At 68.5% G+C, this 56432-nt stretch carries 49 protein-coding genes, 1 tRNA gene and 1 other RNA gene (1 of these 51 running past the window's edge); 10 read left to right on the forward strand and 41 right to left on the reverse strand.

The window, feature by feature from the left end; all coding sequences use genetic code 11:
* A protein-coding gene (locus DFR41_RS08485) for a symmetrical bis(5'-nucleosyl)-tetraphosphatase (RefSeq protein WP_114802412.1) crosses the window boundary here: on the reverse strand, positions 1 to 358 show its beginning. 485 nt of this gene lie to the left of the window's left edge; 358 of the gene's 843 nt are visible here — the first part of the coding sequence; the start codon lies at positions 356 to 358; its stop codon lies off the left edge, out of view.
* Between the two features lie 26 nt (positions 359 to 384).
* Between DFR41_RS08485 and DFR41_RS08490 the strand changes: the two genes are divergently transcribed.
* The gene (locus DFR41_RS08490; protein ID WP_017760736.1) at positions 385 to 1683 is read left to right on the forward strand and encodes a hemolysin family protein; all 1299 of its coding nucleotides are present in this window, start codon (positions 385 to 387) and stop codon (positions 1681 to 1683) included.
* Between the two features lie 102 nt (positions 1684 to 1785).
* Here the strand turns inward: DFR41_RS08490 and DFR41_RS08495 are convergent, their stop codons facing one another.
* The 24 genes from DFR41_RS08495 to DFR41_RS08610 all read right to left on the reverse strand — a co-directional run bounded on the left by DFR41_RS08495 (position 1786) and on the right by DFR41_RS08610 (position 32011).
* Complete coding sequence (locus tag DFR41_RS08495) at positions 1786 to 2289, reverse strand: thermonuclease family protein (protein WP_017760737.1); 504 nt, start codon at positions 2287 to 2289, stop codon at positions 1786 to 1788.
* 2 nt (positions 2290 to 2291) lie between these two features.
* Positions 2292 to 3323, reverse strand: coding sequence for an HD domain-containing phosphohydrolase (locus tag DFR41_RS08500; protein ID WP_114802413.1), 1032 nt, complete (start codon positions 3321 to 3323; stop codon positions 2292 to 2294).
* Positions 3320 to 6967, reverse strand: coding sequence for a hybrid sensor histidine kinase/response regulator (locus tag DFR41_RS08505; RefSeq protein WP_114802414.1), 3648 nt, complete (start codon positions 6965 to 6967; stop codon positions 3320 to 3322). Before DFR41_RS08505 ends, DFR41_RS08500 begins: the two co-directional genes overlap by 4 nt.
* A 139-nt stretch (positions 6968 to 7106) precedes the next feature.
* A tRNA-Thr gene (locus tag DFR41_RS08510) sits at positions 7107 to 7182 on the reverse strand.
* Positions 7183 to 7259: 77 nt separating this feature from the next.
* The gene (locus tag DFR41_RS08515; protein ID WP_017759443.1) at positions 7260 to 8270 is read right to left on the reverse strand and encodes a class 1 fructose-bisphosphatase; all 1011 of its coding nucleotides are present in this window, start codon (positions 8268 to 8270) and stop codon (positions 7260 to 7262) included.
* Positions 8271 to 8296: 26 nt separating this feature from the next.
* On the reverse strand, positions 8297 to 10996 hold the full coding sequence (gene pepN / locus DFR41_RS08520) for an aminopeptidase N (RefSeq protein WP_114802415.1): 2700 nt from the start codon (positions 10994 to 10996) through the stop codon (positions 8297 to 8299).
* Complete coding sequence (locus DFR41_RS08525; protein WP_017759441.1) at positions 10980 to 11690, reverse strand: HAD family hydrolase; 711 nt, start codon at positions 11688 to 11690, stop codon at positions 10980 to 10982. The genes pepN and DFR41_RS08525 overlap by 17 nt, the downstream gene beginning before the upstream one ends.
* Positions 11690 to 12794 (reverse strand): peptide chain release factor 2 gene (gene prfB, locus DFR41_RS08530; RefSeq protein WP_114802416.1). Its coding sequence is split into 2 segments (ribosomal slippage): positions 11690 to 12712 and positions 12714 to 12794, totalling 1104 coding nucleotides; the frame shifts between segments, so codons are not numbered across the junction. The genes DFR41_RS08525 and prfB overlap by 1 nt, the downstream gene beginning before the upstream one ends.
* A 46-nt stretch (positions 12795 to 12840) precedes the next feature.
* On the reverse strand, positions 12841 to 14064 hold the full coding sequence (locus DFR41_RS08535; RefSeq protein WP_017759439.1) for a hybrid sensor histidine kinase/response regulator: 1224 nt from the start codon (positions 14062 to 14064) through the stop codon (positions 12841 to 12843).
* The gene (locus tag DFR41_RS08540) at positions 14054 to 14719 is read right to left on the reverse strand and encodes a chemotaxis protein CheB (protein ID WP_114802417.1); all 666 of its coding nucleotides are present in this window, start codon (positions 14717 to 14719) and stop codon (positions 14054 to 14056) included. The genes DFR41_RS08535 and DFR41_RS08540 overlap by 11 nt, the downstream gene beginning before the upstream one ends.
* A complete protein-coding gene (locus DFR41_RS08545) occupies positions 14719 to 15501 on the reverse strand; it encodes a CheR family methyltransferase (protein WP_052383760.1) in 783 nt (260 codons plus the stop codon). The genes DFR41_RS08540 and DFR41_RS08545 overlap by 1 nt, the downstream gene beginning before the upstream one ends.
* Positions 15502 to 15647: 146 nt before the next feature.
* Entirely contained in the window at positions 15648 to 19139 is a 3492-nt protein-coding gene (locus tag DFR41_RS08550; RefSeq protein WP_114802418.1) for a response regulator, read from the reverse strand.
* A 124-nt stretch (positions 19140 to 19263) separates the two neighbouring features.
* Positions 19264 to 20184 carry an alpha/beta fold hydrolase gene (locus DFR41_RS08555; protein WP_114802419.1) on the reverse strand — a complete coding sequence of 307 codons (921 nt, stop codon included), beginning with the start codon at positions 20182 to 20184 and terminating at the stop codon, positions 19264 to 19266.
* A 63-nt stretch (positions 20185 to 20247) separates the two neighbouring features.
* A complete protein-coding gene (locus DFR41_RS08560; RefSeq protein ID WP_114802420.1) occupies positions 20248 to 21267 on the reverse strand; it encodes a Bug family tripartite tricarboxylate transporter substrate binding protein in 1020 nt (339 codons plus the stop codon).
* 148 nt (positions 21268 to 21415) lie between these two features.
* The gene (gene mnhG, locus DFR41_RS08565; RefSeq protein WP_114802421.1) at positions 21416 to 21808 is read right to left on the reverse strand and encodes a monovalent cation/H(+) antiporter subunit G; all 393 of its coding nucleotides are present in this window, start codon (positions 21806 to 21808) and stop codon (positions 21416 to 21418) included.
* Positions 21805 to 22083, reverse strand: coding sequence for a K+/H+ antiporter subunit F (locus DFR41_RS08570; protein ID WP_017761074.1), 279 nt, complete (start codon positions 22081 to 22083; stop codon positions 21805 to 21807). Before DFR41_RS08570 ends, mnhG begins: the two co-directional genes overlap by 4 nt.
* Positions 22080 to 22571 carry a Na+/H+ antiporter subunit E gene (locus DFR41_RS08575; protein WP_043113624.1) on the reverse strand — a complete coding sequence of 164 codons (492 nt, stop codon included), beginning with the start codon at positions 22569 to 22571 and terminating at the stop codon, positions 22080 to 22082. The genes DFR41_RS08570 and DFR41_RS08575 overlap by 4 nt, the downstream gene beginning before the upstream one ends.
* Entirely contained in the window at positions 22571 to 24280 is a 1710-nt protein-coding gene (locus DFR41_RS08580; RefSeq protein WP_114802422.1) for a monovalent cation/H+ antiporter subunit D, read from the reverse strand. The genes DFR41_RS08575 and DFR41_RS08580 overlap by 1 nt, the downstream gene beginning before the upstream one ends.
* A complete protein-coding gene (locus DFR41_RS08585; RefSeq protein ID WP_017761071.1) occupies positions 24277 to 24624 on the reverse strand; it encodes a Na+/H+ antiporter subunit C in 348 nt (115 codons plus the stop codon). Before DFR41_RS08585 ends, DFR41_RS08580 begins: the two co-directional genes overlap by 4 nt.
* Position 24625: 1 nt before the next feature.
* Positions 24626 to 27592: a monovalent cation/H+ antiporter subunit A gene (locus DFR41_RS08590; RefSeq protein WP_114802423.1), complete on the reverse strand. Its 2967-nt coding sequence runs from the start codon at positions 27590 to 27592 to the stop codon at positions 24626 to 24628.
* A gap of 166 nt (positions 27593 to 27758) precedes the next feature.
* The gene (locus tag DFR41_RS08595) at positions 27759 to 28985 is read right to left on the reverse strand and encodes an alpha/beta hydrolase family protein (protein ID WP_114802424.1); all 1227 of its coding nucleotides are present in this window, start codon (positions 28983 to 28985) and stop codon (positions 27759 to 27761) included.
* A 247-nt stretch (positions 28986 to 29232) separates the two neighbouring features.
* Entirely contained in the window at positions 29233 to 30528 is a 1296-nt protein-coding gene (locus tag DFR41_RS08600) for a TRAP transporter large permease (protein ID WP_017761068.1), read from the reverse strand.
* Complete coding sequence (locus tag DFR41_RS08605) at positions 30521 to 31027, reverse strand: TRAP transporter small permease (RefSeq protein ID WP_017761067.1); 507 nt, start codon at positions 31025 to 31027, stop codon at positions 30521 to 30523. The genes DFR41_RS08600 and DFR41_RS08605 overlap by 8 nt, the downstream gene beginning before the upstream one ends.
* 15 nt (positions 31028 to 31042) lie before the next feature.
* Positions 31043 to 32011: a TRAP transporter substrate-binding protein gene (locus DFR41_RS08610; protein WP_114802425.1), complete on the reverse strand. Its 969-nt coding sequence runs from the start codon at positions 32009 to 32011 to the stop codon at positions 31043 to 31045.
* 2 nt (positions 32012 to 32013) lie between these two features.
* On the opposite strand from DFR41_RS08610, the gene DFR41_RS28160 reads away from it, so the two are divergent.
* On the forward strand, positions 32014 to 32145 hold the full coding sequence (locus DFR41_RS28160) for a hypothetical protein (protein WP_280525154.1): 132 nt from the start codon (positions 32014 to 32016) through the stop codon (positions 32143 to 32145).
* Between the two features lie 17 nt (positions 32146 to 32162).
* Here DFR41_RS28160 and DFR41_RS08615 read toward each other — a convergent pair whose 3' ends face one another.
* From DFR41_RS08615 to gyrA, 11 genes are all read right to left on the reverse strand, one after another.
* Positions 32163 to 32477 carry a ComEA family DNA-binding protein gene (locus tag DFR41_RS08615; RefSeq protein WP_017761065.1) on the reverse strand — a complete coding sequence of 105 codons (315 nt, stop codon included), beginning with the start codon at positions 32475 to 32477 and terminating at the stop codon, positions 32163 to 32165.
* A 114-nt stretch (positions 32478 to 32591) separates the two neighbouring features.
* A complete protein-coding gene (gene lapB / locus DFR41_RS08620) occupies positions 32592 to 33746 on the reverse strand; it encodes a lipopolysaccharide assembly protein LapB (protein ID WP_017761064.1) in 1155 nt (384 codons plus the stop codon).
* Entirely contained in the window at positions 33736 to 34053 is a 318-nt protein-coding gene (locus DFR41_RS08625; protein ID WP_114802426.1) for a LapA family protein, read from the reverse strand. The genes lapB and DFR41_RS08625 overlap by 11 nt, the downstream gene beginning before the upstream one ends.
* A gap of 167 nt (positions 34054 to 34220) precedes the next feature.
* The gene (locus tag DFR41_RS08630; protein WP_017761062.1) at positions 34221 to 34511 is read right to left on the reverse strand and encodes an integration host factor subunit beta; all 291 of its coding nucleotides are present in this window, start codon (positions 34509 to 34511) and stop codon (positions 34221 to 34223) included.
* Positions 34512 to 34571: 60 nt separating this feature from the next.
* On the reverse strand, positions 34572 to 36257 hold the full coding sequence (rpsA, locus tag DFR41_RS08635) for a 30S ribosomal protein S1 (protein WP_017761061.1): 1686 nt from the start codon (positions 36255 to 36257) through the stop codon (positions 34572 to 34574).
* A 211-nt stretch (positions 36258 to 36468) separates the two neighbouring features.
* Positions 36469 to 38478, reverse strand: a complete 2010-nt coding sequence (locus DFR41_RS08640; protein ID WP_114802427.1) for a bifunctional 3-phosphoshikimate 1-carboxyvinyltransferase/cytidylate kinase — start codon at positions 38476 to 38478, stop codon at positions 36469 to 36471.
* A gap of 95 nt (positions 38479 to 38573) precedes the next feature.
* The gene (locus DFR41_RS08645; protein WP_114802428.1) at positions 38574 to 39443 is read right to left on the reverse strand and encodes a prephenate dehydrogenase; all 870 of its coding nucleotides are present in this window, start codon (positions 39441 to 39443) and stop codon (positions 38574 to 38576) included.
* 10 nt (positions 39444 to 39453) lie between these two features.
* Complete coding sequence (gene pheA, locus DFR41_RS08650; protein ID WP_114802429.1) at positions 39454 to 40575, reverse strand: prephenate dehydratase; 1122 nt, start codon at positions 40573 to 40575, stop codon at positions 39454 to 39456.
* A gap of 21 nt (positions 40576 to 40596) precedes the next feature.
* The gene (gene serC, locus DFR41_RS08655; protein WP_114802430.1) at positions 40597 to 41718 is read right to left on the reverse strand and encodes a 3-phosphoserine/phosphohydroxythreonine transaminase; all 1122 of its coding nucleotides are present in this window, start codon (positions 41716 to 41718) and stop codon (positions 40597 to 40599) included.
* 31 nt (positions 41719 to 41749) lie between these two features.
* Complete coding sequence (locus tag DFR41_RS08660) at positions 41750 to 42364, reverse strand: DUF2059 domain-containing protein (protein ID WP_017761056.1); 615 nt, start codon at positions 42362 to 42364, stop codon at positions 41750 to 41752.
* Positions 42361 to 45009 (reverse strand): DNA gyrase subunit A, encoded by a 2649-nt coding sequence (gyrA, locus tag DFR41_RS08665; protein ID WP_017761055.1) that lies wholly within the window; start codon positions 45007 to 45009, stop codon positions 42361 to 42363. Before gyrA ends, DFR41_RS08660 begins: the two co-directional genes overlap by 4 nt.
* 231 nt (positions 45010 to 45240) lie before the next feature.
* Here gyrA and ompA point away from each other — a divergent pair, with 231 nt between their 5' ends.
* From ompA to ssrA, 4 genes are all read left to right on the forward strand, one after another.
* Positions 45241 to 45900: an outer membrane protein OmpA gene (gene ompA, locus DFR41_RS08670; RefSeq protein ID WP_043113615.1), complete on the forward strand. Its 660-nt coding sequence runs from the start codon at positions 45241 to 45243 to the stop codon at positions 45898 to 45900.
* A gap of 99 nt (positions 45901 to 45999) precedes the next feature.
* Positions 46000 to 46728 (forward strand): bifunctional 2-polyprenyl-6-hydroxyphenol methylase/3-demethylubiquinol 3-O-methyltransferase UbiG, encoded by a 729-nt coding sequence (gene ubiG, locus DFR41_RS08675; RefSeq protein ID WP_114802431.1) that lies wholly within the window; start codon positions 46000 to 46002, stop codon positions 46726 to 46728.
* On the forward strand, positions 46725 to 47402 hold the full coding sequence (locus DFR41_RS08680) for an HAD-IA family hydrolase (RefSeq protein WP_114802432.1): 678 nt from the start codon (positions 46725 to 46727) through the stop codon (positions 47400 to 47402). Before ubiG ends, DFR41_RS08680 begins: the two co-directional genes overlap by 4 nt.
* A gap of 13 nt (positions 47403 to 47415) precedes the next feature.
* Positions 47416 to 47801, forward strand: a transfer-messenger RNA (tmRNA) gene (gene ssrA / locus DFR41_RS08685).
* Positions 47802 to 47967: 166 nt separating this feature from the next.
* On the opposite strand, the gene DFR41_RS08690 is transcribed toward ssrA, so the two are convergent.
* Positions 47968 to 48153, reverse strand: coding sequence for a hypothetical protein (locus DFR41_RS08690; protein ID WP_017757035.1), 186 nt, complete (start codon positions 48151 to 48153; stop codon positions 47968 to 47970).
* A gap of 255 nt (positions 48154 to 48408) precedes the next feature.
* Here DFR41_RS08690 and icd point away from each other — a divergent pair, with 255 nt between their 5' ends.
* Together icd and DFR41_RS08700 are read left to right on the forward strand one after the other, a co-directional pair.
* Positions 48409 to 49674 carry an NADP-dependent isocitrate dehydrogenase gene (icd, locus tag DFR41_RS08695; RefSeq protein WP_114802433.1) on the forward strand — a complete coding sequence of 422 codons (1266 nt, stop codon included), beginning with the start codon at positions 48409 to 48411 and terminating at the stop codon, positions 49672 to 49674.
* Between the two features lie 147 nt (positions 49675 to 49821).
* Positions 49822 to 50319, forward strand: coding sequence for a YciE/YciF ferroxidase family protein (locus DFR41_RS08700; RefSeq protein WP_017757033.1), 498 nt, complete (start codon positions 49822 to 49824; stop codon positions 50317 to 50319).
* Positions 50320 to 50499: 180 nt separating this feature from the next.
* Here DFR41_RS08700 and DFR41_RS08705 read toward each other — a convergent pair whose 3' ends face one another.
* The 4 genes from DFR41_RS08705 to DFR41_RS08720 all read right to left on the reverse strand — a co-directional run bounded on the left by DFR41_RS08705 (position 50500) and on the right by DFR41_RS08720 (position 54653).
* The gene (locus tag DFR41_RS08705) at positions 50500 to 51540 is read right to left on the reverse strand and encodes a VWA domain-containing protein (protein WP_043113651.1); all 1041 of its coding nucleotides are present in this window, start codon (positions 51538 to 51540) and stop codon (positions 50500 to 50502) included.
* A gap of 14 nt (positions 51541 to 51554) precedes the next feature.
* Complete coding sequence (locus tag DFR41_RS08710) at positions 51555 to 52553, reverse strand: DUF58 domain-containing protein (RefSeq protein WP_114802434.1); 999 nt, start codon at positions 52551 to 52553, stop codon at positions 51555 to 51557.
* Positions 52554 to 53570: an AAA family ATPase gene (locus DFR41_RS08715; RefSeq protein WP_017757030.1), complete on the reverse strand. Its 1017-nt coding sequence runs from the start codon at positions 53568 to 53570 to the stop codon at positions 52554 to 52556.
* Positions 53571 to 53660: 90 nt separating this feature from the next.
* Complete coding sequence (locus DFR41_RS08720) at positions 53661 to 54653, reverse strand: S1C family serine protease (RefSeq protein ID WP_043113647.1); 993 nt, start codon at positions 54651 to 54653, stop codon at positions 53661 to 53663.
* An 89-nt stretch (positions 54654 to 54742) separates the two neighbouring features.
* Here DFR41_RS08720 and DFR41_RS08725 point away from each other — a divergent pair, with 89 nt between their 5' ends.
* Positions 54743 to 55585, forward strand: coding sequence for a TatD family hydrolase (locus DFR41_RS08725; protein ID WP_114802435.1), 843 nt, complete (start codon positions 54743 to 54745; stop codon positions 55583 to 55585).
* A 198-nt stretch (positions 55586 to 55783) separates the two neighbouring features.
* Positions 55784 to 56359, forward strand: coding sequence for a hypothetical protein (locus DFR41_RS08730; RefSeq protein WP_114802436.1), 576 nt, complete (start codon positions 55784 to 55786; stop codon positions 56357 to 56359).
* The last annotated feature ends 73 nt before the right edge of the window (positions 56360 to 56432 follow it).

The following is a 56432-nucleotide window of genomic DNA, read 5'->3' on the forward strand; positions in this document are numbered from 1 at the left end:
TGAGCAGGTCGCGCCCGCCGATGCGCTCGTGCAGCGCCATCGCGCGGTGGCGCAGCCAGTCCAGCAGGGCCGCGCGGTCGGGTGCGTCCAGGATGGGCGCGAGCGTGTCGCGCCGTCCGGGCTTGCGCACGCCATGGGCCACGCCGAGCAGGTGAAGGTCGTGGTTGCCCAGCAGGCTGCGGGCCGCGTCGCCCAGTGCCTGCATCCGGCGCAGCACGCCCAGGGAGTCGGGGCCGCGGTTGATCAGGTCGCCGAGCAGCACCAGCCGGTCGCGGCTGGGCGAGAAGTCCAGGGTGTCGAGCAGGCGGCCCAGCGCCTCGTCGCAGCCCTGCACATCACCGATGAGATAGAGTGCCATGCCCTCATTCTCCCCTTGACCCCTCGATGGATATCCTTCTGCTGGCCTTGCTGACGACGTGCAATGCGTTGTTCGCGATGTCCGAAATGGCCCTGGCCACCTCGCGCCGAGCCCGCCTGGCGGCACTGGCGGAGACGGGCGATCCGGGGGCGGCCGCGGCGCTCAAGCTGATGGACATGCCGACGCAGTTCCTGTCGACGGTGCAGATCGGCATCACTTCCATCGGCATGCTCAGCGGCATCGTGGGCGAATCGGCCTTTGCCGGTCCGCTGGCCATCCGCATGCAGGAATGGGGGATGGGCGAAGGCCCGGCCAGCATCCTGTCCACCGCGCTGGTGGTGACCGCCATCACCTTCTTCACGATCATCTTCGGCGAGCTGGTGCCCAAGCGCATCGGTCAGCTCTATCCCGAGCCGGTGGCGCGCTGGGTGTCGCGCCCGATGCGTGCGCTGGCCAAGGGCACCAAGCCCTTCGTCTACCTGCTCTCCGGCACCACGGCGGCCACGCTGCGGCTGCTGCGCATCGACGCCACGGCGGCGCGCGCGGTGACCGAGGAGGAGATCTCCGCCAGCCTGGAGGAGGGCGTGGACGCCGGCGTCATCGAGCGCCACGAGCACCAGATGGTGCGCAACGTCTTCCACCTGGACGACCGCCGCCTGTCCTCGCTCATGGTCCCGCGCAGCGACATCGAGTGGATGCCCGCCAACCTCACGGTGGCCGAGGCCTTGCAGAAGGTGGCCGCAGCCGGCGCCATCAACCTGATGCATTCCTGGTATCCCGTCTGCCGCAATTCGCTGGACGACGTGGTGGGCGTCGTGAGCGTGGCGCAGCTGCTCAAGCTGGGGCCGTCGCACGAGGGGGCGCTGGGCACGCTGGCGCAGCCGGCGTCCTTCGTGCCCGAGACGCTGACCGGCCTGGAGCTGCTGGAACAGTTCCGCGCGCAGGCAGGGCGGATGGTGCTGGTGGTGGACGAATACGGCGTGGTGCAGGGCCTGCTGACGCCGCGCGATCTGCTGGAGGCCATCACCGGCGAGCTGCATCCCCATGTGCCGGCGGATGCCTGGGCGATGCCGCAGGCCGACGGCAGCTGGACGCTCGATGGGCTGATGCCGGTCTCGGAGCTGCGGGCGCGGCTGGCCATCCGCGAACTGCCGGATGAGGAGCGCGGCCGCTACAACACCGTGGCCGGGCTGCTGATGTCCGTCTCGGGCCACCTGCCCGCCGTGGGCGAGCAGATCGAATGCGCGGGCTGGGGCTTCGAGGTGCTCGCGCTGGAAGGCCGTCGCATCGACCGTGTGCAGGCGCGTCCGCTGCCGGCCGCATAGGCCCACCGGGTCCGGCGCCCTGCTTCATTCGGACGATGAGGCCGTGGGCTGCTTCGGAGGACCAATGCCAGTTCGTGCAGGCTTCCCGCGGCGCCTTTGCGTTCAATGCACCCGTTCTGGGTCGTCGGTGTCGAGCGCTCGTTGCTCTCGGCGCCATTGCCAGGGCGGGGTCGGGTTCGCTGCCTTCCACAGTCCGACACGGGCCCGCCGCGCCCGCGCTTCGGCGGCGGCATAGCGGCGCCGGGCGGGGGGCGTCTGCGCATCGGCGTACTGCTGATACCACCACGCCATGCCCGCCTCCAGCATCGCCTCTCCGGCATCCACACTGGGCGGCGCGTCCGGATCTTCCGTGGGCGGTACCTGCACGGCGCAGACTGCACGGCCATAGCGGTCGCGGTCCACGCAGCGCAGCTCGACCTCGCGGTGCAGCGCCAGCCGCGCCAGCAGGCGCCGCGCGTTGCGGCCATGGGGTTGACCGGATTCGGGGGCATCGATGGCGTGCACGCGCACCGTCAGCGCCTCGCCACCATCGCAGTCGGCATGCAGGGTGTCGCCGTCGCTCACGGCCGTGACGAGGCACAGCAGCAGGGCTGCAGCTAGGGCCACCGTCAGTCGTCCGCGTCGAGCACCACGATGTCGGCGGCGTCGTCGCCGAATTGCGCCTTGATCTCCAGCACCCGCGGCAGGTTCTGCTGCAGCAGTTCCACCAGGGTGGGATCGAAATGGCTCCCACTCTGGCTCTGGATCCAGGCCATGGCTTCTTCCACGGGCCAGGCCGGCTTGTACGGACGCACGCTGGTCAGGGCGTCGAAGACGTCGGCAAGCGCCACGATGCGCCCCACGAGCGGAATGTCCGCCCCCGCCAGCCCATGGGGGTAGCCGCTGCCGTCCCACTTCTCATGGTGGGTCAGGGCGATGGTGCGGGCCAGCTGGAAGAGCCGCGAGGGATGGTTGCCGAGGATGTCGGCACCGATGACGGGGTGGGCCATCATCACGGTCCGCTCTTCGGGGGTCAGGCTTCCGGCCTTCTGCAGGATGGCATCCGGGATGCCGATCTTGCCGATGTCGTGCATGGGCGCGGCATGCAGCAGGTCGTCGGCTTCGGCGGGTCCGTAGCCCGAGGCCAGCGCCAGCAGGTGCGCGTAGTGGCTCATGCGCACCACGTGCATCCCCGTCTCGTTGTCCTTGTACTCCGCGGCGGCGCCCAGGCAGCGGATGGCCTGCAACCGCGTGGCCTGCAGTTCTTCCATGCGCACCAGCGACAGGTGGGTGCGGATGCGTGCGCGAAGGATGCCGGCGTTGAGCGGCTTGACGACGTAGTCGACGGCGCCGCAGGCGAGGCCCAGTTCCTCGTTGGCCTCGTCGGCCAGCGCAGTGGCGAAGATCACCGGCACGTAGCGGGTGAGTTCATGGCTCTTGAGCTCGCGGCAGACCTCGTAGCCTGTCATGCCCGGCATCATCACATCCAGCAGCACCAGGTCGGGCGCTGCGGCCGAGGCCAGGGCAATCGCACTTCGCCCGTCCTTGGCGAAGACCAGGCGGTAGTCCGTGTGCAGCATGCTGCGCACCACCTGGAGGTTCAGGGGTTCGTCGTCGACGACGAGGACGGTGGGCCGCTGGATTGCGGAGAGGTCGGTCATGGATGGGAAGCCTTCTCACCTGCCAGGGCCGCGTCGGGGGGCAGCCGGTCGATCAGCGATTCTAGGAGTCGGGCCGCGACACCGAACTCGAAGCCGTCCAACGCCTGCCGCAGCGCATCGGCGGCCGCGCCCTCGCCCATGAACGCCAGCGTCGCGGCGACGTCGGGCCAGTCCTCGTCGCCGGTCATCTCGTTGCGATGGATCGCGCGCAAGAGTTCAGCCAGCGCCGTGCGCAGCCGTGCGCCGTCCAGCATCACGCGTTCGCCGTCCGGCGTGGAGGGCGGCAAGGGCCGGCTGTCGAGCGCTGCCTGCACGGCATCGAACGCGGCACTGAGCGCCGGGATGCCCTGCCGTGCGGCGTCCGGCTCGCCTTGCGCCAGGGCCAGCTCCACGTTCGTGGCGGCTGCGAAGAGGTCGTCGCAGGCCAGGTTGCCGGCCAGGCCGCGCAGGCGGTGGGCGATCTGGCGGGCTTCGTCCAGTTGTCCACGCTCGACCTGCTCGGCGATGGTGGCCGCGGCCCCGCCATGCTGTGCCAGCATCTTGTCCAGGGCGCGGCGCAGTGCGGCCTCGTGGGTCCAGTTGCGGATGCCGCGCGCCCAGTCGACGCCAGCGGGCAGCATCGTGCCAGCGGGCGCCGCCGCCGCCGGCATCGGCAGGGCCAGGTCGCCGCCACGCTGCAGGCCGGTCACCCGTGCCATCTCCGCCAGCAGCTGGGCGGCCTCGAAGGGCTTGGGCACGAAGCCTTCCATGCCGGCCGTGCGCGCGGCCTGCCGGTCGGCGGGCAGCACGCTCGCACTCAGCGCGATCAGCGGGGTGGGTGGCAGGCTGCGCGAGGCCTCATAGGCGCGAATGCGGCGGGCGGCCTCAAGACCGTCGATGCCAGGCATGTGGACATCCAGCAGCACGACATGGAAGCGGTGCTTCATGAGCAGGTCCAGCGCTTTCGGCGCGTCGGCGGCGGTGCTCACCTGGTGGCCGCGCTGCCCCAGCGCCAGACGCACCAGGTCGCGGTTCTCAGGCACGTCGTCCACGGCCAGCACCGACAGGGGGGGTGGCTCGACGGGCGGCTCCGGCACGCGCGCGACGGGGTGCGGGGCCAGCGCGGTCTTCAGCGGCAGCAGCACCCGGAAGACGCTGCCCTGGCCCGGCGTGCTCTGGACTTCGATGCGCCCGCCCATCAATTCGGTAAGTTGCCGCGCGATGGTGGTGCCCAGGCCGGTTCCACCGAAGCGCCGGCTGGTGGAGGCATCGGCCTGCGCAAAGGGGTCGAAGATGGCGGCCAGCCTGTCTGCGGGGATGCCGATGCCCGTGTCCTGCACCGACAGCTCGACCAGATCGCCCGCGCGGCGCGCCGCAAGCTGCACCTCGCCGCATTCGGTGAATTTGATGGCATTGCCCAGCAGGTTCGTCAGTACCTGGCGGATACGCACCGCGTCTGCGCGGAAATGCACGTCCAGTGCATCGTCCCACAGCACCTTCAGCGCCAGGCCCTTGCGCTCGGCTTCCAGTCGCAGGGAAGTAGCGGTCTGTTCCAGCAATTCCCTCAGGGAGAAGTCGGCGAGTTCCAGTTCCAGCGCGCCGCGGTCGAGCTTGGCGGTGTCCAGGATGCCGTTGAGCAGGCTGAGCAGGCTCTGGGCCGACTGGCGCACGGTCTGCAGGTGCCGGCGTTGCTCGACCGCCAGGGGTCCTTCGAGGAGCAGTTCGGTGAAGCCGAGGATGGCGTTCATCGGCGTGCGGATCTCGTGGCTCATGTTCGCCAGGAACATGGTGCGTGCCGCGGCGGCCTGCTCGGCGCGGGCCTTGGCCTCGCGAAGTGCACCTTCCATCTGGCGGCGGGGATTGATGTCCTGCGCCAGGAGCACCACGCGCACCACGATGCCGTCGGCGTCGAAGATGGGGTTGTACGAGCCCTGGAGCCAGAACTCCTGGCCCTGCCGGGTCATGCGGCGGTATTCGCCGACCTCGAATTCACCGCGGCGCAGGCGCTGCCAGAGCGCGTCGAAGGCGGTCTGGCGGCCCGCGGCGGCATCCACGAGGTCGTGGTGGTGGCGGGTGGTGAACTCGTCGAGCGTGTAGCCCATCCAGCCGAGCATGCGGTCGTTGGCCCATTCGATGCGGCCGTCCATGGCGAACACCGCAACGCCCATCACCCTCTGCACGGCCTCGGCCGTGCCGCCCTGCATCCAGTGGTGGCGGCGGGTCTCGGTGATGTCCAGCAGCACGCCGTCCAGGCGTGGCGGGCCGCCCTCGCGCGGATGGGTCACCTGGCCGGTGAACCAGACCCAGCGTTCGGACTCGCTGCGATGCAGCAGCCGGAACTCCGCCGTCACCGGGCCGCCCTCGGGCAGGCCGACCGCCAGGATCAGGGCCTGCTGAATGCGGTGCCGGTCGGAGGGATGGATGAGGTGGGCGAGGGTGCGCCGCCCCGAGGTGAAGTCGGAGGCGGGCCAGCCCGTCAGGGCGTCCACGCTGGGGCTGACGAACAGCGTCGTGTGGGGCTCGTCGAGCAGGGTGCTGAAGGAGACGCCCGGGATGTTGTCGATCAGCCCGCGATAGCGGCGCTCCCGCTGGCGGATCGCTTCCTCCTCGGCATGCTGCGCGCTGATGTCGGCCAGGGTGACGATGCAGGCGGCCTCGCGACCCTGGCGGTCGACGCCCAGGCCCGCACGCGCGAGGCGCAGCGCCAGCGCGCCGCCGCCTGCCAGGGGGCGCAGCGCGCGGCGTTCGCCGGGCCCGGCGGGGCTGCTGGCTGGATCCCTGAGCCATTCCGCGAGGTCGGTGTCCGCAGCGTCGAGCAGGGTCGGGAGTGTTTTGCCGGTGGCCTCGTCCGCGCGCAGTTGCAGCAGCCGCAGCGCCGCAGCATTGGCGGCCGTGATCCGGTGCTCGGTGTCGAGCACGAGCAGGCCGTCCGGCGCGAGGTCGAAGCGTTGCTGCAAGGCGTCGAGCGCCGCCGCCTGCGCCCGCGCCTGCCGGGTGCCGCACATGCCGATGTACAGAAGGGCCAGGGCACACAGGCCGAACCCTTGCTGTGGCCAGGGCAGGCCGTTCCAGTGGGGCAGCCCCGGCGCCCCGACCGGACCCGGCAGGGTGCCCACGGCGGCCACGACGGCGACGACCAGCGGCGCTGCCAGGGCCCAGAGCCCGGGCTGCCAGCCCTTCGTGCCCGCCGGCGAGCGCGGTGCCCGCAGCAGCGCATAGGCCAGCAGCATGATCAGCGCGGCGGCGGCCAGAAGTACGCTCATGAAGCCCAGGGGCGTCGCGGTCTGGCCGATGAAGAGTGCCGTGCCCGCCAGGCCTGCCAGGCCGGCAGCCCCGGCCCGCCAGCGTGTGGCGTCACTCCAACTGGCGGCCAGCGCCGCCGCGGCGGCTGCCCCGGGCAGCAGGGGCCAGCCCCAGGCGAACTCGTCCGCCCCTGTGCCGTGCAGTCCGAAGCCGAGGCCGGCGTGGATGGAAAGCGCCAGGGCCATCGTCCACAGCAGCGTGGCCAGCAGCGCGGCCGCGCAGCGATCGGCGGCCGTCCCGGCTTGGCGGCCGGCCTGCAGCACACGCCAGCCGCACAGCACGGCGGCGGCAGCGGCCAGCCACACGCCCGCGGCCGATTGCAGGGGCGCAAGGATGCCGAGCCAGTCGGTCTGCGTAGGCATGTGGAGAGTCTGGGGAGGGGGAAGAGCTTACTGGGTCCTACAACGCGCGGGCTGCGCTTGCCGCGGACCGGGGCTGCTCGGCCTGCGCGCGAGGGGCCAACAAAAAAAGCCCGCAAGCATCAGCTTGCGGGCTTTGAGATGGTGCCGGCGACCGGAATCGAACTGGTGACCTACGCGTTACGAGTGCGTTGCTCTACCAACTGAGCTACGCCGGCGAAAAACTTATTTTAAAGCAGGAAGGCGCTGTGGTGAGTGCCTTCGTAAGCAGCCCAATAGTATAGCGCCAAAAAGCTCACGTCTCCAAATGGTACTTCGTCACGCGCTCGACCTCGTTCTTGGAGCCGAGGATCACCGACACGCGCTCGTGCAGCTTCTGGGGCTGGATGTCGAGGATGCGCTCGCGGCCGTTGGTGGCCGCACCGCCGGCCTGCTCGACCAGCCAGGCCATCGGGTTGGCCTCGTACATCAGGCGCAGCTTGCCCGGCTTCTCCGGCTCGCGCTTGTCCCAGGGGTACATGAACACGCCGCCACGGGTGAGGATGCGGTGCACGTCGGTCACCATGCTGGCGATCCAGCGCATGTTGAAGTCCTTGCCGCGCGGGCCGTCCTTGCCGGCGAGGCATTCGTCGATGTAGCGCTTCACCGGGGCGTCCCAGTGGCGCATGTTGCTCATGTTGATCGCGAATTCCTTGGTGTCGGCCGGGATCTCCATCTTGTCCGTCGTCAGGATGAAGCTGCCCTGCTCACGGTCGAGCGTGAACATCGCCACGCCGTCGCCGACGGTGAGAACCAGCACCGTCTGCGGGCCGTACAGGCAGTAGCCGGCGGCCACCTGCTTGCAGCCGGCCTGCAGGAAGTCGGCCTCCTGCACGCCCGGGTGGTCGTCCGGCTTCTTCAGCACGCTGAAGATGGTGCCGATGCTGACGTTGACGTCGATGTTGCTGGAGCCGTCGAGCGGGTCGAACATCAGCAGGTACTCGCCCTGCGGATAGCGGTTGGGCACCACGTAGATGCTGTCCATCTCCTCGCTGGCCATGGCGGCCAGGTGGCCGCCCCATTCGTTGGCCTCGATCAGCACCTCGTTGGCAATGATGTCCAGCTTCTTCTGGACCTCGCCCTGCACGTTCTCGCTGCCGGCCGTGCCGAGCACGCCGCCCAGGGCGCCCTTGTTGACCGAGAGGCTGATGCGCTTGCAGGCGCGGGCCACCACCTCCAGCAGCAGGCGCAGCTGGCCAGGGATGAGGCCGTCGACGCGTTGCTGCTCGACGAGGTAGCGGGTGAGTGAAATGTTCTGAGAGGCCATGGGGACTCCTGGGAGGGTTTCAAAAATCAGGGGGCGAGGGCGCGGCTGACGACCTCGAGCGTGTCCTTGCTCAGGCCGGGGCGGGCCGCCACGCGGGCGATGGCCTCGCGCGCGGCGCCGCGGTAGGGCTCGGCCAGCTTGTTCCAGCGGTCCAGCGCGCGCGCCAGGCGGGCGGCGACCTGCGGGTTGATCTCGTCCAGCTCGATCACCCGCTCGCTCCACCACACGTAGCCGGCGGCGTCCAGGCGGTGGAAGGCGCCGGGGTTGGCGCTGCAGTAGCTGAAGATCACGCTGCGCGCGCGGTTCGGGTTCTTGAGAGAGAAGTCCGGATGGCGCGTCAGCTGCTTGACGAGCGGCAGCACGTCGCCACCGCGGTCGGGCGCGCCGGCCTGCAGGCTGAACCACTTGTCGATGACCAGGGCCTCGTCCTTGAACATGGCATGGAACCGCGCCAAGGCCTGGGCCGCCAGCGGGTGGCCCGACACGACCAGCGCCGTCAGCGCATTGAAGCGGTCGGTCATGTTCGACGCGTCCTTGAAGCGCTGCAGCGTCTTGCCCGGCCAGACGGCATCGCCCGATTCGCGTGCGGCGATGCACAGGTGCGCCAGCGCCATGCCGGCCAGCGCGCGGCGGCCGGCCGAGACCGGCTCGGGCCGGTAGGCGCCGGTGTCCTTGTTGTCCTCGTAGGCCTGCTGCCATTCGGCGTACAGGGCCGTCGCCAGCTGGGTGCGCATGGCCTCGCGCACGCGGTGCACGCGCTGCGGATCGACCACGTCCAGCTGCTCGGAGATATAGACCTCGGAAGGCAGCGTCAGCACCAGTTCCTTGAAGGCGGCATCCAGCGCGCCATTGCGCAGCACCTCGCGCATGGCGCCGATGAACGCCTCGTCCAGCACCGGTGCGTCGGGCAGGCGGCTGTCATCGCCGATGGCCGCGAGCGCCGCGCCGAGCGCCAGGCGCTGGGCGGCCTCCCAGCGGTTGAAGGGGTCGCTGTCGTGCGCCAGCAGGGCCAGCAACTGCTCGCGCGTGTAGTCGAACTGCAGCACCACCGGCGCGCTGAAGCCGCGCAGGATGGAGGGCACCGGCGCTTCGGCCAGGCCGGTGAAGGTGAAACGCTGCTCGGCTTCGTGCAGCACCAGCGTGAGCGATTCGCCAGCGGGCTGCGCCTCGCCTTCCAGCTGCAACGGGAGCGCGCGGCCATCCGCACCCAGCAGCCCCACGGCCACCGGAATGACGAAGGGCTCCTTCATCGGTTGACCCGGCGTGGGTGGGCAGCTCTGCGTGAAGGCCAGCGTGTACGTGCGGGCCTCGGCGTCGTAGTGCCCCGTGGCGGCCAGGCGCGGCGTGCCGGCCTGGCTGTACCAGCGCTTGAACTGCGGCAGGCGGCGGGCCAGCTCGCTGTCGGGGTTGGCGTCCGCGATGGCCTGGGCGAAGTCGTCGCAGGTCACGGCCTGGCCGTCGTGGCGCTCGAAGTACAGCGTCATGCCGCGGGCGAAGCCCTCGCGGCCCACCAGCGTCTGCATCATGCGGACGACTTCGGCGCCCTTCTCGTAGATGGTGACGGTGTAGAAGTTGCTGATCTCGATGTAGCTGTCGGGCCGCACCGGATGGGCCATCGGGCCCGCGTCCTCGGGGAACTGGGCGGTGCGCAGCACCCGCACGTCCTCGATGCGCTTGACCGCGCGCGCGGAAGGCTCGGCGCACAGGTCCATGCTGAACTCCTGGTCGCGGAAGACCGTCAGGCCCTCCTTGAGCGAGAGCTGGAACCAGTCGCGGCAGGTGACGCGGTCGCCGCTCCAGTTGTGGAAGTACTCGTGGCCCACCACGCTCTCGATGTTGGCGTAGTCGGCATCGGTGGCCGTGGCCTGGCTCGCCAGCACGTACTTCGTGTTGAAGATGTTCAGGCCCTTGTTCTCCATCGCGCCCATGTTGAAGTCGCTGGTGGCGACGATCATGAAGCGGTCCAGGTCCAGCGGCAGGCCGAAGCGGGCCTCGTCCCACAGCACCGAGTGGATCAGCGAGTTCATCGCATGCTCGGTCTTGTCCAGGTCGCCGGCGCGCACGTAGACCTGCAGCAGGTGCTCGCGGCCGTTGCGCGCCTTGATGCGCTGCTCGCGCGCCACCAGCTTGCCGGCCACCAGGGCGAACAGGTAGGCGGGCTTCTTGAACGGATCGACCCACTTGGCGAAGTGGCGGCCCTCGGGCAGCTCGCCCTGTTCGACCAGGTTGCCGTTGGACAGCAGCACCGGGTAGGCCGTCTTGTCGGCACGCAGCGTGACGGTGTAGCTGGCCATCACGTCCGGACGGTCCAGGAAGTAGGTGATGCGGCGGAAGCCCTCGGCCTCGCACTGGGTGAAGAAGGTGTTCTGGCTGACGAACAGGCCCATCAGCTTGGTGTTCTTCGCCGGGCAGCAGGTGGTGAAGATCTCCAGCTCGAATTCGTCGGGCAGGCCGTCCAGCACCAGCTGGCTGCCTTCCATGCGAAAGGCGGCGCCCTGGCCGTTGACCAGCACGCGCGCCAGGTTGAGCTCGTCGCCGTCCAGGCGAAGTGGCTGCGCCGCCACGTCCGGATTGCGGCGCAGCTTCATGCGGTTGAGCACGCGGGTCTTGGCCGGGTCCAGGTCGAAGCAGAGGTCGACGGTGTCGATCCAGTAGGCCGGCGGGGCATAGTCCTCGCGCTGGATGGCGACGGGCTGGGGCGATTGGGCATCACGAGAGAGCAACATCGAGCGTCTCCAGAAAATTTGAGCGGAGGAGAGAGTGGTAGTCGCGCACGGTCGCGATCACATGCGGACCGGCGAGTTCGTCGGCGCCGTGGGTGCTGCATACGGCCACCGCACGCATGCCGGCGCGGCGCGCGGCCTCGATGCCGAAGGGCGCGTCCTCGAAGACGATGCAGCGCGCGGGATCGGCGTCGATGCGGCGGGCCGCTTCGAGAAAGATGTCGGGCTCGGGCTTGCCACGCAGGCCCTCGTCGCCGCCGACGATGGCCAGGGGCAGCGGGTCCATCTTGAGGCGATCAAGGGCGAAGGCCACGTTGTGCCGGTCGCCCGCGGTGCCGACGGCGACCTTCAGGCCGCGCGCAGCGGCTTGCCGCGCAAACACGGTGAAGCCCGCCACCTCGGCAAAGGGGGCGTCGAAAAGCTCGCGGTAGATCGCTTCCTTCTCGTTCACCAGCGCCAGGCATTCGTCCGGCGGCAGCTCGCGCTCGAAGACCTCGCGCATGCACTCGGTGCCGGTGCGGCCCGTGGTGCGACGCAGGATCTCGTCGGCCGGCATCGTGATGCCGTGCCGCTGGGCGAAGGCCACCCACGACTTCGCATGCCAAGGCATGGAGTCGATCATGGTGCCGTCCATGTCGAAGATCAGGGCCTGCACGGGCAGGGCGACGCCCTCGGGGCGCGGGCTGCGGTCGGGCATCAGACGCCCTGCTTCAGCGAGGCTTCGATGAAGGGGTCGAGGTCGCCGTCGAGCACCTTCTGCGTGGCCGAGATCTCGACGCCGGTGCGCAGGTCCTTGATGCGGCTGTTGTCCAGCACGTAGCTGCGGATCTGGTGGCCCCAGCCGACGTCGGTCTTGCTGTCCTCCAGCTTCTGCTGCTCTTCCATGCGCTTGCGCATCTCGAAGTCGTACAGCCGCGAGCGCAGGCGCTTCCAGGCCACGTCGCGGTTGCTGTGCTGGCTGCGGCCGTCCTGGCACTGCACCACGATGCCGGTCGGGATGTGCGTCAGGCGCACCGCCGAGTCGGTCTTGTTGATGTGCTGGCCGCCGGCGCCGCTGGCGCGGTAGGTGTCCACGCGCACGTCGGACGGGTTGATCTCGATCTCGATGGAGTCGTCGATCTCCGGATAGACGAAGAGCGAGGCGAAGCTGGTGTGGCGGCCGCCCGAGGAGTCGAAGGGCGACTTGCGCACCAGGCGGTGCACGCCGGTCTCGGTGCGCAGCAGGCCGAAGGCGTATTCGCCCTCGACCTTGATCGTGGCGCTCTTGATGCCCGCGGTTTCACCCGGGGACTCGTCCTCGACGGTGGTCTTGAACCCCTTGCGCTCGGCGTACTTGAGGTACTGGCGCAGCAGCATGCTGGCCCAGTCCTGCGCCTCGGTGCCGCCCGCGCCGGCCTGGATGTCGACGAAGCAGTTGTTGGGGTCGGCCGGGTTGTTGAACATGCGGCGGAACTCGAGCTGCTCGATCTCCTTGCGCAGCTCGTCGGCGTCGTCGGCGATGGCCTTCAGGCCTGCCTCGTCGCCTTCTTCCTTGCTCATCTCGTAGAGCTCGGTGTTGTCGGCCAGGTCGCGCTCCAGGCGCTGGATGGCCAGCACCACGCCATCCAGGGCCTTCTTTTCCTTGCCCAGTTCCTGGGCCTTCTTGGGGTCGTTCCAGACCGTCGGGTCTTCCAGCGAGGCGTTGACCGTCCTCAGGCGTTCGGCTTTGGCATCGAAGTCAAAGATACCTCCGCAAGTCGGCCGTCCGGGTGCTCAGGTCGGCCAGGGTGGTGCCAATGAGGTTGATCTGTTCTGCGTCCATGGTGCGGTCCTGTTCTTGCGGGTGTTCGGGGAAACGCGAGATTTTCTCACGCGGCGTCTTCGGCCGAGGGCGGCTCGAAGGGCAGCACCACGCGGAAGGTGGACCCTTCGCCCGGCGTGCTCTCCAGTTCGATCCGCCCGCCGTGGCCCTGGACGATCTGCTGGGTGATGAACAGGCCCAGACCCAGGCCACTGGCCACCTCGCGGCGGCCAGATTCGGCGCGCTCGAACTGCTGGAAGATGCGGGCCTGGTCCTCTGGCGCGATGCCGATGCCGCGGTCGCGCACGCTGATCACGGCCTCCTCGCCGCGCAGCCCGACGTTCACGTCCACCGGCTTGCCGCCACCGTAGCGCAGGGCGTTGGTCAGCAGGTTGGTCAGCACCTGCTCCAGGCGGAACTCGTCCCAAACGCCCGTGAGTGGCTCTGGGGCCTCCAGATGGATGGCGGCCCCGGCGGCCTCGGCCTGCTGAGCGAGGGCGGCGACCACCCGGGCCGCCATGGCGCTCAGGTCGAAGGCCTGCGGACTCATCGACAGCCGGCCATTGCGCATGCGGGTGACGTCCAGCAGGTCGTCGATCAGCCGCACCATGGCCTGGATCTGGCGCTGGTCGCGCTCGGCCGTTTCCTTCAGCCGCTCGGGCGTGAAGAAGAACATGTGGCCGCGCGCCAGGTGCATCTTGCGCACCTGCGTCTCCAGGTAGAGCGTGTTGAGCGGCGTGCGCAGCTCGTGCGACACCATCGACATGAAGTCGTCGCGCATGCGCACGGCGCGCTCCAGGTCGGCGCGGGCCTCGCGCAGCTCGGCCACCAGCGCCTGCTGCTCGCGGTGCAGCGTGGCGAGGGCCTCCATCTCGCGCTTGAGCGCCATGCGGCCGTGGTAGAGCTCGACGAAGACGCTGACCTTGCTGCGCACCATGTGCGCGTCCAGCGGCTTGTGCAGGAAGTCGACCGCGCCGCTTTCGTAGCCTTGGAAGGCGTAGTTGAGCTCGCGGCCCGCGGCGCTGACGAAGATGATCGGGATGGTGCGCGTGCGTTCGGTGCCGCGCATCAGCTCGGCCAGCTCGAAGCCGTTCATGCCGGGCATCTGCACGTCCAGCACGGCCAGCGCGAACTCGTGTTCCAGCATCAGCGCCAGCGCCTCGTCGCCCGAGCGCGCCTGGAACACGCGCCGGCCCGGGTCGCGGATCAGCGCTTCTAGCGCGATCAGGTTCTCTTCCAGGTCGTCGACGATCAGGAGCTTGGTTTCGATCTCGGACGGGTCAGTGGGCATGGTGCTGGGCGTCGAGCAGGATCAGCAGCCGGCGCAGTTGGGCCAGGGGCAGGACGTAATCGGGCTGGCGCAGGGCCAGGGCGGACTGGGGCATCTGGGGCGCCATGGCTTCGCCCGGCGACTGTACGGCAGTGAGGCCGCCCGCGGCGGCGATGTCGGCCAGCCCCTGCGCACCGTCCTCGTTGGCGCCGGTCAGCAGCAGGCCGGCCAGGCGTGGCCCGTAGGCGTCGGCGGCGGAACTCATCAGCAGGTCGATCGAGGGCCGCGAAAAGTGCACCGGCGGCTCGCAGCTCAGCGAGAAGTGGCGGTCCGCCTCGATGAAGAGGTGGTAGCCGGGCGGTGCGAAGTGCAGCGTGGCCCCTTCGACGGCGGCCTTGTCGCGCGCCTCGCAGGCCGGGATCGGCAGCCGGTGCGAGAAGATATCCGCCAGGCGGCTCTCCCGGTCCTGCGGCAGGTGGAGCACCGCGATCAGCGGCAGGTGCCACGGCGTGGGCAGGGCCGCCGTCAGGCGCAGCAGGGCGTCGACGCCGCCGGCGGAGGCGCCGACCACCACTGCATCCACCTGCGGCAGCGGGCCGGGGTCGAAGTCGCCATCGTCCAGCGTCGACGGTGGCGAGGCGTGCCCGGTGGCGTAGGGGGAGCGGATCGCCGACATCAGGCTGCCTTGCGGAAGATGCGTTCCGCCCGCGCCACCGGCTCGAACCGCTCGGCATAGGCCGAGAAATCCACGCTCTCCTTCGAGCCCAGCCCCAGGAAGCCACGGTGGCACAGCGAATCGTGGAACAGGCCCAGTGCGCGGTCCTGCAGCCGGCGGTTGAAGTAGATCAGCACGTTGCGGCAGGAGACGAGGTGCGTCTCGGCAAACACGCTGTCGGTGGCCAGGCTGTGGTCGGCAAAGATCACGTTGGCCCGCAGCGCCGGGTCGAAGCGCGCGCCGCCATAGGCCGCGGTGTAGTAGTCGGAAAAGGACTTGCGCCCGCCGGCGCGCTGGTAGTTGGCCGTGTACTCGCGCACCGCGTCGGCCGGGAAGATGCCCTGCCGTGCCTTCTCCAGCGATTGCGGATTGATGTCGGTGGCGTAGATCAGCGCCCGCTCCAGCAGTCCCTCCTCACGCAGCAGGATGGCCAGGGAGTAGACCTCCTCGCCCGTGCTGCAGCCGGCCACCCAGACCTTGATCGACGGATAGGTGTGCAGCACCGGCACCACCTGCTGGCGCAGCGCGAGGAAGTAGTCCGGGTCTCGGAACATCTCGCTGACCGGCACGGTGAGGTACTGCAGCAGCCGGCCGAAGACCTGATCGTCGCGCAGCACCTGCTCCTGCAGTGCGGAGATGCTGCGGTAGCCCATCTGCTCCAGCGCGTAGTTCACCCGGCGCTTCTGCGAGGCGCCGGTGTAGTCGCGGAAATCATGGCTGTAGCGCAGATAGATGGCCTCCATCAGCAGGCGCAGCTCGATGTCGGAGGCGCTGGGCGGCGGTGGCGCGGGGCGTGCGGCGTCCGTGCCCGACGGGGCCAGGCCCGGCGGGCGCGGCGTCGCGAGGCGGCCACCGGCTTCCTCGGCGTCCGGGCTGGCGGGGCGGGCGCTCACAGGCGCTCCATGTGCGGCATCCACACCCGCAGCAGCGAGAACAGCCGGTCCAGGTCGATGGGTTTGGCCAGGTAGTCGCTGGCGCCGGCGGCCAGGCACTGTTCCTGGTCGTCCTTCATGGCCTTCGCGGTGACGGTGATGACCGGCAGCTTGCGGAAGCGCGGGTCGCTGCGCAGGCGGCGCGTGGCTTCCAGGCCGTCCATCTCCGGCATCATCACGTCCATCAGCACCAGGTCGATGTCGGGCACGGCGTCGAGCTTGTGCAGCGCCTCGCGGCCGTTGCGCGCCACCTCGATCTTGGCGCCGCGCTGCTCCAGCGCGCTGGTGAGGGCGAAGATGTTGCGCACGTCGTCGTCCACCAGCAGGATGCGCCGGCCTTCGAACACGCGGTCGCGCTCGCGGGCCGTGCGCAGCATGCTCTGGCGCTCGGCCGACAGCTGCGATTCCACCTTGTGCAGGAACAGCGTCACTTCGTCCAGCAGCCGCTCGGGCGAGCGCGCGCCCTTGATGATGATGGAGCGCGAGTAGCGCAGCAGCTCGGCCTCCTCGTCGCGCGTGAGGTTGCGACCGGTGTAGACGATGACGGGCGGGAAGGAGCAGATCTCCTCCGACGACATGCGCTGCAGCAGCTCGCCGCCCTGCATGTCGGGCAGGCGCAGGTCGGTGATCATGCAATCGAAGACCCGCTCGCGCAGCAGTGCCAGGGCCTCCTCGCCGGTGCCGACGGCGGTGATGGCCACGTCGTCGTCGCCGATCAGGTGCACCACGCTCTCGCGCTGCACGTCATCGTCCTCCACCAGCAGCACCTGCTTGACCTTCTGGGCCAGGCGCGCCTCCAGCCGCGAGAACACGGCCTGCAGTTGCTCGCGCGTGGTGGGCTTGAGTGCATAGCCCACGGCGCCCATGTGCAGTGCCGCCTCGGCCTGGTCCTGCGCGGACACCACGTGCACCGGGATGTGGCGTGTGCCCGCATCGTCCTTGAGCTGCTGCAGCACGGCCAGGCCGGAGCTGTCGGGCAGGCGCATGTCCAGCAGGATGGCGTGCGGCTGCAGCTCCTGCGCCAGCGCGAAGCCATCGGCGGCGCCATGGGCCACCAGGCAGCGCCAGCCGTACTCGTGTGCCAGGTCGTACAGGATGCGGGCGAACTGCGGCTCGTCCTCGATCACCAGCACGCGCCGGACGTCGTCCTCCAGCTGGCCGCGGTCGTCGGAAAAGGTCGGGGCCGGTGCCGGCTGCGGCGTGGGCCGCGCGGCCTGCGCCGGGGCAGCCAGCGGGGCCAGTGCGACCGGTGCCGCGGCCGTGCTGCTGCGCGGCAGCGGCGCGGCGTCGTCGCCCTCCAGGCGCTGCGCGATGTCGGCGGGCAGGCTCAGCGTGAAGGTGCTGCCCTGGCCCAGTTCGCTGCTCACGGTGAGGGTGCCGCCCATCAGGCGCGTCAGGTCGCGCGAGATCGACAGCCCCAGCCCCGTGCCGCCGTATTTGCGGCTGGTGGTGCCGTCGGCCTGGTGGAAGGCCTCGAAGATCAGCGCCTGCTGGTCCGGAGCGATGCCGATGCCCGAGTCGCGCACGTCGAAGCGCACGCCGCCCTGCGGGCCGGGCTGCACGCTCAGCAGCACCTCGCCCCGGTCGGTGAACTTGATGGCGTTGGACAGCAGGTTCTTGAGGATCTGCTCCACCCGCTGCCGGTCGGAGATGAGGTGGGCCGGCGCGTCCGGCGAGACCTCGATGCGCAGCGCCAGCGACTTGTTCTGCGCCAGCGGCGTGAAGGTGGATTGCAGCGACTCCACCAACCGCGCCACGGGCAGGAATTCGGCATGGATGTCCAGCCGGCCGGCCTCGACCTTGGCGATGTCCAGCACGTCGTTGATCAGCGTGAGCAGGTCGTTGCCCGAGTCGTGGATCGAGCGCGCGAAGCGCACCTGCTCCTCGCTCAGATTGCCCTGGCTGTTGTCGGCCAGCAGCTTCGACAGGATCAGCGCACTGTTGAGCGGGGTGCGCAGCTCGTGCGACATGTTGGCCAGGAACTCCGACTTGTAGCGGCTGGCGCGGGCGAGGGCGTCGGCGCGTTCCTCCAGGTCGGACTGCGCGCGGCGCAGTGCGGCATTGCGCTGGTCGAGCTGCTCGGTGCGCTCGGCCAGCTGGCTGTTGATCTGCTCCAGCTCGGCCTGCTGGTTCTCGAGGTTGACCTGGCTTTCGGTGAGGGCGCGGGACTGCTCCTCCAGCTCCTCGTTGGCGGTGCGCAACTCTTCCTGCTGCACCTGCAGTTCCTCGTTGAGCTGCTGCGTCTCGGCCAGCACCTGCTGCAGGCGCTCGCGGTAGCGCGCGGCCGCCATGGAACTGCCGGCGTCGTCGGCCACGCCGCGCAGCAGTTCCAGCTCGCGCGGGGAGGGCGACGCCAGCAGGCCCAGCTCGACGACGCCGTTGACCTGGCCCTCGTGCGAGATCGGCAGCAGCAGCACGGTGTGCGGCGGGGCCTCGCCCAGGCCCGAGCTCACGCGCAGGTAGCCGGGCGGCACGGGCGTGATGTCCATCAACTCGCCGCGCGCGGCGGCCTGGCCCACAAGGCCTTCGCCGGGCAGGAAGCTCTGCGAGGCGGCCTCGGACTCGCGCGAGAAGCCATAGCTGGCCACGCGGCGCAGGCTGCCGTCGGTGTCGTGTACGTAGACAGCGCCCACGGCGCTGCGCAGGTGCTGGGCGCAGAACTCCAGCACCTGGCGGCCCAGGTTCTGCGCCGTCAACTGGCCCACGGTGCGGCTGGCCAGTTCGTTCTGGGCGCCGCGCAGCCAGGCCTGCGCCTCCATGCGTTCGGAATGATCGGCCTGCTCCGCGAGTGCCTGGCCATAGCGGTCGGACAGATGCAGCATCTGCCGGCGGCCCAGGATGGAGAGCACCACGCTGATCAGGACGCTCAGCAGCAGGTAGCCGGCCACCACGCCCACGGCGGCGCGGTTGGCGCTGCGGTTGCGCTCGGCGCGAAGGGTCTGTTCGGTGGCGAGGAAGGCCTCCAGTGTGGAGCGCGATTCGTCGGCGATGCGCTTGCCGCGGCCGGACTGCAGGCGGTCGCCGATGTCCTCGCCGCGCTGCTTGGACTCCACCACGTCGTCGGCATAGCTCTCCCATGCCCGCTGCAGCTCGTCGAGCTTGGTGGCACGGCCGACCTGCTGAGGGTTGTCGGCCACCAGCACGCGCAGCTCGCCCAGCAGGGCGTGGGCGCGGGTGCGCGCCGCGTCGGTGGGCTGGAGGAAGGCGCCGTTGCCGGTCAGCAGGTAACCGCGCACGGCGGCCTGCATGTCGGCCTGCAGCAGCTGGGTCTCGGTGGCGGTGCGGGTGACCCGGTCCGTGTGCTCCACCCAGCTGATGACCGACAGCAGGTAGCCGATGAGCGCCACGAAGACGACGGCCCCCAGGGCACCCAGCAGCAGGGGCAGCTTGACGTTGCGGCTGAGCAGGCGGCGGAACTCATCGTTGGCGATGGCAGGGCGTCGGTCCATGGGTGGGGCTTGGTCGGAGCAAAACCGACCGAGTCTGCCCGAGGACGTGCCCGGGGGGTGTCGGAAAACGCCGCTTATGCCGGGACGGGCGGGCGCTGGCCGACCCCGTTTGCGCCGCCCGCGCTCACGACGCCCGGAAGAAGTCCTCGATCAGCGCCGCCACCTGGTCCGGCTGGTCGTGATGCAGCATGTGGCCCGCGTCCTCCACCCGGGCGGTGTGCAGTTCGCGCAGCACCTCCAGGCGCCGGTGGAATTCGTCGAGGGGGTAGCGGCCGTTCCACCAGCCATGGAGGCTGTCGTCGCTGGCCACCACGGCCAGCACCGGCGCGGTGATGGCGGCATAGAGGGCCAGCGTCTCGTCCACGCGGAAGATGTTGGCGTTGATCACCTTGTGCGCGGCGTCGCCCTGGATCTCCCAGCGCTCGCTGCCGTCCTCCTGGCGCACCGGCCGGGCCCACTGCCGGGCCAGCCAGTCGGCCTTGTCCTGCGACAGCCGGGGGTTGGTCTTCATCAGGCGCCGCGCAACGCCATCGGGGGTGCTGTAGCCCGACAGGCGCATGCCGCCTTCGTGCAACTGCCTGTTCTCGTCGATCCAGCGCGCGTAGCGCCTGGGCGCCTCGTCGGGCGCATAGGCGGGCATGCCGAACCCTTCGAGGTTGACGAGCCGCCGGATGCGGCCCGGTCGCACGCCCGCATAGTGCATCGCGACGTTGCCACCCATGCTGTGGCCGACCAGGTCGACGGCGCGGTCGGCGGCGTAGTGGTCGAGCAGCCAGTCCAGGTCGGCCAGGTAGTCGGGCATCCAGTAGTTGTCGACGTCGCCGCCGCCGGTCTGGCCGAAGCCGCGCCAGTCGGGCGCGATGACGAAGCGCTCCTGCGCCAGGGCATCGATGACGAACTGCCAGGAGGCCGCCACATCCATCCAGCCATGAAGCAGCACCAGGGGCGGGCGCGCCAGCGAGGGCGTGCCCCAGGTGAGCACGTGGTAGCGCAGGTTGCGCACGGGAACGAAGTCGGACTGCGGCAGGCGGCGGGGAGCGTACATGGGCGGCGATCATAGAAAGGCGCCCGCTGGCGGGCAGTCCGCCACCGGACACGTCCCCCGCCGTCAGGCAGCCTTGATCCCGCGCATCAGGATGACGCCGCCGAGCGTGGTGGTGTCGCTGCGGATGCGCCGCGCCAGCGCCTCGGGCGTGCCGCCGCGGGCCTGCCAGCCGGCCTTGAGCAGGGCCTCGCTCACCTCGGGGGTGCGCAGGACCGTCTGCAGTGCGCCATTGAGCCGCGCGATGGCCGTTGGCGACTGCCCGGCCGGCGCGGCCAGGGCTGTCCAGATCTCCAGGTCGGCGCCGCGGACATCGGCCTCGCGCAGCGTGGGCATCTCGCCGGTCAGGGGGCTGCGCTCGGGCGCGGTGATGCCGATGGCCTTGAGCCGCCCCTGGCGGATGTGCGGCAGCGCCAGCCCCGGCGGCAGCAGGGCCAGCTGGATCTGGTTGGCCAGCATGGCTTCGATCACCTGCGGATTGCCGGCAAAGCCCTGGTACTGCGCGCGGATGCTGGTGCGCATCTTCAGCAGTTCCATGCCCAGGTGGCCGACGGTGCCGTTGCCGGGCGTGCCGTAGCGGGCATCGGTGCCCAGGTTGCGCGCCCACAGCAGCAACTCGTCCGGCCGGCTGCCCTGGGCCTGCGCCGTGACCGCCAGCACCAGCGGTGCGGTGCCGATCAGGCCGACCGGGGCGAAGTCGGTCTCGGGGTCGAAGGGCACGGCGGCGTCCAGCAGCCGGGCGATGGTGAGGTTGCCGTTGATCAGCGCGCCGAAGGTGTGGTCGTCGCGGGCCTTGGCCACCGCGTTGGCGGCGATGTTGCCGCTGGCTCCGGGCTTGTTCTCGACACCCACGGTCTGGCCGAGCAGCCGCGCCAGCGGCTCGGCCACGATGCGTGCCGCGGTGTCGGGCGAGGAATTGGGCGGAAATCCCACCAGCAGCTTCACCGGCCGGGTCGGCCAGCTGGCGCCGCCATCCGGCGCGATGGCGGGTCGGGGCGACTTGCTGCCGGATTGCGCCCAGGCCGGCAGGCAAGCGCTGGCCGCCAGGGCGGCACAGGAATGGAGCAGGCGGCGCTTGTCGACCATGAACGTGTCCGAGATTGACTAAAGTTACAAGACGTTAACGGACTCGCTGCCGACGCGCAAGGCGGGCTTGCCGGGCTGGTATCGACGTGCTGCGGGTGGCGAGGCGTCTGCACAACGCGCGGTGCCGCACGCCCGCCGACGCGATCAGTCAGTCCGGCGTCTTGTCGAGATGGACCGTGATCGGGGTGCTGTCTTCGCTGCGCGTGGTGGCTGGCGGCGGCACGTCGCCGCCCTTCTGGCGTTCGCGGAACAGCGCCGCCCGCGTCAGGAAGATGGTGGTGATCGGCGCCGTCAGCGCCACGAACATCGCGATCAGCGCCGCGTGCAGGAACAGGTGGGAGCCCTGGGCCGAGAAGTACACGGCCGTGGCCAGTGAGATGGACCACACCCCGGCCGTGGCGCCCAGCGTGGGCGTGTGGATGCGGCGGAAGAAGCTGGGCATGCGAACCAGGCCGAAGGAGCCGATGGCCGCAAAGCCGGCGCCCACCACCACCAGGAGGGCCGTGAGCGCCTCGGCCCACCAGGGCAGCGGCCCGCTCATTCGATCACCTCGCCGCGCAGCAGGAACTTGGCCAGCGCCGTCGTGCCCACGAAGCCGAACAGCGCAATCAGCATGGCCGCCTCGAAATAGACGGCGCTCGAATAGACGATGCCCAGCGTCAGCATCATCAGCATGCCGTTGATGTAGAGGCAGTCCAGGGCCATGATCCGGTCTTGCGCCGTGGGGCCCATCAGCAGGCGGGCCAGGGCGCACAGCATCGCGACCGCCAGGAGGAACAGCGCGCCCTTGAGCGCCCAGAACAGCAGTGGCGTCATGACTCGAAGATCTCCATCAACACGGTCTCGTAGCGCAGCTTGATGCGCTCGATCAGGTCGCTTTCGTCGTCCACGTCGAAGACGTGCAGCAGCAACTGGCTGCGGTCGACCGCCAGTTCGGCCCAGGCCGTGCCGGGCGTCAGGCACAGGATCATGGCCAGCACGGCCAGGCCGTTGGGGTCGCGCAGATCCAGCGGCACGCGCACGAAAGCCGAATGGATCTGCGGCGTGCGACGGGTGAGCAGGGCGCGCGCGACGCCCAGTGCCGACACCAGCAGGTCGGCCATCACCAGGCGCAGGAGGCGCAGTGCCGCCAGCGGGCGGCGCATGCGCACCGTGGCCGGTCGCAGGCCCTTGGTGAGCAGGGGCACCGCTACCGCCAGCAGCGCGCCCAGCAGCATGGTGGCCGGATGCAGCGACTGGTTCAGCAACAGCCACACCACCCACAGCGCGATGGTGAGGGGGGGCGAGGGAATCAGGCGGCGCATCATGGCCGGACCTCCGCCTGCTTGGCCGTCGTCGGGCCGGCCTTCTGGGTCGCCGCGAACACCGCTGCGCGGTAGTCGCGGGTGTCGGCCAGGTTGGCGGCGGTGGCCTGGGCGTGCAGCAGCACCGGCCCGGCGCCCACGGCCAGTGCGATGCAGGCGGCCAGCAGGCCGGCCACCGGCAGTACCTCCAGCGCTCGCAGCGCCGGCAGCGAACCTTGCGTGTGGGTCCAGAAATGCCGGATGCCGCTGCGCGAGAACGCGACCAGCGTCATGAAGCCCGAGACCAGCAGCAGTCCCATGAAGGCCCAGCCCCAGCGGCTGACCTGCTGGGCATCCAGCAGGCCCGACAGCATGGCGAACTTGCCGATGAAGCCGGGCAGCGGCGGCAGGCCGGCCAGCAGCAGCACGCAACAGACGAAGGCGAGGCCCAGGAAGGCCACGCCCGCCGGAATGGCGCGGCCATAGAGCGCCTGCGCCTCGTCGTCGAGATTGACGTCGTCCAGGGCCTGCAGGTCCTCGGTGAGGAAGGGCGTGGTCGCGGCCGATTCATGGGGGGCGATGCTGTGTCCGGCATTGCGCCAGCGCTCGATCATGTCGATGAGCAGGAAGAGGGCGCTGGCCGCCAGCGTGGATCCGAGCAGGTAGTAGAGCGCCCCGGCCCAGACGCCTTCCTGCGCCAGCCCGACGGCGGCCAGCAGCGTGCCGGCCGACACCACCACGGCGAAGCTCGCCAGGTGCGACAGGCGCTGAGAGCCGAGCAGCCCCAGCGAGCCGACGGTCAGCGTGGCCAGTCCCAGGCCGATGACCACCGGCTGGCCATACAGCGCCGAGTCGCCCGCGTCGGGGCCGAAGAACAGCGTCCAGGTGCGCAGCACCACGTAGACGCCCAGCTTGGTCAGCAGCGCGAAGACGGCGCTCACGGGGGACACCGCCGCGCTGTAGCCGGGAACCAGCCAGAAGTTCAGCGGCCAGGCGCCGGCCTTGGCGAAGAAGGCGGCGGCCAGGATGGCGACCCCTGCATGCAGCAGCCCGCGGTCGGCCGGTGCCACCTCGGAAATGCGCTGGCTCAGGTCGGCCAGGTTGAGCGTGCCGGTCACGCCGTAGAGCATGGCCGCGCCGATCAGGAACAGCGACGAGGCCGCGAGATTGATGGCGATGTAGTGCAGCCCGGCCCGGACCCGCAGGGCGCCGGAGCCATGCAGCAGCAGCCCGTACGAGGCGGCGAGCATGACCTCGAAGAACACGAACAGGTTGAACAGGTCGCCGGTGAGGAAGGCGCCGTTCAGGCCCATCAGCTGCAGTTGCAGCAGCGGGTGGAAATGCACGCCGGCCCGGTCCCAGCGCGAGGTGGAATAGATCGAGGCCGCGAAGGCCACCACGCCCGTCAGCGCGACCATCATGGACGACAGGCGGTCGGCCACCAGCACGATGCCGAAGGGTGCGGCCCAGTTGCCGGGCAGGTAGACGCCGATGGAGCCCGGGCCGCCGCCGGTGTCGGGCGTGTTCACCCAGCGCAGCAGGGCCAGCGCCACCAGCAGGCCGAACAGGCCGGAGATGACTGTGAGTGCCGACTTGGCGCGCCGGCGCTGCTCGCCCATCAGCAGCATCAGCGCGGCCGTGAGCAGCGGCAGCAGGATGGGCGCCGCCACCAAGTGCGGCATGGTGGCGTCGAGCAGCCGGTCGAGCAGGGCGAGGATTTCGTTGCTCATGTCTCCTCCCGCTCCTGCCCGTCCACGTGGTCGGTGTCCGAGATGCCGCGCGAGGCCAGCATCACCACCAGGAAGAGCGCCGTCATGGCGAAGCCGATCACGATGGCCGTCAGCACCAGGGCCTGCGGCATGGGGTCGGCCGTGTTCTGCAGCGTGGCTTCCACGCCCTTGCGCAGCACCGGCTCGCTGTCGACCTTGAGCCGGCCCATGCTGAAGATGAACAGATTGACGGCGTACGAGATGAGCGTGAGGCCCATGATCACCTGGAAGGTCCGGGGGCGCACCAGCAGGTACACGCCCGAACCGGTGAGCACGCCGATGGCGATGGCGAGAACGGCTTCCATGTCAGACGGCTCCGCCGGTGATGCGGATGGCCTCGGCATTCGCGGCTTCGAGTGCGGCCTTGGCCGCGGCCTTTTCCTCCTGCTCCTCGGCCCAGCGGTGGCTGCGGATGGACTGGTGCGCCAGGGCGGTGAGGATCAGCAGCGTCGCGCCGAGCACCAGCGCGAAGACGCCGATGTCGAAGAACATGGCGCTGGGCACGTGCAGTTCGCCCAGCACCGGCAGCGTGACGTGGGCGGTGTGCGTGGTCAGGAAGGGATAGCCCATCGCAATGGCGCCCGCGCCCGTGGCCAGCGCGATGAGCAGGCCCAGCGCGATCCAGCGCCGCGGGTAGATCCGCAGATGTTCTTCCGTCCAGGCCGCGCCCGAGACGATGAACTGCAGCATCAGCGCGGCCGACATCACCAGCCCGGCCACGAAGCCGCCGCCTGGCTGGTTGTGGCCTCGCATGAAGAAGTACACCGACACCATGGCCGCCAGCGGCAGCAGCAGGCGTACCAGCACGGCGGGCACCATCAGGTAGCCGATGGCCGTGTCCGTGGCGCGGCGCGGATTGACGAGGTCGGTGCCGCCCTGGTCCTGCTGCACCTGCTGTTGCGGTGGCAGCGCCATCGCCTCGGCGGCGGGGCGAAAGCGGCGCAGCAACGCATAGACCGTCAGCGCCACGATGCCCAGCACGGTGATCTCGCCGAAGGTGTCGAAGCCGCGGAAGTCGACCAGCATCACGTTGACCACGTTGGTGCCGCCGCCCTCGGGCAGCGCGCGTTCCAGGAAGAAGGGCGAGATGCTCTGCGGGAAGGGCCGGGTCATCATGTACCAGGCCAGCGCCGCCATGCCGCAGCCGGCCACGGCGGCCACCAACAGGTCGCGCCCGCGGCGGCCCCAGGGGCGCAGGCGCTCCTGCGGACGCTGCACTTCGGCCTTGCGCATCGGCAGCCAGCGCAAGCCCAGCAGGATGAGCAGGGTGGTCACGGTCTCGACCACCAGTTGCGTCAGCGCGAGGTCGGGCGCCGAGAACCAGATGTAGGTGATGCAGCTCACCAGCCCCGCGCCCGAGGCCAGCATCAGCGAGGCCAGTCGGTGGAACTTGGCCTGCCAGGCGGCCGCGACCGCGCAGGTGCAGCCGATGACCCAGGTCATCAGGAACATGGGCGAGAAGGGCAGGCGCGCGCGGCTGCCGGTGTCGGCCGGCGCCAGCCACAGCGAGGCGCCGGCGCCGAGCACCGCCACCATCACCAGCAGGAGCAACTGCGGCTGCAGCCGGTTGGTGGAAAGGACCCGGCGGCCATTGCGCCCGAGCTGGGACAGGCGCGCCAACAGGTTCTCGAAGATGCGCTGGCCGTCGAACCTCCAGATCACCGGCGTGCGGTGGAGGCCGCCATGCGCACGGCTGCGCCGCTGCATCAGATAGATGGCCGCGCCGCCCGCCAGCGCCACGACGCTCATGGCCAGGGGCAGGTTGAAGCCGTGCCAGACCGCGAGGCTGTATTCGGGGAGCGTGCCGCCGACCACCGGCGCCGCGGCCGTCGCCAGGAAGGCGCCCACCGACCAGGCCGGCACGACGCCCACCACCAGGCACAGCAGCACCAGCAATTCGACCGGCACCCGCATCCAGTGCGGGGGCTCGTGCGGCGGCTTGGGCACCTCGGTGTCGCAGCGCGGGCCGAAGAAGACGTCGAAGACGAAGCGGGCCGAATAGGCCACGCTGAAGGCGCCGGCGAGGGTGGCGAGCACCGGCAGCGCGATCTCCAGCCAGGGCGCGCCGTCCAGGAACACCGTTTCGGCGAAGAACATCTCCTTCGACAGGAAGCCGTTGAGCAGCGGCACGCCGGCCATCGAGGCGCTGGCGATGATGGCCAGCGCTCCGGTGATGGGCATGGACTTGAGCAGCCCGCTCAGCCGGCCGATGTCGCGGGTGCCGGTCTCGTGGTCGATGATGCCGGCGGCCATGAACAGCGAGGCCTTGAAGGTGGCATGGTTCATCACATGGAAGACCGCCGCCACGGCGGCCAGCGGGCTGTTCATGCCCAGCAGCAGGGTGATGAGGCCCAGGTGCGAGATCGTCGAGTAGGCCAGCAGCGCCTTCAGGTCGCGCTGGAACATGGCGACATAGCCGCCCAGCAGCAGCGTGACGGCGCCCGCACCGCCCACCAGCCAGAACCACAGGTCGGTGCCCGACAGCACCGGCCACAGGCGCGCCATGAGGAACACACCCAGCTTCACCATGGTGGCCGAATGCAGGTAGGCCGACACCGGCGTGGGCGCCGCCATGGCGCGCGGCAGCCAGAAGTGGAAGGGGAACTGCGCGCTCTTGGTGAAGGCGCCCAGCAGCAGCAACACCAGCGCCAGGGGATAGAGCGGATCGGCCCGCACCACGTCGCCCGAGTTCAGCACCACGTCCAGTTCGTAGCTGCCGGCGATCCGGCCCAGCAGCAGCACCCCCGCCAGCAGGCACAGGCCCCCGGCGCCTGTCACCGTGAGCGCCATGCGGGCGCCGCGCCGTGCGTCGCGACGGTGATGCCAGTAGCCGATCAGCAGAAAGGAGAAGAGGCTGGTCAGCTCCCAGAACAGCACCAGCTGGATCAGGTTGCCCGACAGCACCACACCCACCATCGCGCCCATGAAAGCGAGGAAGAAGGCGAAGAAGCGGGGCACCGGGTCCGAGGAGGACATGTAGTAGCGCCCGTAGAGCACCACCAGCGCGCCGATGCCGAGCACCAGCATGCAGAACAGCCAGGCCAGACCGTCCATCCGCCAAGACAGGTCGACGCCGAGCGTGGGGATCCAGCGGTGGCCCTCCTGCAGCACCTCGCCCGCCGCAAGGGCGGGGAACTGCAAGGCAGTGAAGACCGCGCAGCCCAGGGCCGTGAATCCCGCGATGGCTGCCCCTCGGTTTCGGGCGCCGGACGGCATCATGGCCGCCAGCGCGCTGGCCAGAAAGGGGAGGAGGACGAGGGCGACCAGGGGCATCTCAATCAATTCTATCGACCGACCTTCTCACCTCCATTGCAAAAACCTCTGCATGACGGCCGGTCTTTGGCGGACACGACCCTGCGTCGCCGTAGGACGCCGACAGCCCTCACGGCTGCCCTGTTTTCCAGGTCCGCGGCTGGACGGACCTTGGGTGCCTGTCGGCTCAGCGGCCGGTGTCGAACCAGTCCTTCCACTGCGGCACGGCCGTGGCGAAGGTGCCCCGGTGCGTGGTCTTACCGGTGGAGACGGCCTCGACCATCGGATTGCCGGCGCCCAGCGCCTGCGCATACGTTTGGGCCATGCGGCCCACGCCCACCGTGATCGCCTCATCGGTTTCGCCGTAGTAGTTGCGCACCGGGGACTTGATCACCCAGCGGTACGACTGCGTGGCGGCGATGAGCTTGCCGAAGGCGGAGTCCGCGAAGTAGTGCGGATCGAAGTACTCCGCTTTGAGCAGCTTGTGCAGGTCGCTGGGGATGTCGGCCGCGTTGAAGGGTTGGCGCTCGTAGGCCTTGCGGGCAGCGTCGTAGTAGGGCTCGTTGATCAGCGAACGGGCGAGGCCGGGCACGCCATAGTAGTTCTCGTACGAGAAGGCCGACAGGATGAAGATGCTGTTGAGCCAGACCGCGTCGAAGGGCCGCGGGTAGCTCAGGAAGCCGCTCATCGCCACACCCAGGTCCAGCGGCGCGCTGGCCGTCGCGGCGCCGTCGACCTTCACGCCCGAGCGCTCCAACTTTTCCAGCAGCGCCATGGTGACGAAGCCGCCCTGCGACCAGCCGGCCAGGTAGAGCTTGCTGGACTGGCGGCCCAGGTCGGCCATCACGGCGTTTGCTGCCATCAGGAAATCGAAGCAGGCCTGCTGGTGGCTGGCCTTGACGAGGTAGCCCTCGGGTTCGGTGGAGATGCCCATGCCGAAGTAGTCCGCGCCGACCACTGCATAGCCCTGGCCCGCGAACTGGGCAATCATCAGCTGGGTCTCGGGCGATTGTTCCGGGAACCCGGGCACCTCCTGGCGTCCGTACACCGTGCCGTGCTGGTACGACACCACCGGCAATGTGGCGCCTGCGTCATCCGGCAGGGCGAGCAGGCCGGACGCGCGAATCGGCTTGTTGCCCTTTTCCGGCACCACCGAGTCGTAGCTGATGCGATAGAGCTTCACGCCGGTGCGCGCGGGCGTGTAGGTCACGCTGATGCCTGCGAACTTTGGGGTGTCGCTGCTCAGGATGGTGTTGAGGCGGTTCACGTCCCATTGACCGATCAACTGGTACTGGGTGCGACCGGCGAGCGTCTTCACCGCCGACGTGGCTGCGGGCGTCTGCGCGTGTGCGGGCAGCGCTGCCGTGGCGGCGACGAAGCCGGCCAGCAGCAAGGGCTTCAAGAACTTGAACATGGGATCCTCCTGTTGGACGTGATGGCGCGGGCAGGGCCGCGCCGCAGGCCACATTCAGGTGCAGGAGAGGAACGGGTCCAGCCTTTGGCGTGGCCATGTGCAGGCCCCGCTAATCCTCCCAAGTTGTGTCTGAATGTGAAATCTCTTAACTAGACGTTAAGAGCGTAGTCCAAGCAGGGCGTGCCATCAAGGCGATCGGCGGATGCTGCGGCGAAGTCGCAACAGGCGCTCCATCCGCCGGCCCGATCTACATCTGGCGTGGCAGCCAGGTGACGAGTGCCGGGAAGGCATAGATGATGAACACCGCCAGCACCATGAGCAGGAACATCGGCAGGGTGACGCGCGCGATGTAGAGCAGGTCCCTGCCGGTCATGCCCTGCAGCACGAACAGGTTGAAGCCCACCGGCGGCGTGATCTGCGCCATTTCCACCACCAGCACGATGAAGATGCCGAACCAGATCGGATCGATGCCGGCCGCTGTCACCGTGGGCATGATCACGCCCATGGTCAGCACCACCATCGAGATGCCGTCCAGGAAGCAGCCCAGCACGATATAGAAGACGGCCAGCATCAGCACCAGCTGGAAGCGGCTGAGGCCGAGGGACCCGATCCATTCCGCCAGGTGGCGCGGCAGGCCCACGTAGCCCATGGCCAGCGTCAGGAAGGCGGCACCGGCCAGGATCAGCGCCATCATGCAGTAGAGACGGGTCGCGCCCAGCAGCGAATCCTTGAAGGTCCGCCAGCTGAGCGAACCCTGGGCGGCGGAGATGGCCAGCGCGCCCAGCACGCCGACGGCGGCCGCCTCCGTGGCGGTGGCGATGCCCGCGTAGATCGAGCCCAGCACGGCAAGGATGAGCAGCGTCACCGGGATCAGGCTGCGCGATGCCGCCAGCTTCTCGGCGAAGCGCATCCGTCCGTCGGGCGCGGGCACCTGGTCCGGATGAAGCAGGGCCCACACCGCGATGTAGCCCGAGAACAGCAGCGCCAGCAGCACGCCCGGCACCACGCCGGCGATGAACAGGCGGGCGATCGACACATCCGCCGCCACGCCGTAGACGATCATGATGATCGAGGGCGGGATCAGCAGCCCCAGCGTGCCGGCGCCGGCCAGCGTGCCGATGACCATGTTCTGCGGGTAACCGCGGCGGCCGAGCTCCGGCAGGGTCATCTTGCCGATGGTGGCGCAGGTGGCGGCGCTGGAGCCCGAGACGGCCGCGAAGATCGCGCAGCCCACCACGTTGGTGTGCAGCAGCCGGCCCGGCAGGCGCTGCATCCAGGGCGACAGGCCCTTGAACATGTCCTGCGACAGCCGCGTGCGGAAAAGAATTTCGCCCATCCAGACGAACAGTGGCAGCGCGGTGAGCGTCCAGCTCGACGCAGAGCCCCAGATCGTCACGGCCATCGCGTCTCCGGCCGGCCGGGAGGTGAACAGCTGCATGGCGATCCAGGCCACACCCGAGAGCGTGAGCCCGATCCAGACGCCGCTGCCCAGGATGAGGAACAGCGCCAGAATCAGCAGTCCGGCAATGCCGAGATCACTCATGGCGCAGCATCTCCCCGTCGGTCTCGCGCACGCGGCCGCGCCATTCCAGCACGCATTCGTCGAGCGCCGCGATGGCGAAGGTGACGGTGCCGATCGCCATCGATAGCTGCGGCAGCCACAGTGGCGTGGCGTCGTTCGACGTGGACATGTCGTTGAACTCGTACGACTGCAGGACCAGCCGCACGCTGTAGAAGGCAAAGAGAGCGGCGAGCGCCGCGCTGGCCAGTGCCGCCCATCGCTCCAGCCAGCGCCGCGGCGTGATGCCCAGCGCAGTCAGCACGAGCGTCACGCGGATGTGCTCGCCCTTCTTCAGCGTGTGCGCCAGTGCCAGGAAGCCGGTGCCGGCCATCAGGTAGCCGGCGTAGGCGTCGATGCCCGGCACGTTGAAGTGCAGTTGCCGGGCCAGGATGGAGGTGAGCACCGCGAGCAGCAAGCCCACCATGGAAAGCGCCGCCAGACCGGCGGCGGCGTCGTAGAGGGCGTCCAGGGCCTTTCGCATCGCCGGCGCCGGACGTCACATCTTGCGGTAGGCGTCGAGCACGGCCTGGCCGTCCGCCCCGGCCTTTTCCGACCACTCCTTGATCATCGTGTCGCCGACCTTCTTCATATCGGCCTTGAGCTGGGCGGAGGGCACATGGATGGCCATGCCGTTCTTCTTGAGCAGGTCGAGGTATTCTTGCGTCTTGGCCTTGGAGACCTCCCAGCCGCGCTTCTCGGCGTCGGCGCCGGCCTTGAGCACCGCGTCCTGGCTCGGCTTGTCCAGCGCATCGAAGGCCTTCTTGTTCACCAGCACGGCGTTCTTGGGCAGCCAGGCCTGGGTGTCGTAGAAGTTCTTGATGTACTCGTAGGTCTTGGTGTCGTAGCCCGTGGAGCCCGAAGACATGTACGACTCCACCACGCCGGTGGCCATGGCCTGCGACAGCTCGGCCTGCTGCACCGTCACCGGCTGGGCGCCCACCAGCTCCGCGATGCGGGCGGTGGCGGGGCTGTAGGCGCGCCACTTCACGCCCTTGAGGTCGGCGGCCGAGGCGATCGGCTTGTTGATGAAGATGCCCTGCGGCGGCCAGGGCACGGTGTAGAGCAGCACGATGCCCTGTTCCGCCAGCTTCTTGGAGAGCACCGGCTTCTGCGCCTGGTAGAGCTTCCAGGCGGCGTCGTAGCTGTCGGCCAGGAAGGGGATGCCATCCACGCCGAAGACCTGCCATTCGTTCTGGAAGTTCACAAGCAGGATCTCGCCCATCTGCGCCTGACCGCCCTGCACCGCGCGCTTGATCTCGGGCGCCTTGAACAGCGAGGCGTTGGAGTGCACGGTGATCTTGAGCTTGCCGCCGGTGGCCTGGTCCACCTCGCCCGCGAACTTGGCCAGGTTCTCCGTGTGAAAGTTGCTCGGCGGATAGGCCGTGGGCAGATCCCACTTGACCTGGGCGGACGCGGCGGTCGCGAGGGCCAACGTGGCCAGGGCGAGGCTGGAATTGAACTTCATGAATGAACGCTCCGACTGTTGTTGAAGATCTGGAAATCCAGGATACGTGCAAATATCAGGCCACCGGCTGGGGGTTTGTCTGGCCGCATGCGGCGCGGAAACGACAAGGCCGCCCGAAGGCGGCCCTGGTCTGACCGATGTGGCCTTATTCCTATTTCTTCTTGCTGGCCGCTTCCTTGGCCGGAGCGCCTGCACCGTCGAAGGGCTTGCCGCCCACCGTCATGCCGGCAGCCGACAGCTTGGCGGCGGACTTGCTCTTGATGCCCTTCACGCGGGCCATGAGGTCGGACCAGTCCTTGAACTCCCCCTGCTTGCGCGCGTCGACGATGCGCTGCGACATGGCCGGACCCACGCCCGGCAGCGCGTCGAGTTCGGCGGCGCTGCCCTTGTTGACGTCGACGGCGGCGAAGGCGCCCAGGGCCGACAGGCCCAGCACCAGGGCTGCGACGAGCTTCTTGATCATCATGAATTTCCTCCTGAATGTGATTGGAATGCGCTGCGCATTGCGCGCAGCCCGACCATCAGAATTCAGGCGGACGGAGGCTGTCAATGCATCCAGTGCCGGCGCGCGTGAAGCGCGTCACAGTTCCTCGACGCGACGGGGCGGATAGCTGTCCCAGGCCTGGCAGCCCGGGCAGTGCCAGAAGTACTGGTGGGCCTCGAAGCCGCAGGCGGCGCAGCGGTAGCGCATCTGCGGGCGGGCCACCTGGTCCAGCGCGCGCTGCACCGGCGGATGCGTGCGTGCATCATCGCGCAGGGTCTCACCGGCCAGCCAGCGGGAGGCGGCCAGCAGCGAGCCCGGCTGGCGGGCCAGGTGCTCCAGGTAGCGGTCGCGTGGCGCGTCGCCGCCGGTGGCTTCCAGCGCCATGAGGGCTTCGAGCACATCGATGGATGGCTCGGCTTCGTAGCGTGCCCGCAGCAGGTCTGCGGCCGCGGCCTGTTCGCCGGCAGCCTGTGCCGCCTGCTGCAGCGCGGCCGCGTAGAGCGGCAGGGCCAGCGGCGCCGTGCGGCTGAGTCCCGACAGCGTGGTCCAGGCTTCCATGGCCCGGCCCTGACGCAGTTGCAGTGCCGCGGTGTCGATGGGCGGGCGGGGCGCGTCGGGCGCAAGCTGTGCCGCCTGCTGCAGAAGGCGCAGCGCCGCATCCGCATCGCCGCGGGCGCTGTGCTCCGCCGCCTGCTCGCACAGGTGATGGGCACGCCGGGCGGCGTAGCTCGCCTGGTCGGAGGCATCGAGCTTGGTCGCCACGGCCTCGGCCTGCGCCCATTCGCGCGAGCGTTCGTAGATGGCCAGGAGGGCGAGCCGGGCCTCGTTCTCGTAGCGCGTGCCTTCCAGCTTCTGCAGCGCCGTCTCGGCCCGGTCGAGCAGGCCGGCGCTCAGGAAGTCCTGCGCCAGCGCATGCTGGGCGCGGTCGCGGTCGGCGCGGTTAAGGTCGGCCCGCGACAGCAGGTGCTCGTGCACGCGCACCGCGCGCTGGTACTCGCCCCGGCGGCGGAACAGGTTGCCCAGAGCGAAGTGCAACTCCTGCGTGTCGGGGTCGTTCTGGACGGCCTCTATGAAGGCGTCGATGGCCTGGTCCTGCTGCTCGTTGAGCAGGAAGTTCAGGCCGCGGAAGTAGGCCTTGGGCGCCTGCCGGTTCTCGAAGCGCAGTTGGCGCAGGTCCAGGCGCGAGGCCAGCCAGCCCAGCACGAAGGCCAGGGGCAGGCCCAGCAGCAGCCAGCTCAGGTCAAAGTCCATGGCGTCGGGCGTGGGAAGGTTCTGCCACCGGGGGCGGGGTCAGCGGCACCTCTGCCACACCGTCCGGGGGCGCCGGCGGCTGGCGCAACGCAGCGGCCGCCGAGCGATGGCGCCACCACCCGGGCAGCATGCCGAGCGCGCCCACCACCAGGCCGGCGGCGAAGGCCGCGAGCACCACCAGTACCAGCGGCCCGCGCCAGGAGGTGCCGAAGAAGAAGTGCACGGTGGTCTCGTGCTGGTTGTTCAGCGCAAAGGCGAACAGGGTAAAAAAAATGGCTGCCTTGAGCAGCCACAGGAGGTATTTCATCGCCAGGCCACTCCGGTGCGAACTGCGTTCCGGTGAGGGGGCAGCGGCCACACGAAGCAGGGCGCGTGAAGGCAATATCTCGTCATGAAGGTCCCGATGGCGGGACGATTCTAAGTAGGAGGCCTTGGCCCATCCGCCCCATCAAGGACGAAGGGCCGCGGCCTGGCTCATGCCTCGCTCGAACGGTCCACGGCTTCGCGCAGGGCCTTGCCCGGCTTGAAGTGCGGCACGCGCTTCTCGGGGATCTGCACGCTTTCGCCCGAGCGCGGATTGCGGCCCAGGCGAGGCGGGCGGCGGCTCACCGAAAAGCTGCCGAAGCCGCGGATCTCGATGCGATGCCCCCGCACCAGCGCGTCGCTCATGGCGTCAAGAATGGTCTTGACGGCCTGCTCGGCATCGCGGTGCGTGAGCTGCGCAAAGCGGGCGGCGAGTTCTTCGACCAGATCGGAACGTGTCATTGCTGGCACACGGCGGGCCAGGACGCTTGCGCGTCCACGGCCTGCCGCGATCCGGGTCGATTACTTGTCGCTGCCGTCCAGCTTGGCACGCAGCAGGGCGCCCAGGCTGGTGGTGCCGGCGTTCTCGCGGGCCGACTGCTGGCTCAGGCTGGCCATGGCTTCTTGCTGGTCGACCATGTCCTTCTGGCGGATCGACAGCTGGATGCTGCGGTTCTTGCGGTCCACGTTGGTGACCACGGCCGTGACTTCGTCGCCTTCCTTCAGCACGTTGCGGGCATCTTCCACGCGGTCGCGGGAGATTTCCGAAGCGCGCAGGTAGCCGACGACGTCGCCGCCCAGGTCGATCTCGGCGCCACGGGCGTCCACGGTCTTGACCTTGCCGGTCACGATCTGGCCCTTGTCATTGACGGACGAGAAGGTGGTGAACGGGTCGCCGTCCAGCTGCTTGATGCCCAGGCTGATGCGCTCGCGGTCCACGTCGACGGCCAGCACGATGGCTTCGACTTCCTGGCCCTTCTTGTAGTTGCGCACGGCGGTTTCGCCAGCTTCGTTCCACGACAGGTCGGACAGGTGCACCAGGCCGTCGATACCGGCAGCCAGGCCCACGAACACGCCGAAGTCGGTGATCGACTTGATCGGGCCCTTGACGCGATCGCCGCGCTTGGTGTTCTGCGCGAACTCCTGCCACGGGTTGGCCTTGCACTGCTTCATGCCCAGGCTGATGCGGCGCTTGTCCTCGTCGATTTCCAGGACCATGACTTCCACTTCGTCGCCCATGGAGACGATCTTGTTGGGAGCCACGTTCTTGTTGGTCCAGTCCATCTCCGACACGTGCACCAGGCCTTCGATGCCCGGCTCGAGTTCGACGAACGCGCCGTAGTCGGCGATGTTCGTGACCTTGCCGAACAGGCGCGTGCCTTGCGGGTAGCGGCGCGACACGCCCAGCCACGGGTCGTCGCCCATCTGCTTGAGGCCCAGCGAGACGCGGTTCTTCTCGGTGTCGAACTTGAGGATCTTGGCGGTGATTTCCTGGCCGGCCTGAACGACTTCGCTCGGGTGGCGGACACGGCGCCAGGCCATGTCGGTGATGTGCAGCAGACCGTCGATGCCGCCGAGGTCGACGAAGGCACCGTATTCGGTGATGTTCTTGACCACGCCGCGGACGATGGCGCCTTCCTTCAGCGTTTCCATCAGCTTGGCGCGCTCTTCGCCCATCGAGGCTTCGACCACGGCACGGCGCGACAGCACGACGTTGTTGCGCTTGCGGTCGAGCTTGATGACCTTGAACTCCATCGTCTTGTTTTCGAAGGGAGTCAGGTCCTTGATCGGACGGGTGTCGATTAGCGAGCCCGGCAGGAAGGCGCGGATGCCGTTGACCAGCACCGTGAGGCCGCCCTTGACCTTGCCGCTGGTCGTGCCGGTGACGAACTCACCGGATTCCAGGGCCTTCTCGAGCGCCAGCCACGAAGCCAGACGCTTGGCCGTGTCGCGCGAGAGGATGGTGTCGCCGTAGCCGTTCTCGACGGAACCGATGGCCACGGAGACGAAGTCGCCGGCCTGGACTTCGAGTTCGCCCTTGTCGTTCTTGAATTCGTCGATCGGCACGTAGGCTTCGGACTTCAGGCCTGCATTGACCACGACGTGGTTGTGCTCGACGCGGACCACCTCGGCGGTGATCACTTCGCCCGCGCGCATTTCGGAACGCTTCAGGGACTCTTCAAAGAGGGCGGCAAAAGATTCGGACATTGAGTTTCCTTCCGGTCTCTCCAGGTTTCCAGCCGCCCATGCAACATCGCGTGCGGCTGTTTCTATGACTGGAACCGGTGGTTTGGGCAGCGAAGCCCGGGGGTTTGAGGTTGAACAACCAGCAGGCCGGTGCGCTGACGCGCGAGAGGAGCCTGGCTGGAGCGATAGGCGCACCCGGCAGGGCCGGGGCGCCGAGCCCGACGAACGCGCTTTAATGCGTCTCGAAGGGCTGCGCCTGCCGCCACCAGTCCAGTACCTGCTCGACCGACTGATCGATGCTGAGGAAGGAGTTGTCCAGGAGGCGGGCGTCCTGCGCGGGCTTGAGGGGGGCGACGCTGCGGTTCGAATCGCGGGCGTCGCGCGCTTCCAGGTCCGCGCGAAGGTCGGCGAGTATAGCGGGAATTCCTTTGGAAATCAATTGCTTATGCCGGCGCTCGGCCCGGTGTTCGGCGCTGGCCGTGAGGTAGACCTTGAGGGGCGCGTCGGGAAAGATCACCGTGCCCATGTCGCGGCCGTCCGCCACCAGGCCGGGCAGCCTGCGGAAGCTGTGCTGGAGTTCGGTGAGGGCCGTGCGGACGGCGGGCAGGGCCGACACGCGCGAGGCATCCATGCCGGCCGCCTCGGTGCGGATGGCGTCCGTCACGTCTTCGTCGGCCAGAAGCACGCGGCCGGCGTCGAAGCACAGTGGCAGTGCGCGGGCAAGGTCGGCGATGGCCGCCTCGTGGGCCGGCTCCGGCTCCAGGCCGGCCCGGCGCGTCGCTAGGCCCGCCACGCGGTAGAGCGTGCCCGAATCCAGGTAGTGATAGCCCAGGCGCAGCGCCAGCTCGGCCGCCAGCGTGCCCTTGCCCGAGGCGGTGGGGCCGTCGACGCAGAGCACTGGCACCTCGTCCGCCGCGACGACCGAGAACAGGGTTTCGAAATAGTCGGGGAAGGTTTTCGCTACGCATTTCGGGTCGAGGATGCGCACCGGCCGGCGGTCGGGGTTGAAGGCGGCCAGAGAGAAGCACATGGCCACCCGGTGGTCGTCGTAGGTGTGGATGGCGGCCGGCGTCCACTGGCCGGCGGGCAGCGGATGCACCACGATGAAGTCCGGCCCCGATTCGACGGTGGCGCCCAGCTTGTGCAGCTCGGCCTCCATGGCGTCGATGCGGTCGGTTTCCTTCACGCGCCAGCTGGCGATGTTGCGCAGCCGGCAGGGGCCATCGGCATACAGCGCCATCACGGCCAGCGTCATGGCGGCGTCGGGGATGGCATTGCAGTCCAGGTCGATGGCCTTGAGCGGCCAGGCGCCGCGGCGCACGTCCAGCCAGTTGGGGCCGCTGTCCACCTGGGCGCCCATCTGCCGGGCGGCGTCGATGAAGCGGATGTCGCCCTGGATCGAATCGGAGCCCACGCCTTCAATGCGGATGCCGTTCGCGCCCGGCAGCGGCGCCGCCAGCGCGCCCAGGCCGATGAAGTAGCTGGCGGAGGACGCATCCGCTTCCACATGGATGCGGCCCGGCGTGACGTAGCGGCTACCCTGCGGGATGGTGAATCGGCGCCATTCCTCGCGCTGCACCTGGATGCCGAAGCGGGCAAGCAGGTTGAGCGTGATCTCGATGTAAGGCTTGGAGATCAGCTCGCCCACCACCTCGATCACCACGTCGCGGTTGCCGGCCGCCAGCGGCAGGGCCAGCAGCAGGGCCGTGAGGAACTGGCTCGACACGTCGCCGCGCACGCGGATCGGTGTGTCGAGCTGCAGGGCCGAGACCTGGGCCGGGCGGATGCGCAGCGGCGGGTAGCCGGGGTTGCCCAGGTAGTCGATGGGGCAGCCCAGCTGCACCAGGGCGTCGACCAGGTCGCCGATCGGGCGCTCGTGCATGCGCGGCACGCCGCGCAGCTGGAAGTCGCCACCCAGCAGCGCTAGCGCCGCCGTCAGTGGCCGCATCGCCGTGCCTGCGTTGCCCAGGAACAGATCGGCCTGCCGCTGCTTCACCTGCCCGCCCAGGCCCTCGATGCGCAGCACCGCACCGTCACGGGAGAGGGTGCAGCCCAACTGGGCCAGCGACTCCAGCATGACGCGGGTGTCGTCCGAATCCAGCAGATCGTGGATCTCGGTCGTACCGCTGGCCAGTGCAGCCAGCAGGAGCACGCGGTTGGAGATGCTCTTGGAGCCGGGCAACCGCACGGTGCCGCCGGCGCCGGCCAGCGCGGGAAGGTCGAGGAACTCGGTGGCGTACATGGAAGAAGCAGATGAAGGAGGGCCGCGGGAATCGGGGACTCAGCGCTCGAACGCGGGGGCGACAAGGATCTCCATCGGCCGACGCGCGCGGGCGCTCAATGGGAGAAGGCGGGCTTCAGGGCGGCGCGTGCGCGGCTGGCCCGCCCGATGGCGTCGCCGAGGCCTGTCGCGTCGCCCGCGGCGATCTGCGCCTCGAAACTCACGAGCGCTTCACGGAAGGCTTGCGACTGACGCAGGACTTCCTCACGGTTGGCCAGCAGGATGTCGCGCCAGACGGTCGGATCGCCAGCAGCGATGCGCGAGAAGTCGCGGAAGCCGGGGCCGGCCAGTTCGAGCCAGCGGGCGCCATCGGGTTGCTGCGCGACCGACTGCATGAAGGCGAAGGCCAGCAGATGGGGCAGATGACTCACCGCCGCCAGGGCGGCATCGTGGCTTGCTGCGCCCATCGTCAGCACGCGGGCGCCGATGCGGCTCCAGACCTCGATGGCGCGCTGCACCTGCTCGGCGCGCGAGCGTTCGGTGGGCGTGAGGATGACATGCCGGCCCACGAACAGCGCGCCTTCGGCATGCTCGACGCCTGCGACTTCCTTGCCGGCGATGGGATGGGCGGGCACGAAGTTGCCGGCTTGGTGCTGCAGCGCGCGAAGGCCGGCCTGCACCACGTCGCCCTTGGTCGAGCCGACGTCCATCAGCAGCGTCTGCTCGCCCAGGCCGTGGCGGATGGCGCTCAGCGTCGACTCCGTCGCGGCCACGGGCACCGCCAGCACCACGATGTCGGCGCCTGCGACCGCCTGCAGGGCGGAAGGCGCCCCGGTGTCGATCACGCCCAATTGGCGCGCGCGCTCGGTGGTCGAGGGCGACTTGCTGTAGCCGACGACCTGGCGCACCAGCCCCGCCTGGCGCAGCGCCAGAGCAAAGGAGCCGCCGATGAGGCCACAGCCGATCAGGCCGAGTTGCTGGAACATCCTCGAAATCTCAGGCCTTGACCGGATAGGCGCCGATGATCTTGAAGAAGGCGCACAGGCCGCGCAGTTCGGCCAGGGCGGCGGCCACGTTCGGCTGGCTGGGATGGCCGTCGAGGTCGATGTAGAAGTAGTACTCCCATTGGCCGGTGCGGGCGGGACGCGACTCGAAGCGCGTCATCGAGACCTTGTGCTCCTTCAGCGGCACGAGCAGGTCATGCACCGCACCCGGCTTGTTGGGCACCGAGACGACGAGGCTGGTCATATCGCGCCCCGAGGCCGGCGGCATCGCCAGCGTATGCGGCAGGCAGATGACGGCGAAGCGCGTGCGGTTGTACGGATCGTCCTGGATGGCGTGGGCGACGATATGGAGGCCGAACTGCGTGGCCGCACGCTCGCCGGCGATTCCGGCCCAGGCCGGGTTGGTGGCCGCCAGGCGGGCCCCCTCGGCATTGCTGGAGACAGCGCGCCGCTCGGCTTTGGGCAGGTGCTTGGACAGCCAGCCGTGGCATTGCGCCAGCGCCTGCGGGTGGGCCATCACGACTTCGATGTCGTCCAGCGAGTTGCGGCTGCACAGCAGGTTGTGACGCACCAGCAGGCTGACCTCGCCAACCACATGGGCGGGCGAATGCAGGAACAGGTCGAGCGAACGGGCGACGGCGCCCTCGGTGGAGTTCTCCACGCCCACCACGCCGTACTGCGCGCTGCCGGCGGCCGTGGCGTGGAAGACTTCGTCGAAGGTGGCGCAGTACACCAGGTCGGCCGCACCGCCGAAGTATTCGATGGCGGCTTGTTCGCAGAAGGTGCCTTCGGGGCCCAGCACCGCCACGCGCTGGGGCGATTCGAGTGCCAGGCAGGCCGACATGATCTCGCGCCAGATGGCTTCGACGTGCGCGCCCTTGAGTGGCCCGGGGTTGTTGCGCTTGACCTTCTCGATGACCTGCGCGACGCGGTCAGGCCGGAAGTAGGGCGTGCCCTCGCGCTTCTTCACCTCGCCCACCAGTTCGGCCACATGGGCGCGCTGGTTCAGCAGGTCGAGCAACTGGGCATCCAGCGCGTCGATGCGCTCGCGCAGGGGCGCAAGGCTGTCGGCGGCGGAGGAAGAAGAGGGGGGAGGGGATTGGTGAGCGGTCATCGAGCGGACTCACGCCTGTGTTCAGGCGTGCAGGCGCTCGAATTCTCTCATGTAGGACACAAGTGCCTGAACGCCTTCCAACGGCATGGCGTTGTAGATGCTGGCGCGCATGCCGCCCACGGACTTGTGGCCCTTGAGCTGCAGCAGCCCGGCCGCCTTTGCACCGGTCAGGAAGGCCTCGTTGCGCGACTCGTCCGCGAGCAGGAAGGGCACGTTCATGCGCGAGCGGCAGGCCGGATCGACCTTGCTCACATAGAAGGCCGATGCGTCGATGAACTCGTACAGCAGCGCCGCCTTGGCGATGTTGCGCGCCTCCATGGCTGCAATGCCGGTGAGCTCGCCTTCCTTCTGCTGGAGCAGCCACTGGAAGGTCAGGCCCGCCATGTAGATGCCCCAGGTCGGCGGCGTGTTGTACATCGAGTCGTTCTCGGCCACGAGTTTGTAGCTGAAGGCGCTCGGGCAGATCGGCAGGGCGCGGTCGAGCAGGTCCTCGCGCACCACCACCAGCGTCAGCCCGGCGGGGCCGAGGTTCTTCTGGGCACCGCCGAAGGCCAGGCCCACGCGGCTCCAATCCACGCTGCGCGATGCGACATGCGAGGAGAAGTCGATGACCAGCGGCGCGTCGCTGCCGAGGGCCTTCAGGTCGGGCAGCTCCTGGAACTCGATGCCGTTGATCGTCTCGTTGGAGCACAGGTGCACATAGGCGGCATCCGGGCTCAGCGACCACTGGGCGGCTTCAGGAATCGCCACATGGCCGCCTTCGGCATTGGTGGCGGCTGTGCGCGTCTTGCAATAACGGCCCGCCTCCTTGAGCGACTTCGTGCTCCAGCTGCCGGTGACCACGAAGTCGACCGTGCCGCCGCGCGAGAGGTTCAGCGGCACGATGGCGTTCTCGCCCAGCCCACCGCCCTGCATGAACAGGATGCGGAAGTTGGACGGCACGGCCAGCAGTTGACGGAAGTCGGCCTCCGCCTGCCCGATGATCTCGCCGAACTCCTTGCCGCGATGGCTCATCTCCATCACGCCCATGCCACTGCCGTGCCAGTCGAGCATCTCCGCTGCCGCGCGGGACAGCACGGCTTCGGGCATGGCGGCCGGGCCGGCAGAGAAGTTGTAGGGACGGCGTGGGGCGGCGGGTGTCATTCGGCGGCGGGCGGAGACGCAGGCGGGGGGGTTACTTCTTGGCGGGGGCCTTGGGTGCGGCGCTGCCGCTGGTGCCGCTGCTGCTTGCACCGTTGCCCTTGGCCGCACCACCATCGGTGGGCGCGCCCAGGGCCTTGGCGACGTTGGTGTCCAGGGCGCGCAGCTTGGGCTCGACCGACGTGCGGGTCTCGGCCACCAGCTTCTCCGTCAGCGCGTTCTGCAGCTGCGGATTGAGTTCCTGGTATTTCTTGCTCACCGGTGAGCTGACCCAGGCCACGAGCTGGCGCATCTCTTCTTCATTGAAGTTCTGGTCCAGCACCGGCGTCAGGGCCGCGGGAGCCAATTGGACGGCCTTGTCGCGCACCAGCGGATAGGCGTCGTCGAAGTACTTCTTCAATTCGGCGTCGGCGGCCTTGCCGGCGGCTTCGCGCTTGGCCTCGGGCACTTGCGTCTGCAGGTAGCCGGCACCCGCGCGGGCGATCGGCAGGCTCGACTCCTCGACCAGGCCGCGCGCCAGCGCTTCCACGCCCGGACGCTGCAGTTCGATGAACTGCTTGATGAGGGCAGCCTTGTCCTGTGCCCAGGCGCCGGAGACGGCTGCGGCGAGCGTGGCGCCGATCAGGGCGGTCTTGAAGTGTTTGTTCATTGGGGGTTCTCCTGGGATGGGTTGGCGCTGTCGTCGGCTTCCTCTGCCTCGACGGCGGCGTTGGCGTCGTTCTCGACGATGCGCTGCAGCCCGCTGAGCTTGGCGCCTTCGTCGAGGTTGATGAGCGTGACACCTTGCGTCGCGCGGCCGAGTTCGCGGATTTCCGATACGCGTGTACGTACCAGCACGCCCTTGTCGGTGATGAGCATGATCTCGTCATCCACATGCACCAGCGTGGCGGCCACGACCTTGCCGTTGCGCTCGCTCTGTTGAATCGCGATCATGCCTTTGGTTCCCCGGCCGTGGCGGGTGTACTCGGTGATGCTGGTGCGCTTGCCGTAACCGTTCTCGGTGGCGGTGAGCACGCTCTGCGTCTCATCCTCGGCCACCAGCATGGCGATCACGCCCTGGCCGTCCTCCAGCATCATGCCGCGCACGCCGCGGGCATTGCGGCCCATGGGGCGTACGTCGTTCTCGTCGAAGCGCACGGCCTTGCCACCATCGGAGAAGAGCATGACGTCGTGCTTGCCGTCCGTCAGGGCCGCGCCGATGAGGTAGTCGCCGTCGTCCAGGTCGACGGCGATGATGCCGGCCTTTCGCGGGTTGCTGAATTCGTCGAGCGCCGTCTTCTTGACGGTGCCCATCGACGTGCCCATGAAGATGTAGCGGTCGGACGGGAAGTTGCGTGTCTCGCCGGTCAGCGGCAGCACCACGGTGATCTTCTCGCCCTCGGCCAGCGGGAACATGTTGACGATCGGTCGGCCGCGCGAATTGCGCGAGCCCGAAGGCACTTCCCACACCTTGAGCCAGTAAAGCCGCCCGCGGTTGGAGAAGCAGAGGATGTAGTCGTGCGTGTTCGCAATGAAGAGCTGGTCGATCCAGTCGTCTTCCTTGGTCGCGGCGGCCTGCTTGCCACGTCCGCCTCGCTTCTGTGCCCGGTACTCGGAGAGCGGCTGGCTCTTGATGTAGCCGCTGTGCGAGAGCGTGACCACCATGTCGGTGGGCGTGATCAGGTCTTCGGTGGAGAGGTCCTGCGCGCTGTATTCGATCTCGCTGCGGCGCGCGCCCAGCTTGGTCTGGCCGAACTCCTGCCGCAGGGCGCCGAGTTCCTCGCCGATGATGACCGACACGCGCTCGGGCTTGGACAGGATGTCGAGCAGATCGTCGATCTCCGCCATCACTTCCTTGTACTCGGCGACGATCTTGTCCTGCTCCAGGCCGGTCAGGCGCTGCAGGCGCATCTGCAGGATTTCCTGGGCCTGCGTCTCGGAAAGGCGGTAGAGGCCGTCGCCCATCAGGCCGTAGATGCGCTCCAGGCCTTCGGGCCGGTAGTCGTCAGCGTTGATGGTGCCGCCGTCGGCGCGCGCGCGGGTGAGCATCTCGCGCACCAGCTTGCTGTCCCACGAGCGGGTCATCAGCTCGGCCTTGGCCACCGGCGGCGTGGGCGACTCGCGGATGATGCGGATGAACTCGTCGATGTTCGCCAGCGCGACGGCCAGGCCTTCGAGCACGTGGCCGCGCTCGCGTGCCTTGCGCAGGTTGAACACCGTGCGCCGCGTCACCACCTCGCGGCGGTGCTGCAGAAAGACCTGCACCAGATCCTTCAGGTTGCACAGCTTGGGCTGGCCATCCACCAGGGCCACCATGTTGATGCCGAAGGTGTCTTGCAGCTGCGTCTGCTTGTAGAGGTTGTTGAGCACGACCTCGGGCACTTCGCCGCGCTTGAGCTCGATCACCAGGCGCATGCCCGACTTGTCGGACTCGTCCTGGATGTGGCTGATGCCCTCGAGCTTCTTCTCGTGCACCAGCTCGGCCATGCGCTCCTGCAGCGTCTTCTTGTTCACCTGGTAGGGCAACTCGTCGACGATGATGGCCTGGCGCTGGCCGCGGTCGATGTCCTCGAAGTGGCACTTGGCCCGCATCACGACCTTGCCGCGGCCGGTGCGATAGCCTTCCTTGACGCCGTTGATGCCGTAGATGATGCCGGCCGTCGGGAAGTCGGGTGCCGGCACGATCTCCATCAGGTCGTCGATGCTGGCGTCAGGGTGGCGAAGCAGATGCAGGCAGGCGTCCACCACCTCGTTCAGGTTGTGGGGGGGGATGTTGGTGGCCATGCCCACCGCAATGCCGCCGGAGCCATTGACCAGCAGGTTGGGCAGGCGGCTGGGTAATACCAACGGTTCTTTTTCGCTGCCGTCGTAATTGGGGCCGAAATCGACGGTTTCCTTGTCGATATCCGCCAGCATTTCATGGGCGATTTTCGCAAGGCGAATTTCGGTATATCGCATGGCAGCCGCACTGTCGCCATCGACCGAGCCGAAATTGCCCTGGCCGTCGACGAGCATGTGGCGCATGGAGAAATCCTGCGCCAGCCGCACGATCGTGTCGTAGACCGACTGGTCGCCGTGCGGGTGGTACTTGCCGATGACATCGCCCACGATACGGGCCGACTTCTTGTAGGGCCGGTTCCAGTCGTTGTTGAGCTCGTGCATCGCGTACAACACACGCCTGTGCACGGGCTTGAGGCCATCCCGGGCGTCGGGCAGGGCGCGCCCGACGATCACGCTCATCGCGTAATCGAGATAGCTGCGCCGCATCTCCTCCTCGAGGCTGATGGGCAGGGTTTCCTTGGCGAACGATGTCATGAGGGCGGCAGCGGGTCGGCGGGCGAAACGGCGGATTTTACGTCGCCCGCGGTGTCGCGAGACAGCAACACAAGTGCGGCTTTCCGTTGCAGTCCTACGCCGGCCGGGGCGGGCGCGCCCGGTTTGAGAAAGACCCTATGGCACAATGAACTCCAGCGTTTTGGGTGGTGGTCACTTGAGACGTCCTTGTTTCGCGGCTGCGGCTGCGGCTTTTTCCCCAAGAGGAGAACCATGAAGAAACTGAATAAAGTGGCGATGATGTTTGCAGTCGCTGCGCTCGCCACGGCCGCCGGCGCGCAGACCAAGGTCACCGCCGCGAACGGTGGTCCCGTGATCGACAACTGGCAGAACGGTACGGGCGAGCTGGTCTGGAAGAACGGCACCAACGAACTCTGCTGGCGCGATGCCAACTGGACCCCCGCCACGGCCGCCGTGGGTTGCGATGGCGCTCTGGTTACCGCTGCCCCGGCTCCCGTTGCTGCGCCCCCGGCCGCCGTGACGCCGCCCGCGCCGCCCGCACCGCCGGCCGTCGCCGCTTCGAAGGTCACCTTCGCTGCCGACGCCTTCTTCGACTTCGACAAGTCGGTCCTGAAGCCGGAAGGCCGCGCCAAGCTGGACGATCTGGTCTCCAAGATCAAGGGTATCAACCTGGAAGTCATCATCGCCGTGGGTCACACCGACTCCATCGGCACCGATGCGTACAACCAGAAGCTGTCGGTCCGCCGTGCCGAAGCCGTGAAGGCCTATCTGGTCTCCAAGGGCATCGAGCGCAACCGCGTGTACACCGAAGGCAAGGGCGAGAAGCAGCCCGTCGCCGACAACCGTACCAAGGAAGGCCGCGCCAAGAACCGTCGCGTGGAAATCGAAGTGGTCGGCACCCGCGCCAACTGATTTCGATCAGCCCGCTGAAAACCCCGCCTCGGCGGGGTTTTTTTATGGCCATTCCTCGTATCCGGCCGATGGCTTCGACCCGAACTCCATAATTCAACGATGACGGCAACTCATCCCAACGCAGATCCGGCCGAACTGGCCAAATTTTCTGAACTGGCCCACCGCTGGTGGGATGCGGACAGCGAATTCCGCCCCTTGCACGAGATCAATCCGCTGCGGCTCGAATGGATCGAGGGGCAGGTGTCTCTTGCGGGCAAGCGCGTGCTGGACGTGGGCTGTGGTGGCGGCATCCTCTCGGATGCCATGGCGCGTCGCGGGGCCGACGTCCTGGGCATCGATCTCGCGGGCAAGGCGCTCAAGGTCGCGCAATTGCACACCCTCGATGCAGGCACCCAGGGCGTGCGCTATCGCGAGGTGGCGGTGGAGGCGCTGGCCGAAGAGGCTCCCGGCAGCTTTGATGTCGTCACCTGCATGGAAATGCTGGAACATGTGCCGAAGCCGGCTTCAGTGGTGCAGGCCTGCGCCAAGCTGGTCAAGCCTGGTGGATGGGTGTTCTTTTCCACCATCAATCGCAATGCCAAGGCATTCATGCTGGCGATCGTGGGTGCGGAGTACGTGCTGAACATGCTGCCGCGGGGAACCCATGAGTACGCCAAGCTGATCCGGCCGGCGGAGCTTGCAGCACACTGCCGGGCGGCATCGCTGACGGTCGATCACTCGCGGGGGCTCCAATACAACCCGTTGACCCGCCGTTACTGGCTCGACGACGACGTGAGTGTCAACTACATGCTGGCAACGCGGCGCGCGGTCGAGGCGGCCGGCGCATGAGCAAAGTGCCGTGGGCGGACATTCAGGCGGTCCTGTTCGATCTCGACGGCACCCTCGTCGACAGCGCGCCCGAACTGGGCGCGGCCGCTGATCGGATGCGGGTCGAACGGGGCATGGCGTCGCTGCCGCTGAGCGCGTACCGGTCCATGGCTGGCGCCGGTGCGCGGGGCATGCTGGGTGTGGCATTCGGGTTGCGACCCGAGGACGCGCAGTTCCCTGAACTTAGGGAGGAGTTCTTCAAGAACTATGAAGCGCTCATGCTCGATGGCACCCATGCCTTCGAGGGCGTCGAAGCACTCATCGCCCAACTCGGCGCTCGTCGCTTGCCCTGGGGTGTGGTCACCAACAAGGCCAGCCGCTTCACGGTGCCACTGACTGGGAGCATGCCGTTGTTCCGCACAGCACAGGCGATCATCAGCGGCGACACCACGGCGCATTCGAAGCCTCATCCGGCGCCGTTGCTCGAGGCGGCACGACGCATGCGCGTCGACCCGGCCCGCTGTGTCTATGTGGGGGACGATCAGCGAGACATCGTCGCAGGTCGGGCCGCTGGCATGAAGACGGTTGCCGTTGCCTACGGCTACCTTGGCGCGGAGGCCGATGTCACCCTTTGGGAGGCGGATGCGGTGATTTCTTTGCCCCTCGACCTCTTGCAATGGTTGCCGTCGGCCTAAAATGAATGGTTCTGGGGCTGCATTGGTTTCGACGTGGGTTCGGGACCGCAGTGGTGCATGTCGAGCTGAATGTGCTCGTAAAACAGATTCAAACAAACTAACTGCAAACGACGAACGTTTCGCACTCGCAGCCTAATCGCTGCGAGCCTTGCAACAGTCGGCCGATGGGCTGGGCAAGGGGGCGTTAGAGCAATCTGACGCCTCCCGGCTGCAAGGTTAATCACATTGGCTGGCAGCGGTCCGGGTACCTTGGGCCGTTGCGAGATCGAAGGGTGCTGGCTGCCGGCAAAGCGTGCGTCTGCGCGTTGCCGGTGGCGAGATCCAAAACAGAGCGCTAAACATGTAGATCTGCGCGGCGAAGGCTTGCGGACGGGGGTTCAAATCCCCCCAGCTCCACCACACATCAGCGTTGCTATCGCCAACGCCCTCCGCGCCCGGACTGCGAGCCAGATCCGGGCTCTTTTCTTTGACGCCTGCCTTGCCGCAGCCTGTGGGACAGAGCGCTCGGCGAGCCCACAAAAAAGCCCGGCGGAGCCGGGCTTTCGTGCATGCGCTGATGCAGCGTTCAGGCGGCCTTGACGCTCTTCTTGGCCTTGGCCTTGTGAGCGACCTTGTGCTTGGTGGCCTTCTTGGTGTGCTTGGCCGAGGCGGCCTTCACGGCCGGCGCGTCGGTCGGCGCAGCGGCGGGGGCCTGGGCGAAGGCGCCGGTGGCGATCAGACCGGCGGTGGCGAAAGCGAGAAGCTTCTTCATAAGAACATCCTTTGGGATTGACGGTTTTTGGGACTGCCTTGATGAGCACTCAGCCATACACGGGATCGTGGCCGGCTGCTTGTAAAACGGCGCAGACGCGATCCGGTTGACGGCGCCGGTGAACATCGCGCGGGTAGCCCCATGCGCCCCGTCGCCTGCAGGGCCGCGTCTAGAATTCCTTGCCACGCCGGCCCTTCCGCGGCTGCGCGCGACCGTTGTCGTACGAAGTGGCGCTTCTTCCACCCAAGCTCATCCATGTCCAGCTACCAGCACATCCAAGTCCCGGCGGAGGGCCGGAAGATCACCGTCAATGCCGACAACACGCTCGACGTGCCGGACCAGGTGATCATCCCCTTCATCGAGGGCGACGGCGTCGGTCGCGACGTGACGCCGGTGATGCTCAAAGTGGTGGATGCGGCGGTGGCCCAGGCCTATGGCGGCGCCCGCAAGATCCACTGGATGGAGATCTATGCTGGCGGCAAGTCCACCCAGCTCTATGGTCCCGACGTCTGGCTGCCTGACGAAACCCTCGCTGCGGTGCGCGACTACGTCGTCTCGATCAAGGGGCCGCTGACGACGCCCGTCGGCGGCGGCATCCGCAGCCTGAACGTCGCGCTGCGCCAGCAGCTCGACCTGTACGTGTGCCTGCGCCCGGTGCGCTATTTCAATGGCGTGCCTTCGCCGCTGCGCGAGCCGAGCAAGACCGACATGGCCATCTTCCGCGAGAACTCAGAGGACATCTATGCCGGCATCGAGTACGAGGCCCGCTCCGAAAAAGCGCAGAAGCTGATCCGCTTCCTGGTGGACGAACTCGGTGCCAAGACCCTCCGCTTCCCCGAGACCTCGGCCATCGGCCTCAAGCCGGTGTCCATCGAAGGCACGGAGCGCTTGGTGCGCAAGGCCATCCAGTACGCCATCGACAACGACAAGCCCAGTGTCACGCTCGTGCACAAGGGCAACATCATGAAGTTCACCGAGGGCGGCTTCCGCGAATGGGGCTACGCCCTGGCGGCGCGCGAGTTCGGCGGCCAGCCCATCGACGGCGGACCGTGGCTGCGGGTCAAGAGCCCGAAGACCGGCAAGGACATCGTCATCAAGGACGTGATCGCCGATGCCTTCCTGCAGCAGATCCTGCTGCGGCCCGCCGAGTATTCGGTGATCGCCACGCTCAACCTGAACGGCGACTACATCTCCGACGCGCTCGCGGCGCAGGTGGGCGGCATCGGGATCGCACCGGGCGCCAACATGTCCGACACCGTGGCCATGTTCGAGGCCACGCACGGCACGGCGCCCAAGTACGCCGGCAAGGACTACGTCAACCCAGGCTCCAGCATCCTCTCGGCCGAGATGATGCTGCGCCACATGGGCTGGAAGGAAGCGGCGGACCTGATCATCCGGGCCATGGAGGCGGCGATCCAGAGCAAGCGGGTCACCTATGACTTCGCGCGGCTGATGGATGGCGCGACGCAGGTGAGCTGCTCCGGCTTTGGTCAGGTGATGATCGACGCCATGGCCGAGTAACGGGGCCGCCGCCCGATGCGCCGCACGTTGCGGCGGCGCGTACGGCCTTCATCGAGCGCGGCGCACGCGTCCCCGCGACGCTTCCTACAGCCGCATGGACGTGGCATGACAGGGTAGGGGCTCCATCGTTTGCCAAGGAGCCTCCCCATGCCCATGAAGACCGTCCAGGACCTGTTCATCCACGACCTGTCCGACACCTACAGCGCCGAGAAGCAGATGACCCGCTCGCTGCCCAAGATGGCGCGCGCGGCGACCAATCCCGAGTTGCAGGCCGCCTTCGAAGCCCACTTGGAAGAGACGCGCGCGCAGGTCGAACGCATCGAGCAGGTCGCCGAGCAGTGTGGCTTCAAGCTCAAGCGCATCAAGTGCGAGGGCATGGAAGGCTTGATCGAGGAAGCGACCTCGCTCATCGACCAGATCGAAGCAGGCCCGGTGCTCGATGCGGCGCTCATCGCCTCGGCTCAGAAGGCAGAGCACTATGAAATCGCCGGATACACCTCGCTGTGCCTGGTGGCGCAGAAGCTGGGCTTCCAGGAGGCGGTCTCGCTGCTCAAGGAGACTTTGGGCGAGGAGCAGGCCACGGACCAGCGGCTGGGCACGTTGGCGGAGGCGATGCAGATCGACGAGGCGCAGGCTGCCGCCTGATCCGGCACTCTCCCGCGTCTTGATGCCCCGCCGCGCGCCTTGACACGTCAGGGCGCATCTGCGCCCGCAGTCAGGCCCAGGAACGAACCCCCGCCAGCGCGGGGTTTCGCGCTTTCTCCCGTGGGCCTGCAGATGACTCGGCGCTGACCAGCCCACCCGGCGGGCGCGACGCTGGAAGGCTTACAGAATCCGGTTGAACCAGAGCAACGACAGTCCGGCCGCCAACAGCGACAGGGCGGCCGCCGCAATGGCGAAGAGCGCGGAGATCTCGGTTTCCTTCTTTTCCACCGCCAGGCGCGAACTGAGGGTTTCGTAGACCTTGTGCAGATCCTGCGCGGTGCCGGCGTAGAAGTACTCGGCGGCGGTCCGGTTGGCGACCGCCTTGAGCGTCTCCTCATCCAGGCGCACGCGCATCGACCAGCCTTCGAAGCCGATGGTTTCGCCATCCACCGTGCCCACGCCCACCGTGTAGACGCGCACCCCCCGATCAGCCGCGGCCTTGGCGGCGTCCAGCGGATCGACGCCGGTGGTGCGCTGGCCGTCGGTCAACATGATGATCGCTGCCGACGAGTAGGAGCCCGGCGCCACGGGCTTGAACGGCTCGGCCGGCTTGCGCCCCGCGCGATCCAGCGAGATGCCCTGCTGCCGGCTCTGCGGCCCGAAGTCGGCGATGTCGATGCCGGCATCCGGGAATAGCGTGGCCAGCGACACCACGATGGCATTGCCCGTCGCCGTGGCACGCTGCAGTTGGAAGGAGTCGATGGCCGCCACCAGTTCGTCACGGCTGGTGGTGGGCAACTGCGCCACGTTCGCGCTGCCGGCGAAGGCCACGACGCCCACCTTGACGTTTCGCGGCAGGTCCTTGATGAAGGCCTTGGCGGCTTCCTGCGCGGCCACCAGGCGGTTGGGCTTCACGTCCTCGGCGCGCATGCTGCCCGACACGTCCATCGCCAGGATGATGGTCTGCTGGTTGGAGGGCAGCGTGATCACCGCCAGCGGGCGGGCCGCGGCGAGCAGCATGGCCGTGATCGCCAGCAGGAAGAGCACGGGCGGCAGGTGCCTGCGCAGCGACTGCCGTACGCCCAGCGCCTCGCGCACGATGGACAGGCTGGCATAGCGCACGGCCAGCTTCTTCTTGCGCCGGATCAGCCACACGTACAGCAGGATCAGCGCGGGCACGAGCAGCAGCAGCCACAGGAACTGCGGCCAGAGGAAGGTCAGGGGCAGCGTGGCATTCATCGCAGTTCTCCAGCCCGTCGTGGCGGCGCGCCGGTCGCGCGCACCCGGCGACGGCGCATGTCGGCAAATCGGACGATGGCTTCGACCAGATCGTCGGCGGTGGAGAGCTCCAGTGCATCGACGCCGGCGTTGGCCAGGGCCTCGCGCAGGGCTTCCTCGCGCTCCGCGGCGAGCCTGGCGAAGCGGCGGCGGAAGGCCGCATCGTGGGTGTCGACCCAGACCTGCTCGCCGGTTTCGGCATCGGCCAGCGGCACCAGGCCCAGGTCGGGCAGTTCACGCTCCAGGGGGTCGAACAGGCGCACGGCCACCACTTCGTGGCGCTGGGCCAGGCGCGCAAGGGGCTTCTCCCAGCCGGGCTCCGTGAGGAAGTCGGAAACGACGAAGACGGTGCTGCGCCGGGGCATCAGTCCTGCGGCCGACTGCAGCATGTCGGCCAGGCGCGTCATGCCGCGGTGGGGCGCCTTGGCGTCCGCTGCGGCATGCGCACGGCGCTCCATCTCGTGCAGCAGCCGCAGCACATGCGTTCGGCTGCTGCGCGGGGGCAGCACAGCCTCGAGGTCGTGGCCATAGACGAGCGCCCCCACGCGGTTGCCATGGCGCGTGAGCAGCCGCGCGAGCACGCCGACGAAGCCGGCCGAGATCTCGCGCTTGGCCTTGGGGCCGGAGCCGAAATCCACCGAGCGGCTGAGGTCGAGCACGAACCAGGCGGCCATCTCCCGGTCTTCGGTGAAGACGCGCACGTGCGGCACCTGCTGGCGCGCGGTGACGTTCCAGTCGATGTGGCGTACGTCGTCGTGCATCTGGTATTCGCGCAGGTCGGCCAGGTCCAGGCCGGTGCCGCGCATCAGCGTGCGGTAGTCGCCCTGCAGCAGGCCGTCGAGGCGGCGGATGACGGTCCACTCCAGCCGGCGCAGCAGGCGGTCGGCCGCTCCGGCCTCGGGAGCCGGGTCGTTGGCCGCCGGCGCGACGGCGGGCTTGCGGCGCCACAGCTTCATTCAGGCCACCAGCTTGTCGTGTTCGAGCGGCCGCGGGGGCGCGGGCACGGCGCGCATGATCTTCTCGATCAGCAGATCGGGCGTGAGGCCTTCGGACAAGCCCTCGTACGACAGCGTCACGCGGTGGCGCAGCACATCGGGCACCAGGTCGCTCATGTCCTCGGGCAGCACGTAGGCCCGGCCGCGCAGCATGGCGAGAGCGCGTGCGCCTTCGGCCAGGCCGATGGTGGCACGTGGGCTGGCGCCAAAGGTGATGAAGCGGCGCGTGTCCTTGAGGCCGAACCTCTCGGGGTTGCGCGTGGCGGAGATCAGCTTGACCGCGTACTGGATCAGCGATGGGTCGACATACACCTGCCGCGACTGGGCCTGCAACGCCGCCAGCTGCTCGATGGTGGCCACCGGCGCGGCCTCCAGCTTCTCGCCGATCACGCGCTGGACGATGACGAATTCCTCGTCGTCGGTGGGGTAGTCGACCAGCACCTTCATCATGAAGCGGTCCACCTGGGCCTCGGGCAAGGGGTAGGTGCCTTCGGTCTCGATGGGGTTCTGCGTGGCCATGACCAGGAAGGGGCGCGGCACGCGGTGCGTCTCGCCGGCGATGGTCACCTGGCGTTCCTGCATCACCTCTAGCAGCGCGCTCTGCACCTTGGCCGGCGCGCGGTTGATTTCGTCGGCCAGCAGCAGGTTGGCAAAGACCGGGCCGAGCGAGGTGGAGAAGTCGCCGGTCTTCTGGTTGTAGATGCGCGTGCCCACCAGATCAGCCGGCACCAGGTCGGGCGTGAACTGGATGCGCTTGAAGCTGCCGCGCATGGTGTCGGCCAGCGTCTTGACGGTGAGCGTCTTGGCGAGGCCCGGCACGCCTTCCACCAGCAGGTGGCCGCCGGCCAGCATGGCCACCATCACCCGTTCGAGGAAGCGGTCCTGGCCTACCACCACGCGCTTGACCTGGTAGAGGATCTGTTCCATCAGCTCGGCGGTGGTGGCGGCGGTGTCGGGCAGGGCGGTCGGTGTGGTCATGAGGCTTCCGGTGGACGGTCGGTAGGCGGCGGTCTATGGATGGGTCAGTACGATGCCAGCCGCGCAGGCTGGCGCTGGGCGCGGACAGCGTCAGAAGGGCGGCGAGCCCACCGCCGAGGCGGCGTTCTCGATGGGCACCGCGAAGCCGATGCCGATGAAGGTACGTTGCTGCGTCGGGTTGAGGATGGCGGTGACGATGCCGAGCACCTCGCCGTCCATGTTGATCAGCGGGCCGCCGGAGTTGCCGGGGTTGGCCGCCGCATCGAACTGGATCAGGTTGGACAGCTCCTGCCTGCCCTCCGGCGACTGGAAGGAGCGCTTGAGCCCGGACACCACGCCGGCGGAGACCGAGGGTCCGATGCCGAAGGGAAAGCCCACGGCCGCGACCTGATCGCCGGGGCGCAGGTCGGCGGTCGATTTCATGGTGGCCGCCATCAGGTCGTCGGGAATCTTCTGCGCCTGGAGGACGGCCAGGTCGTTCTCGGGCTGCACGCCGGTCACGGTGGCCACGGATTCCAGGCCGTCGAAGAAGGTCACCTTGATCTTCTGCGCGCCCGCGACCACATGCAGGTTGGTCAGGATCACGCCCTTGTCGACGATGACCACGCCGGTGCCGATACCGCGCTCGACCTCGCCGGGCGGGCCCGAAGCCTCGGGCGGCTTGCCGCGCGCCATGTTGCGGCCGCGCTTCTCGGTCCGCGCGGCGGGGGTCTCCTTTTCCTCCCCGTAGCTCACGACGCGGACCACCGAGGGCCGGATCGTGTCCGCTGCGCGCGTCGCCTGCGAAGGCAGCGTCTGCGTCTGCAGCGTCTTGAGCACGGCGGCGTCGATGTCCTTCTGCGTCAGCTGGAACCCGGCGGTCGGGCGCTGCCACAGCCAGGCGCTGGTGGCACCCAGGGCCAGCACGGCGACCGTGAGGGCCGCCACGGCGCGGCGGCCCGGCTGCCATGCCGCCGGGCGGGCGGACGGGCCAGGCGAGGGGGCGTGGCGTTCCCCTCCAGCTGGCGGCAACGGGGAGGACATCGGCTCGTCCTCGGCAACGGGACGAGGGGGCGACGGGCTGTAGCGGGCGGGCCTGCGCATCGATGCACCTCCGGAAAAGTGATGCAGGGGTGGGGTCACCCTAGCACGCTTCGTACCGCTTTGCAGCCCCTGCGGCATGATCTCCCCGCATGGCGGTCTTCATCGATACCCACTGTCACCTGGATGCGCCCGAATTCGGTGCGCAGGCGCCGCAGGTGCATGCGCGCTCGCGGCAGGCGGGCGTGGCGCTGTGCCTGATCCCGGCCGTGTCCGCCTCCAATTTCGACGCCGTGCGGGTACTGGCGCATGCGCAACAGGATGCCTATGCGCTGGGCATCCATCCGTTGTGCACCGCGGGGGCCGGCGATTCGGCGCTCGCGGCCCTGGAAGGTGCGCTGGATCGCCACGCCGACGATCCGCGTCTGGTGGCGGTGGGTGAGATCGGGCTGGACTATTTCGTGCCCGGCCTCGACGGCCTGACGCAGGAGCGGCTGTTCCGGCGTCAGCTTCAGATGGCCTGGCAGCGGCAACTGCCGGTGCTGCTGCATGTGCGCCGCTCTGTCGACAAGGTGCTGCGCCAGCTGCGCGAGGTGGGCGGCGGCCGACCATGGAGCGGCATCGCCCATGCCTTCGTCGGCAGCCGCCAGCAGGCCGAGGAATGCCTGGCGCTTGGGCTGAAGCTCGGGCTGGGCGGCGCGATGACTTTCGAGCGGGCGACCCGGCTGCGCGACCTGGCGGTGCAACTGCCGCTGGAGTCCTTCGTCCTCGAGACCGATGCGCCGGACATCCCGCCCCGTTGGCTCTACCAGACCCGGGAGGCGCGCGAAGCCGGCCTGCCCCAGGGGCGCAACGAGCCGGCGGAAGTCCCCCGCATCGCGCAGGTACTGGCCGAACTGCGCGGCCTGACGGTCGGTGCCGTGGCCGAGGCCACCACCCGGAATGCCGTGGCTGCGGTGCCCCGACTGGCTCCATTGATGCCCCTCGGGGGATGAAGGGCTTGCCGCCCTGTCGGACGCGGCCGATACGGCTTCGTAGGCGGAGGTCGCAACATGGCGTTCCAGCGATTGCAAGGCGTTCTTCGGTGTCATCCTTTGGCCACGGCCTGCCGTTGCAGGCCATACGGGGGCACCACCCCGTGTGTCCCCAACCGGGGCTGCCCCAGGCGGCCCATCTCCAAAGGAGCGATTCCGATGACAACGTACAACCTCCGCGCCCTTCCTGCTGCCCTGATCGTGGCCCTGGCCGCCATCGGCCTGCCGGCGGTCGCGCAGACCAGCGCCACGACCACGACGACCACCACCGCGACGACGCCGGCCATGCCTGCGACGGCACAACCGACGCTGACCGAGCGGGCCAAGGAAACCGGCAAGGAGGCCGTCGACGCCACCGAGCGCGGCGCCAAGAAGGCTTATCACGCCACCAAGAACACCGCCGAGAAGGCGGCCGACGCCACCGAGCATGGCGCGAAGAAGGCCTACCGCAAGACCAAGGAAGTCGGCGGCGAAGCGGTCGATGCCACCGAAAGCGGCGCCAAGAAGGCCTACCGCAAGACGAAGGAAGTGGGCGGCAAGGCCGTCGACGCCACGGAGAGCGGTGCCAAGAAGGCCTACAGCGCGACCAAGCACGGCGTGCAGAAGGCCGGCGATGCAACGGCCAACGTGGCCCACAAGACGGCCGACGGCATGCGCACCGCCGGCGACAAGATCGGCGAGAAGATCCCCGGTACCGAGCAGAACGAAGCGGCCAAGGCAGCCGGCAAGCAGTAATGGGGTGAGTGCCGCCGAGCCCCGCATCCCGCGGAATCGGCGGCCCACCCGGCCCATGGCAGAGAGCCCGCTT

Origin of the sequence: Pseudacidovorax intermedius, from assembly GCF_003350475.1 — a bacterium.
Classification (GTDB): domain Bacteria; phylum Pseudomonadota; class Gammaproteobacteria; order Burkholderiales; family Burkholderiaceae_C; genus Xenophilus; species Xenophilus intermedius.

Coding starts and splice junctions, on each gene's coding strand:
- DFR41_RS08615 (WP_017761065.1), bottom strand. CDS start 32,477: ATGATGATCAAGAAGCTCGTCGCAGCCCTGGTGCTGGGCCTGTCGGCC.
- pepN (WP_114802415.1), bottom strand. CDS start 10,996: ATGTTGCTCTCTCGTGATGCCCAATCGCCCCAGCCCGTCGCCATCCAG.
- DFR41_RS08710 (WP_114802434.1), bottom strand. CDS start 52,553: ATGAAGCTGTGGCGCCGCAAGCCCGCCGTCGCGCCGGCGGCCAACGAC.
- DFR41_RS08730 (WP_114802436.1), top strand. CDS start 55,784: ATGACAACGTACAACCTCCGCGCCCTTCCTGCTGCCCTGATCGTGGCC.
- DFR41_RS08725 (WP_114802435.1), top strand. CDS start 54,743: ATGGCGGTCTTCATCGATACCCACTGTCACCTGGATGCGCCCGAATTC.
- DFR41_RS08585 (WP_017761071.1), bottom strand. CDS start 24,624: ATGGAAGCCGTTCTCGCCATCGCCATCGGCGTGCTCACCGGTTCGGGC.
- DFR41_RS08600 (WP_017761068.1), bottom strand. CDS start 30,528: ATGAGTGATCTCGGCATTGCCGGACTGCTGATTCTGGCGCTGTTCCTC.
- DFR41_RS08500 (WP_114802413.1), bottom strand. CDS start 3,323: ATGACCGACCTCTCCGCAATCCAGCGGCCCACCGTCCTCGTCGTCGAC.
- DFR41_RS08690 (WP_017757035.1), bottom strand. CDS start 48,153: ATGAAGAAGCTTCTCGCTTTCGCCACCGCCGGTCTGATCGCCACCGGC.
- DFR41_RS08550 (WP_114802418.1), bottom strand. CDS start 19,139: ATGGACCGACGCCCTGCCATCGCCAACGATGAGTTCCGCCGCCTGCTC.
- icd (WP_114802433.1), top strand. CDS start 48,409: ATGTCCAGCTACCAGCACATCCAAGTCCCGGCGGAGGGCCGGAAGATC.
- DFR41_RS08590 (WP_114802423.1), bottom strand. CDS start 27,592: ATGCCCCTGGTCGCCCTCGTCCTCCTCCCCTTTCTGGCCAGCGCGCTG.
- DFR41_RS08715 (WP_017757030.1), bottom strand. CDS start 53,570: ATGACCACACCGACCGCCCTGCCCGACACCGCCGCCACCACCGCCGAG.
- DFR41_RS08515 (WP_017759443.1), bottom strand. CDS start 8,270: ATGGCCTCTCAGAACATTTCACTCACCCGCTACCTCGTCGAGCAGCAA.
- serC (WP_114802430.1), bottom strand. CDS start 41,718: ATGACACCCGCCGCCCCACGCCGTCCCTACAACTTCTCTGCCGGCCCG.
- DFR41_RS08630 (WP_017761062.1), bottom strand. CDS start 34,511: ATGACACGTTCCGATCTGGTCGAAGAACTCGCCGCCCGCTTTGCGCAG.
- DFR41_RS08545 (WP_052383760.1), bottom strand. CDS start 15,501: ATGGAGGCCATCTATCTGCGCTACAGCCATGATTTCCGCGACTACACC.
- rpsA (WP_017761061.1), bottom strand. CDS start 36,257: ATGTCCGAATCTTTTGCCGCCCTCTTTGAAGAGTCCCTGAAGCGTTCC.
- lapB (WP_017761064.1), bottom strand. CDS start 33,746: ATGGACTTTGACCTGAGCTGGCTGCTGCTGGGCCTGCCCCTGGCCTTC.
- DFR41_RS28160 (WP_280525154.1), top strand. CDS start 32,014: ATGAACGCTCCGACTGTTGTTGAAGATCTGGAAATCCAGGATACGTGC.
- DFR41_RS08555 (WP_114802419.1), bottom strand. CDS start 20,184: ATGTACGCTCCCCGCCGCCTGCCGCAGTCCGACTTCGTTCCCGTGCGC.
- DFR41_RS08535 (WP_017759439.1), bottom strand. CDS start 14,064: ATGCCCACTGACCCGTCCGAGATCGAAACCAAGCTCCTGATCGTCGAC.
- ubiG (WP_114802431.1), top strand. CDS start 46,000: ATGACGGCAACTCATCCCAACGCAGATCCGGCCGAACTGGCCAAATTT.
- DFR41_RS08660 (WP_017761056.1), bottom strand. CDS start 42,364: ATGAACAAACACTTCAAGACCGCCCTGATCGGCGCCACGCTCGCCGCA.
- ompA (WP_043113615.1), top strand. CDS start 45,241: ATGAAGAAACTGAATAAAGTGGCGATGATGTTTGCAGTCGCTGCGCTC.
- DFR41_RS08490 (WP_017760736.1), top strand. CDS start 385: ATGGATATCCTTCTGCTGGCCTTGCTGACGACGTGCAATGCGTTGTTC.
- DFR41_RS08605 (WP_017761067.1), bottom strand. CDS start 31,027: ATGCGAAAGGCCCTGGACGCCCTCTACGACGCCGCCGCCGGTCTGGCG.
- DFR41_RS08525 (WP_017759441.1), bottom strand. CDS start 11,690: ATGCCCGACCGCAGCCCGCGCCCCGAGGGCGTCGCCCTGCCCGTGCAG.
- DFR41_RS08610 (WP_114802425.1), bottom strand. CDS start 32,011: ATGAAGTTCAATTCCAGCCTCGCCCTGGCCACGTTGGCCCTCGCGACC.
- DFR41_RS08570 (WP_017761074.1), bottom strand. CDS start 22,083: ATGACGCCACTGCTGTTCTGGGCGCTCAAGGGCGCGCTGTTCCTCCTG.
- DFR41_RS08505 (WP_114802414.1), bottom strand. CDS start 6,967: ATGCCTACGCAGACCGACTGGCTCGGCATCCTTGCGCCCCTGCAATCG.
- DFR41_RS08625 (WP_114802426.1), bottom strand. CDS start 34,053: ATGAAATACCTCCTGTGGCTGCTCAAGGCAGCCATTTTTTTTACCCTG.
- DFR41_RS08540 (WP_114802417.1), bottom strand. CDS start 14,719: ATGTCGGCGATCCGCTCCCCCTACGCCACCGGGCACGCCTCGCCACCG.
- pheA (WP_114802429.1), bottom strand. CDS start 40,575: ATGACCGCTCACCAATCCCCTCCCCCCTCTTCTTCCTCCGCCGCCGAC.
- DFR41_RS08560 (WP_114802420.1), bottom strand. CDS start 21,267: ATGGTCGACAAGCGCCGCCTGCTCCATTCCTGTGCCGCCCTGGCGGCC.
- gyrA (WP_017761055.1), bottom strand. CDS start 45,009: ATGACATCGTTCGCCAAGGAAACCCTGCCCATCAGCCTCGAGGAGGAG.
- DFR41_RS08700 (WP_017757033.1), top strand. CDS start 49,822: ATGCCCATGAAGACCGTCCAGGACCTGTTCATCCACGACCTGTCCGAC.
- DFR41_RS08720 (WP_043113647.1), bottom strand. CDS start 54,653: ATGCGCAGGCCCGCCCGCTACAGCCCGTCGCCCCCTCGTCCCGTTGCC.
- DFR41_RS08640 (WP_114802427.1), bottom strand. CDS start 38,478: ATGTACGCCACCGAGTTCCTCGACCTTCCCGCGCTGGCCGGCGCCGGC.
- DFR41_RS08580 (WP_114802422.1), bottom strand. CDS start 24,280: ATGAGCAACGAAATCCTCGCCCTGCTCGACCGGCTGCTCGACGCCACC.
- DFR41_RS08575 (WP_043113624.1), bottom strand. CDS start 22,571: ATGCGCCGCCTGATTCCCTCGCCCCCCCTCACCATCGCGCTGTGGGTG.
- DFR41_RS08645 (WP_114802428.1), bottom strand. CDS start 39,443: ATGTTCCAGCAACTCGGCCTGATCGGCTGTGGCCTCATCGGCGGCTCC.
- DFR41_RS08595 (WP_114802424.1), bottom strand. CDS start 28,985: ATGTTCAAGTTCTTGAAGCCCTTGCTGCTGGCCGGCTTCGTCGCCGCC.
- mnhG (WP_114802421.1), bottom strand. CDS start 21,808: ATGAGCGGGCCGCTGCCCTGGTGGGCCGAGGCGCTCACGGCCCTCCTG.
- DFR41_RS08680 (WP_114802432.1), top strand. CDS start 46,725: ATGAGCAAAGTGCCGTGGGCGGACATTCAGGCGGTCCTGTTCGATCTC.